This is a genomic window from Phycisphaeraceae bacterium (genome assembly GCA_019636735.1).
GTDB lineage: Bacteria > Planctomycetota > Phycisphaerae > Phycisphaerales > SM1A02 > VGXK01.
Window position 1 is genome coordinate 115,344 of sequence record JAHBWY010000005.1, and the last position, 57,671, is coordinate 173,014.

Genomic DNA, 57,671 nt, shown 5'->3' on the forward strand with positions numbered 1-57,671 from the left:
ACACACCCGGAAAGTGGGCTCGATCGCGAGTCCGGTCGAGGGCTCGCCCACGCGGCTCGGGAAGAGTTTCGATGACCGCGTCGATGGCGGCCCGCTGAGTGGCCGAGCGAGCCTTGTTCGCCTCCCTCAGATTCGCGGTGACGCGCTCCATTCTTCGCTGGAACTCCACGCCGGCACGGGCCTGATCCTCCATGTTGAGGCTGCCGACGAAGATCTCCGCCTGCGCGACCTCCATCTCCCGAGCCGCATTCAGGTTCACCTCGAAGGCGCGCCGCGCGGCGGAGTCAAGAGGCTCGAGGTGGGCCTGAAGGACCTTGGTGATGATCGCTCGCTCGTCGGAGGCGGGTTTGAAATCCTCGAACAGGATGGCCACCACATCCAGCGGCTGTTCGGCGTTTGGCGTGAACTCCATGGATCGAGCCTGGACGCGACCGAGCGTCCTCGTGGATCTTCCGGCCTGCTCCACCTTCACGCTCGGGGCATGTTCATCACCAACGATCGCCGCGAGGCTGCCGAAGAAGTCGCGATCGATTTCGTCACTCATCGAGATGATCTTCGGGATGAGCTCGAACGAGGCTCGCACCTTCTCAATCGACATGCGGGGCGATCCGTCGGAGAAGTCGTAGATCGAGCCGCGGAGTGCCATGAACTCCTGTTGAAGGGGCTGCACCTCCTCGGCGAAGCGAGCCATGTAATCGCCATGCAGAGTTTCGATCATCTGCTGCGTGGACGCATCGAGCGCGAGGTATCCCAGGAGCCGCTTGAGTTCCGCCACCGAGTAGGGCCGGATTTCATTGCTCACGGAGTCGAGGGGGATCCCAACCTCCCACGACACGAATCGGGCCGGAGTGTCGTCGTCTCCTCCTTCATCGTCACTGGGCGCGACTTCGAGAAACATCCGTTCAGAGAGGTCCACCTCGACCTCGCCCATGCCACCGACCCCTCTCAGCTTCTCCGCTTCCTCTGGAGGAAGGTGCGAAAGGATCGACTGGATCGCCGACTCCACCACCTTTGCGCGAGCTTCGTTGTCTTGTCGCTGCCGCTCCGCCTCCTCCTGCCAGAGGTCAGGCGAGCCCATCTCTTCCGGATCGAACTGCCGCGCCATCATCTGCTTCATGGATGCATCGATCGCTGCCTCCGAAGCATCGAGCATTGAAACCACGCGCCGGACGGTGTCGGCCGTGATCCGATCGATGGCGTCCTTGGACTCATCGCTCACGCCCGGTCGCTCCTTCGCGCGGCGGGCGATGTTGATCAGTTGATCGGGGAATTGGCCTCCCAACTGTGGGACGCCCGCCATGAGCCAGCGTGGATGCACCTTGACAAGGGCGTCGAACGAAATCTGATCACGGATCTCCCGATAGGAGCGACGATTGATCTCAGCAACGCGCGCACTCGACTCCGCCATGGCGGTGAAGATCTCCCTCATGAGATCCGCCGTCTGTCGGTACATCTCCATCGCCTTCTCGGGATCTTGCTGAGCCTGAACGAGCGCATCACCCCACAGTCCCATCTTCTGAAGGCGATCCGTGAAGTCCAGGAGCAGGCGCTCCGTCTCGTCCGAACTTCGGCGAGCGACTCCCAGCAATCGGGACTCATGCTCCCGCAGGAGCGGGTCGATGCGCGCGAGCTCCTGTTCGTTGAGACCGGCGGTGTAGAAGAGGTCCCCGAGGTCTACACGGCCGCCGCCCCCCATCGCATTGCCGATCTCGGCGAGAAATCCGGATCGGAGCACCTGCGTTTCGCGGACCCATCGGACGCGCTCGACCGACGCACGCTGATCTTCGGGCAGCGCTTGGGCGACCTCGGTGAGAAAGGCGGCATCGAGAGTGTTGATGCGCCCGCGGAGCGAACTGTACCGTCGCATCCACGCGCCCATGTCGCCGCCCGTCATGAATGGTGGCGGCTGCTTCTCGAAGGCATCGAGATCGGAGTCCTGGAGCTTTCGGAACTCCGCCATGTAGCGGTCATGCGCGGCGTGAATCTCCTCGCGCGCCTCGGGTGATGGCCGCACATAGCGCCCGAGCGATCGCTCCAGCGCCTCGGTGGACATGGGTGGAGCGAATCCCTGTCCCTGCGCCATGGCCTTCGGTGCCGGCATCAGAAGCGCAGCCAACACCGCGACCAGCGTCACCACGGTCATCCGCACACGAGTCATTTCCATGTCGAGCTCCTTTGGGGGCACTGCCCCTCTGCGTATCACATCGCCGAGCCGAGGCCGATCAAGCGCCGCCAAGTGCTGATCTGGCCCAGATGCATCATGTGGTGAGGTCCCACGAGGAAGATCACCGCAGCTCCGATCGTGGGCATGAGTTCCTTCATCCGACCCTCCATTGGGTTCTCCGTGAAGAATCGTTCATCGGGAACTCCGGGGAGCACATCGGCGACGACGGCCCAGCGGGTCTCGAAGCGCCGAACGATCTCCTCCTTGGGGAGATTCGACGGGCCTTCGACACAGGGGGTTCCCGCCTTGTACGCCTCAACGAAGCGCTGATCGGGCGCCGCGAGGTCGGCGCGACCGATGAGCTCCAGCGTGCGCTCCGCATAGATGGCCAGGTGTCCGAGACACCACGCCGGGTGATTGATGTTCTTGGCAGGAAGATGAGCGAACTTCTCCGCGGGAATGTCACGCACGAGCTGCTGGGCGTACCCGAGAGACATCCGTAGCGAAGGAACGATCAACGAGGCGAGGCGGGGTTGCGTGGCGGTGGTCACCGAGAGTTCTCCTTGAAGCGAAGATGGTACCGGCAGGCTCCCACAGGACGCGGTGTGCCCCACTAGATCCCCACGAAACGGCCGTAGACGCTCCTCGCGAAGGCAAGGTCCGTCGATCCGCCGATGATCGCCCGGCCATCGGCGAAGAGAGTCAGCTCGACCGGATGCCCTTCGGGTGATTCGATCGACGAGAGCGTTCCTCGAAGAAGGCCGTCGCGCTCCGTGAAGGCGCCATGGTGCGCGAGTCGCTGTGCCACGCTGGCCAGGTCGAAGGTTGCCTCGGATCGGCTGCCGTGGCGCTGCGCGGGTGCAATCTGGACGGCGCCGCGACCGCAGAGCACCGCGGCATCGATCACGGGCGCCGCAAGCCACTCGAAGCTCCGCCCCGCACAGCATGGACACGCCGCGTCGGGTCTCTGAGCGGAGCCGATGGTCGTCACTCGAACTGCGGCAAGATCGATCGCGTGCAGGCCATTCGGCACAAGGTCGCTCCGACCTGCGGCGACTCGTAGCGCGTCGGCGGCGGCCAATGCCCCCACGGCACCGATCACTGGCCCGAAGACACCAACGGTGTCGCAGGTTCCCAGCGCTCCAGGCGCCGGCGCCTGCCGAAAGAAGCAGCGAAGGCACGGGCGCCCCGGCAGGACTGCGAGGGTGCGCCCTTCCATGCCCACAGCGGCGGCATGAATGAACGGGACGCCGTGGGCGACGGCGTAGTCATTGAGCAGGTAGCGACCTTCGGCGTTGTCCAGTCCGTCGATGATGACATCCACGCCTCGAAGAAGCGCCTCGGCATTCCCCGCGTCGAGATGTTCCACACACGCATGCAGGCGAGCGCTTCGATCGATCTCCCGAAGGCGCTGTCGTGCGGCCTCCGCCTTCGGCGCGGCACGCTCGGCGTCGCGCTCGGTATAGAGCGACTGCCGCTGGAGATTGCTCCACTCGACCGTATCTCGATCGATGAGCGTCAGCGTGCCGATGCCAGCCCGCACCAGCCACTCCGCCTCCACTGAGCCAAGCGCACCGCACCCGACGACGGCGGCATGGGCGCGGCGAAGCCGGGTCTGGCCATCGTTACCAAGCCACTCGAGCAACCGCTGTCGATCATGCCGTGCGTCTGGCCCGCTCACTCCACCACTGTAGAGCGTTGCGCCCGGTGCGCCACCACTCGGTCAGCACGGACCCCAGTTTCCGAGCAGCAGGGCGATGTCCACGCCATCGGCGAGGCCGTCGCAATTGAGGTCCCCTAAGTAGAGAGGCGTGACCCCCCAGAACCCGAGGATGATCGCGATATCGGCGCCGTTCACCACCGAGTCGCCATTCAGGTCACCGAGGCAGCCTGTCACGGCAATCACCTGATCCGCCGACGCACTGTTGCCGCAGTCATCGGTTGCGGTCCACTCGATGATGATGGGCGAGTCGAGATAGCGATACGGAGCCGTGAGCGTGAGCTCGCCATCGCTGCGCTGCCAGGTGATGACCGGCGCGCCGCCACACGGCGAGGTCGCGGTCGCGAAGCCGGGATTACCGCCGATCACGCATCCGGCCAGCAGCGGCAGCGCCCATGACTGATCCGCTGGCGGCGTGATGGTCGGACCATCGGTGATCGACAGCGGATTCAGCGACTGAAGCGTCGGATTGATCGGTGTCCCATCCTCCATCGAGAGGCGAGTTTCAAAGACAGGGTCACTTCGGAACCAGACGAGATCCGCAACCGGGCATGGCGAAGGCGTGGCAAGGGTCAGAAACACCAGTCGTGAGAGGACGACATCCCCGTTCGTGTCGCCTCCACCCGGCGCAATTCCGTTGGCAAGGTCGATGTGCCCCAAGACCGGGTTCGACGCGAAGTAGATCGGGAGATCAAAAATCGGGTCGCCGCTCATCGGGCCGACAAAGAAGAGATGCGTCGTGTCATAGGCGATGAGCGCCTGCCCGCCCACCCAGGGCTTGGCGGTCGCGCCGATCGCGACATCCACGATGACCACATCAAGGACACCGGCACACGGGTCTGCCTCCAGCGCCATGACCCCCGGTGGAGTCGCCGACGCAACGGCACCGAACAAGCAGGCAATTCCTGCGGAAACCAATGCACCAAAGGTCCGTCGAACTGCACGATGACTCATCTCTCTCTCCTTCGCTCTCTCGATTCCTGGATTCATTGACCTTTCGTTCCGCGCGGCCCGGAGTGCCATCACTCCCGAGCTGGCGGCCTCTCACCACACCTACGAGCCCGGACAACTCCCCCACGCCCCAAGCACGATCGCGAGATCTGCGCCATTCACCACCCCGTCCTGATTGAGATCGGCGGGCGAGCCGGGGGCCGGACCCCAGACTCCAAGAACGATCGCGAGATCGGCGCCATTGACCACCCAGTTTCCGTCGAGGTCAGCCGGGCAGGGAAGCACCTGCGTGACCTGGGCGTGGGTGAATGTCCCGGTGACATCGAGCCCGGCCACTGTTCCGTCATAGACCACCGTCTCGGCGGGGAAGTTCACGGTGAGATCGCTCAGGATCTCGACCCATGTCTCCGCGAACGCCGAAAGCACCTTGAACTTGAATGTCGTGATCTGCACACCCTGCACGGGAACCTGGACCGGTTGACCCAGCGGGGCAAGGGCGTAATAGAGGCCATTGCCATCCTGCGGAGGGACAACCTCGTTGATGCCGGTGTAGTCGACTGATGGATTGGGGAAGTACGACGCGAGCAGCGGCACGGACCCCGCCTGCGACAGCCCGGTGAGCTGAAGATGGGCTGGGTTCCAAGCGAAGATCAGGTCCAGCGCCGCGCAGGAGAAGCCTGTCGGGAGCATGGAGTCAATCGGCTCTCGCTTGAGGCGCACCTTGATGTCGATCGTCTGTCCGACCACTACGGGACCGGGCGGTCCGACCAATTGAATGCCGATGAGCGCGTTCTGCCCTCGAGCGACACCCATCATCGCGAGCGCCAGGAGCGCCGCAAGGCATGTCCAACGGTCAATCACTCTGCCTACCTGAAGCATGGTCCCGCTCCTGGGAAGTGACTCCGGGCCGGCGAACACGCGAGGTGTGGTGTTCTCGCGCGCCGCCGACCCAGAGTCCGATGAGGTCAACCGATCACATCACTCCGCCACCGGCTTCGACTGAAGCGGTCGCCCCGCGGGGGTCTTCGGCCGCACGCCCTGCATGAAGAGGGCGATGTCGGTCGAATCAACCCAGCCGTCGCCATTGAGATCGGCGATGGCCAGCTCCGCCAGGCCCATCTTCGCAAGCTCCTTCACATGGATGGACGCGAGCGGCTGAGCGCCGCCATCGGCGTAGGCGCCGCACGACTCTCCGATGGAGAAGAAGCTGAGCGAGATGAAGGTGAAGTCGGCGTTGTTGACGACGAAGTCAGCATTGAAGTTGCTGCGACCATTCTGCGCCGCAGGGCCGAAGTCACCCACGAACAGACCGAAATCGAGGATGTCGATCAGGTTGTCGTTGTTGCTGTCGCCCTGGATCAGGAATGCTGAGACGAAGTACTCGCCGCCGAGGACGGAAGGCGTCACCGCGTTCGCGAGTGTGTGGACTTCATCCTTCACATTGAAGCAGGTGTAGACGCCCGCCGGCGCGATGAGCACTGACGCCGTGCCGTTGGCACCGACAAAGTTCACCGGGACCAGAGCGTTCAACGCACCCGGACCCCAGCGCACGCGGATGTCGCGCGTGTGGCTTCCGCCCACGGTTCCCGAGAGCGTGATGTCCAGGTTGAGGAGACTGGCGTTGAGCACGGTGATGGTGGTCGTTGCGGTAGAGGTGTTGCCGCACTCGTCGGTGGCCGTCCACTGGAGCGTGGTGGTCCCGATCGGGTACTCATGATCCACCGGCAGCGTGGTGCTGGTGCTGCTGTCCGGGTAGGTGACCAGCAGGGTCACGACGGGATTGCCGCAGGGCAGGTTGTCCGTCGCGGTCGGCGGCGTCACCGGCACGGTGGCATAGGTCTCCCCAGCATCGCACGGCGTGGTCACATCTCCGGGAACGCCCACGAGGACAGGGCTGATCAAGTCGATGGTCACATCGTTGATGTCGATGTGGGTGGAGAGGATTGGCGTGCCGACTTCATCGGTGAGCTGCGTGGAGAAGACCGACCACGAGCTGAAGGCGACGAGATCGTTGATGTCGCACCCGCTCGATCCCACCTTGGGCTGGAATTCGAGTCGTGCCACCGTCACGGTCCCGACAGGCTTGACTTCGGAATCTCCGAAGCCGACGCCATTGGCGAAGATGATGGTGTCACCCGTCACGAACGGACCGAAGACGACCAGCGGGAACGGTCCCTCGGCCGTGGCTCCAACGAAGTCGAGCCGAGTGCTGTCGAAGTCCACGATCGTCTGGATGCCGGCCATCCAGGCTCCGGCGGTGCCATTCACGCCCTGGGCGAAGTTGTCCCAGTAGATGTCGTAGGTCACGCCAGTCGTCGTGTTGTGACCCTGGAGGATCACATTGCTGATGCGAGCCGACCCAAGACCATCGACCGTTGCGGCAAGATCTCCCACGCTGTAGCTGAAGCTGTCGGACGAGAGCGTGATGGTCAGCGTGACCCACTGGTCGTAGGCGAATCCGGTGGGCAGACCCATGTCGATCCAGAATCCGTTGTCCCATCCGCGGAAGCGCGGGGTACCACCGTCGCTGGTGAATTCAAGGATGGGATAGCCGGTGAGCACATTCGCATCATTCACCGCCGTGCCCCACAGCCCTGCCATGCGGCGCCCCGTGGTCGCCCAGTCGGCCGGAACATAGAGGTCCACGGCCATGGCGTTGGTGCCGGTGGGAAGATCGAACTTGCGGCCCTGGGTGTTGTAGAACGCCCCGCTGAACGCCGGCGGCCGGTTGTCGGCACCGTCGGCTGCATCGATTCCATGGTGGAGACGGTCGTCGCCATCGAAGGACGCCTGCGCGAAGATGGCCGGGGCGTAGCGGTCCGTGTACCAGACGCCCGGCGCCTGGGTGGCCGCGATGGGCACCGGCGCATCAAAGGTGTTGACGCTGTCCCACGCTCCAGAGGAGTTGGTGACCCGCACATCGACGAAGAGGTTCTCGCTTGCGTTGACGCAGGTGTCCGTCGCGAGGAGTTCGATGGCCGGCTGATCGATGTTCACCTGGATCGCGTCGTAGTTGCCCCATGCATCGCCGATCGTGGCACGAGTGCGAATCTCCAGGCGGAAGTAGGTCTGGGCCGAACGGATGATGCGGGCGAGCGCTTCGACATCGGCCGCGTCCGTCTCGTTGTAGGGATTGGCATCGGTGCTGAAGGGCGGCGCATCGTCATCGGTGGCCCACCAGGCCCAGCCGGGATTGCCCACGACACCGGTGCTGTAGTTGGACCAGCTTCCTGCCGGCTGTACCCAGCCCGCCGAGCCGGTGGGGCCGTCATAGACGACATAGTCGTTGAGCCCGAAGTCGTACACATAGTCGACGCCATCCCAGTCCAGGCAGTAGCGCATCTGGAAACGACCGTCGAGCGACGCCGTCGTCTCATCGGGGATCCAGAACATCGTGTGCAGACGCCTTCCCAGGTCGCCCGTGGAGTAGACGATGAGGTTGTGGGGCGACATGAGCAGCGAGCCCGGATAGGCGCCGCTTCGCATGTTCTCGAAGGTCCCCGCCTCCATGTCGGCCCGTGCCGACGCCCACCATGGTGCCCAGGCGGGTGAGCCGAACAGGTTTGGCGCCGAATCGGCGTACAGGTTCACGACTGGCGCTCCGCCGCCGGCTGAAACGCCGGACACCAAGAGCGCAGCCACAGCACATCCCAAGAAACAACTCTTCACTGAGAGCCTCTCCCTCTGACAGAAATCTGAGTCGGTACCCCGACACAGCCCGCAGGACCGACGGGCTCCGGACGCAACCTCGACCGGGGTCCTTCCCCGCGTTGATGGCCGATCAAGGTGTCGCGACCCCCGCGACGAAAGGCGTTCTAGTGGATTCTGACCGCACGATCAACCCCATCCGGCCAGATTTTTGGAGATCTTCTGACGAGGGGCCCGTGGCGCTGCTAGCGAGCGGGCGGATCCGCATCCGGCGCGAGTCTTGTCATGATCTTCGCGCCCACGGCATCGCCCCAGACATTCACCACGGTCCTGCACATGTCGAGAATGCGATCGACGCCGAGCAAGATTCCGATCGCTGCGATCGGCAGCGCCTCGACGCCCCGCCCCGCGAGTGAACGGTTGACCGCGGTAATCACAATGACCATGGTCACAAGGCCGGCCGATGGAATGCCCGCCGCGCCAACCGCCGCGAGCGTGGCGGTGATGACGACGATCACCAGCTCGGTCATCGAGAGATCGATGCCGAAGAGCTGAAAGAGAAAGACCACCGCGACGGCCTCATAGAGCGCGGTGCCATCCATGTTGATGGTCGCGCCAAGCGGAAGCACGAAGTTGGCTGATCGCTTCGAACACTTCCCCTCGGTCTCCGCCGTCTGGATGGTGACGGGAAGCGTGGCCGAACTCGAGTCGGTGCCGAATGCGGTCATCAGGGCCCGGCGCATCTGCCACATGAACCGGTAGGGATTCGTGCGACCGAAGAGGCGAAGCACCAGCGGCAGGATCAGCGCGCCGTGGATGAAGAGACCGACGAGCACCACCAGCATGTACATGCTCAGCGGGCCCACGAGGGCCGAGAGGCCGATCGTCCCGACGGTCCAGCCGACGAGCAACAGGACCCCGATCGGCGTGAGCCAGATGATCCACCCGACGAGCACCATCAGGCCGGCGAAGAGCGCGTTGAAGAAGTCCACCACAGGCCGCGCGCGCTCACCAGTGGCAGCGAGCGCCAACCCGAAGAGGAGCGCGGCAACAATGACTCCCAGCGGCCGATTCGCGCTCATCTCGTGAAGCAGGTTCGTCGGCACCATCTGGTGCAGGATGTTCATCCACGCGCCGCCGACACCGAGCGCTTCCGCGCTGCTCACGCTGCTCTGAAGATCCTGCCTCGCTTCGAGTGAGCGCTCACCTTCGGCCCGAAGGGCCGCGACCTGTTCAGGCGGCAGCCCGACGCCCGGAGCAATGGTGGTCACCAGCACCGCCCCCAGCGCGACCGCGATCAGCATGGTCGCGAAGTAGTAGAGGAGCGTCGCGCCGCCGACTCTTCCGAGCTTCGAGGGATCGCCGAGGCTCGTGACCCCCACCACCACGCTCGCAAAGACGAGCGGAATGATCATCAGCATCAGCGGCCTGATGAGCACCAAGTCTCCCGCCTGACGAAGCCAGTCGAGCGCTGCAGGATCACTCTTCCCGACCGTCAGGTAGAGCACCTGGCCGAGGATGACCCCGCCTGCAAGCCCCGCCAGAATCAGCACCGTGAGCAGATTTCCTCGGCTCATGGGGAGAGACTACGCCACGCGCTCTCTCTCTGCTTCCATCAGGGCCCGCGGCACCGCGACAGCGCAGGGGTGACCGTGTGCCCCGGGGACCCGTCAAGGAACCGCGCCATCACGGCGACGCCCGTTTCAGCGGTGTTGTGGCGTCGGCACGCCCGAGTCACCGCCCGGCGCGAACCCTGATCGCGCGGCGCTCGTCGGTGAGTGATGTGGCAGTCTCACTCACTCGACGGCGGTTCATCATCACTGCTGGCGCGATGACCGCCGGCGCACTCGGGCTTGGTGGCTACGCGCGCTGGATCGAACCGCACTGGCTCGAGATCGTGCGACGCCCGCTCGACATCCGTCACCTTCCGCACGCGCTCGTCGGCGCCATGCTCGTACAGATCAGCGATGTGCATGTTGGCCGCCAGGTCAATCCCGAGTTCCTCGTTGGGTCCTTTGAGAGGATCTCTCGCCTTGAACCCGACATCGTCGTGCTGACGGGTGATTATGTCACGAGCCACGAGCAAGCCTTCGGCGCGCTCGAGCGCACACTCGAGCACCTGCCGCACGGGCGTCGCGGCACGCTTGCGGTGCTCGGCAATCACGACCACGGCCTTCGCTGGTCGCAATCGGCTCATGCCAATCGCATCACCGACATGCTGCGCGCGGCTGGCGTCACTGTGCTTCGAAATCAACGCCACGACATCGATGGCCTTCAGATCGTTGGCCTCGACGATCTCTGGGCGGGTTGCTTCCGGCCGACGGATGTGCTGCCTTCACTTGATCGCTCGGCCGCCACACTCGTGCTCAGCCACAACCCCGACTCCGTCGACGAGCCAGGCTGGGGCGACTACGACGGGTGGATCCTCTCGGGCCACACCCACGGCGGACAGTGCAAACCGCCGTTTCTCCCGCCGCCCATCCTCCCGGTTCGCAACAAGCGCTACACCGCCGGCGCCTTCGCACTCGATGGAGAACGCAAGCTCTACATCAGCCGCGGACTTGGCCACCTTCATCAGGTGCGCTTCAATGTGCGCCCTGAGATCACCGTCTTCGAACTCACACGGGCCTGAGCCGCAGGAAGCACACGACCGTGCGTGCAGGGTCGCAACGCGCGGACTGCCACCCGCGCGCCGATTGCCAGGCGACGGGCTGCAATCTCTAGGTTGGAATCACCAGGCGAAGTGAGCGAACGCCTTGTTGGCGTCGGCCATGCGGTGCGTGTTCTCACGCGTCGTCACGGCCTTGCCTTCATTGCGGCAGGCGTCCCACAGTTCCTTCGCCAGACGAAGGTGCATGGGGCGTCCACGCTCCTCGCGGGCCGCCTCAATGATCCAGCGGAAGGTCAGGCTCTGCTGCCGACGGCGATTGAGCTGCATCGGCACCTGGTAGTTCGCACCACCGACACGCTTCGACCGCACTTCGACCGACGGTCGCACATTCTCAAGGGCGCGCTGGAAGACCTCGATGGCCGTCTTGGGCAGATTCTCCGGCTTTTCCTTGTCCAGACGAGTCTGGATGGCGTCGAACGCGCCATAGACGATCTTCTGCGCGGTCGCCTTCTTGCCGTCATACATGATGCAGTTGACGAACTTGGCGACCGTCTTGTCCTGGTATCGCGGATCAGGCTTGAGCTGGGCTTCGCTATGGGTGAACTTGTTCGGCATCGTTCGATCTCGTCAGTCGTCTCGTCGGGCGTAGCGCGTCTCTTGAGGAATGAATCACTTGGACTTGGCGGCGCTGGCGGCCTTCCGCTTCACGCCGTAGAGCGAACGGCCCTGCTTGCGGCCATCCACACCCAGGCAGTCAAGGGCGCCTCGAACCACATGGTAGCGCACGCCCGGAAGGTCACGGACACGACCGCCGCGAACGAGCACGATCGAGTGCTCCTGGAGGTTGTGACCTTCGCCACCGATGTAGGCCGTCACTTCCTTGCCATTGGAAAGGCGAACACGCGCCACCTTGCGGAGCGCGGAGTTCGGCTTCTTGGGGGTCACGGTCTTGACCTGGAGGCAGACCCCGCGCTTCTGCGGGCAGGCGGCGAGGTCCTTGACCTTGCTCTTGCCATGAACCGGGCGGCGCGGCTTGCGAACGAGTTGATTGATGGTGGGCATGGCGCAGTGGTGCTCGAACGAGTCGGATCGACGAGAGTACCGGGCCCGCCCGCCGACTGCAACGGGGGCAGGGTCATGAAATCAAGGATCCCGCGGCTGGCGTGGAGCCAGCCAGCGGGATCGGGGGAGGATATGGGGAGTCGGGCCGGGGTTCAGCAGGGCTTTCCGCACCAGATGGCCATGCACTCGCAGTGGCTGGATTCGGCCTGCTGCCGGCAGGCGTCAAGGTTCTCGAGGGTGAAGATGAGGTACTCCGTCACCCCGGTCGCGAAGCCGATGGCGCACTGCCCGAGGCACCCGCCGACGGACCTCTGGGGCTGCTGAATGCAGAGGGCCGTGCACCCGCGTGACGCCGTCCCGAGGGGCGCATCGAACATGCTCTCAAGCAGGAGCTGGAAGCACATCTGGCAGGAGATGGTGGTGGCGAATTGCTGGAACGCGCAGGGGTTCTGGCAGCCGGGGTCGGAGACCTCCGGCACGAAGTCATTCGGGTCCTCGATTGCCACGCTCGGAACGCCGTGGATCGTAAGGTTCAGCGTGATCGAGGGATCAAGGCTCTTGGCCTTCTTGGCCGTGGGTCCGGCGCTCGCTTCGAGTGCGACCACATCGATGCCGTCGCCGCCAATGTCGGGCCCCGGCCCCGCCGCCTCGGCCACTTGCGCGATGTACTGCATGCCGACGGCGGCATCGACCACCTCGCCCAGGATGGTGAGCGTCGTGAGCTTCACCATCGACTCCTCCGGTTCGAGCGAGAGGATGAAGTACTCGCTCTGAAGCAGAAGGGCGAGGGTGTGGCATCGGCCGTACTCGATCTTCGCGGCGACCAACTCGGCGCTCCAGGTGAGTTCGGCATGCGCACCGGACTCAGAGTCGTGCAGCTCCGACGCGCCCTTGGCGAGTGCGGCCTTCGCGAGGGGAAGCACCTTCACAAAGGCACGGCCGGGCACGCCATCGGCGACCACGGCGAAGGTCTCAAGGAGCGACGCTTGGTCGGCAACGAGCGCGACTTCAGCGCGGGGCGCGACGGGCACGCCGATCGAGCGCAGCAGCGTTGCCGCTGGCCACGCGTTCTTGCTGGGCCGCGAGAGAACCTCACCGAGGAGCAGCGCTCCATTGGCCGACGAAGGCTCCTCCCACTTGGGCAGCCCGGCGGTGGGGGTCGGCGCCCGACTCCCGCCATGCGCGGCGAGCGTTGCAGCGGCAACCGCAAGGGCGGCCGCGCCGAGGATCGGCGCGGAGTGGTGCGACTGGCTCGTGAGGGTGATGTGCAGAGACTTCTTCATGACCTGCTCCTTTCGAGCGCGATGCGGCGAGCACCCGGCGTCGCTGCGGCGAGGCACACGGTGATGCCTCGATCCGTCGCCGTTCACGGAACCCGTCGGGGCTCCGCATCGCGTCACTCAGAAGGCCGCAAGTGCAGAGCAGGCGTGCGCGAAATCTCCCGCTATTCCAGCAAAGCCCGCCCGGAGCCGGGAAACGGCGTCAGTCCGCACGCATCGACTTCACCGAGCCGGTGCGCCCGTGGTCGGCCACGCCTGATCGGCGACGATCGACATCGAGACGCGCCAGTGATCCGGCGGTTGGCCCGCGGGTGTCTCGCGGATGTCGAGCACTTCGATCTCGACTCGGTGACGACCGGGGGTCAACTCATCGAGCGGAATGACGAACGGATCGACAAGGCGACCGGGAACCCAGCCGCTCCGATCGGCGTCGCTGGCCCACACTTCGCGCCCGTCGACGATGCGCCGCTCCGCCCACGGGCTCGATGAGCGCACGCGCGCGCCATCCTCGCGCCATGGACGCCACCGCGCCACTTCCACGCCATCGACGCGCACGATGTGCGTGCGAGGACGGAACTCATCGCCCATCTCGCTGCCATGGCCAGTCGAGAGCACGCGAAGTCGCGGCCGATCGAGACCGGGCAGAAGCGTGAAGCTCGCCTGCATGCGGCCGGTGCCCCGCTTCACCACCGGCTCGTCGATGAGCGGCACGACCATGCTTGGCCGACGAATGCCCGCAGTGCCACTCTCGTAGCGCAACTCGAAGGAGACGCGCCATCCCGGGTTCTTCCATGTGCCCATGTGAACCCTGAAGGTTCGCTCGCCCCAGAGCACCGGGAGCAACGGCGTCAGATCCGCCTCAAAGCGGCCCGCCGCACCGAAGCCGGTCACGAAGCGCATGAGTTCAACCTGCATGGGCGGGCGACCTCCACCCACTGGAAGCACCACGCCCACCGACCCAAGGCGGGTCCAAGGATCGCCCGGCCTCGGCAGCGCCTCAGGATCATCGATCGGCTCGACGGTGACGACGCCGAAGACGCTCATCGCCTGCGAGGGCGTCGGCTCCTGCGGCAGGCGCAGCGTGCGCTCCGCGGTCTGTCCGAAGTCCTTCAGGATCAGATCACCGCGAGGGGTCGTTGCATCCTTGTCCTTCGGCGCGTCGGCCCCTTCAAAGGAGAGCTCAACGCGGTCGAAGACGAGGACCGTGCTGGATGGCGCCGTGGCCGGCGCTCGATCCCAATCGCGCGTTGGAGCGCGCGATGGATCGCGCGCCTGGACTCGCGGCGCCGCGGCCGCCTCAAGAATGAAGGGCGTGCCGAGAAGGACTCCCGCCAGCACGCTCAGCGCCGCGAAGCGCGCCGTTCGATTTCTGCGACGGCCATCTGATCGCATCGGTTGTTCTCCGGGTGGTCCTTGTGGCCACGAACCCAGTGCATGGACACCTCGTGGCGCTCGCGCAACGCGTCGAGCCTCTTCCAGAGGTCGTCGTTCTTGACCGGCTCGCGGCGGCTGGTCTTCCAACCTTTCTGCTTCCAACCGTCGAGCCACTCGCGCAGCCCCTTCACGGCGTACTCGCTGTCCGAGGTCACCGAGACCTTGCCCCGGTCGGCCGGGAGTGCCTCCAGCCCCTCGATGATGGCCAGCAGTTCCATGCGGTTGTTCGTGGTCTGGGGGTCGAACCCCGATCGGGCGACCTCGCCATCGATCCCCTCCCCCCGCAGAATGAACGCCCAGCCCCCCGGCCCCGGGTTCCCGGAACAGGCTCCGTCGGTATACAACTCGAAACGCGCCAGCATGGAGGCGAGTTTACGAACCCCGCCCATGGCTGTCGGATGGATGATCGCCCCCTTGGCCGGGTTGACAGTCTTCATTGCCCCGGTACCCTGTGTAGCCCTTCGCGGGGCACCGACCGCCTTCGCCTCGACGGAGCATCGACCATGAACCCAGCATTTCGAACCTCGCCTGGCCGGACCCGTCGCCGACGGTCGCACCATGCCATCAAGGCGGCCCACACCGTGCTCTGTCCCCAGTGCCAGGCACCGAAGCGGCCCCACGCGGCATGCCGCGGATGCGGCTATGTCAGGCCCGGTCTCCAGTTGAAGGTCGCCCAGCCCGAAGCGTAACCCATGCGCCTCGGCGTTGATGTCATGGGCGGGGACAACGCCCCTGACCAAATCCTCAAGGGCTGCTTCGCCGCACTTCCACTTCTTCCGGAAGAGGACGAGCTTGTTCTCATCGGCGATGGCACGACCATTCGGGAAACGCTCGCCGAGCGCGGCATCACCGATCGCCGCGTGCAGGTCGTGCACACGAGCGAGGTCATCGGCATGGATGACTCGCCGGTCGAGGCGATCCGCACCAAGAAGGACGCCTCGATCGTCGTCATGGCGCGCATGGCCAGCCCGAAGGAGAACGATCGGCTGGACGCGGTCGTCTCCGCCGGCAACACCGGCGCCATGGTCAGCGCGGCGCAGATGCACATGCGTCGCCTGCCCAATGTGATTCGACCGGGGATTGCTGTCACGGTGCCGACTTTCGCCGGGGCCGTGGTGCTGATCGATGTCGGCGCGAACATCGAGCCGAAGCCCTCGCACCTGGCACAGTACGGCGTCATGGGCGATGTCTATGCCCGCCAGGTCCTCGGCGTCGCCCAGCCTCGAGTGGCCATCATGAATGTCGGCGGCGAAGAGCAGAAGGGCACCGACGACATGCGCGAAGCGCGCGATCTGCTGCGGGCGCAGCCCGATCTCAACTTTGTCGGATTCGTCGAAGGCCGTGGCGTCTTCGACGGTGAGGCCGATGTGGTCATCACCGACGGTGTGGTCGGCAATGTCATGATCAAGCTTGCGGAAGGACTCTCCTCCGGCATCTTCAAGGCGCTCGCGCGGGAGGTCCTTGAGATCGACCCCGAGCTCGCCTCGCGTCTTGAGCCGGTGGTCAAGAGCCTCTACGCCAAGCATGACTATCACGAGTACGGCGGTGCCCCGCTGCTCGGCGTGAATGGAGTCTGCCTGATCTCGCACGGTTCGAGCGTGGCCCGGACCATCACCAACGCCATCGTCCGCGCCAGGACCTTCGTTGAAACGGGCGTCAACGAAGCCATGAGCCGACGGCTCGCACGACTGGTCGAGGCATGAGCGCTCCCGCGACCTCCCGCCCCATCGGCGTTCGCCTGGTCGCCACCGGCTCGGCCGTCCCTTCAACTGAACTGACCAACAGGGATCTCGAGAAGATCCTCGACACAAGCGACGAGTGGATCTTCCAGCGCACGGGGATCTCCTCGCGTCGCATCAGCGATCCCACGAAGGAAGGCACCTTCACACTGGCGCGGGACGCCGTGCGCAAGGCGCTCGATGCGGCGCAGTGGGACCCGGCGTCGCTTGATCTCCTCATCTGCGCCAGTTGCACACAGGAGATGACCTGCCCGAGTATCTCCTGTCGCATCGCCGGAGAGGTCGGCGCAACGGGAACCGGCGCCTTCGACCTCGTCGCCGCGTGCAGCGGCTTCGTCTACGCCATCAATGTCGCCGATTCGCTGATCCGGTCAGGCCGCTATCGACGCGTGGGCGTGGTCGGCTGCGATGCGATGAGCACGGTGGTCGACTACACCGATCGCTCGGTGAGCATTCTCTTCGGTGACGCGGCGGGAGCCGCCATGCTCGAGGCCGACCCCGACCCGGGTCGAGGGTGCATTCACCAGACGCTCGGCGCGGACGGTTCTGACTGGAGACAGCTTTACATGCCGCGCCGCATGCAGGAAGTTCCGCCGGGCGAAGAGGACAATCCCATTCGCCTCGGCTACCTGCGCATGCATGGCCGGGAGGTCTTCAAGTTCGCGGTCAACAAGTTCCGCGAGATCATCGAGGACGCGCTTCGTTCGACCAGCCTGACGCCCTCCGAGGTCAGTCAGTTCATCTGTCATCAGTCCAATCGCCGCATCATCGACGCATCGATCGAGAAGCTCTCGCTGCCTCCCGAGAAGGTGCATGTCAACATCGATCGCTACGGGAACTCGAGCGCCGGCAGCGTGGGACTCTGCCTCGATGAGCTCTGGCGCGCGGGCAAGATCCCGCAGGGCCAGCCCATGGTGCTCGTCGCGTTCGGCGGCGGGCTCACCTGGGCGAGCAGTGTCTGGAAGGTGTAGTGTGATCGTCGGCGCCGGGCCTTTGCGGGCGCCCGACACCGAGGAGATCAGATCATGAGTTCGAAGCGCATCGTCGTGCTCTGTCCGGGACAGGGGGCTCAGACCGTCGGCATGGGACACTCCTGGCGTCAGGGGTCTCCGGCGGCCGCTCGCGTCTTCAACGAGGCCGATGCCATCGTCAGCGCGTTGCCGTCGTGGTCGGGCATGCGGAGCCTGAGCGCCTTCTGCGTAGAGGGGCCCGCTTCGGAACTCGACCGGACCGATGTCAGCCAGCCTGCGCTCTACACCTGCGGCATCGCCTGCTGGCATGCGATGCGCGAAGATGGCTTGAGCGAGCCTCTCGCAGCGGCCGCAGGGCTGAGCCTTGGTGAGTACACCGCCCTCGCGATCGCCGGCGCCATCACCTTCGAAGATGGCCTTCGACTGGTCGCTGAGCGCGGGCGCCTGATGCAGGCCGCCGCGGAGCGCAGTAACGGCGGCATGGTGGCGCTCATCGGCGCCGATGAGGCGCAGGCGAGCGAGGTCTGCGCGAAGGCCGCCGAAGGCGAAGTGCTCGTCAGCGCGAATTTCAATGCCCCCGGACAGGTGGTGCTCTCGGGTCATGCCACCGCGTGCGATCGCGCCGAGAAGGCGGCCTCGGACATGGGACTTCGTGCCAGCCGTCTCAAGGTGGCGGGAGCCTTCCACAGCCCGCTCATGGCCCCAGCGGCGGAGGGACTGGCCCGAGCCCTCAAAGATATCGAGGTCCGACGGCCCTCCTGCGATGTCTGGAGCAATGTCACCGGCCATCGACACGATCGGGACTCCCCCTCGTCCATCAAGGAACTCCTCGTCTCCCAGCTCGTCTCGCCGGTACGATGGAGTCAAGGGTGCACGGACCTGGTGGCCGCCATGGCGGCCGATGGCGGTGCGGCCTTCCATGAACTCGCCCCCGGCTCCGTGCTGAAGGGGCTCATGCGACGCATTGATCGGAGCACTGAGGTGATCACCCATGACCAGCATGACCAGCATGACCAGCACAGCCAAGCGAAGCGGACAGAGAGAGCCACGGCCTGACCTGGCTCTTCTGGTTGGCGCAGGCCTTGCCATCGGCGGCATCCTCTTCACGAGTGGGTGCAAGAAGAAGGAGGAGCCGCCACCTGTCGTTGTGCAGGACGAGGCGCCCCCGCCACCGCCTCCACAGCCAACGCCGACCGATCTCTTCGCGAAATACAACATCGATCCGCGCATCACCATTGCCCCGGATGAAATCCCGGTCGATGAGCAGGACCCTGAGCGCGGAACTCAGAAGCTCGTCGCCGTCCTGCAATTCTTCGACGCGATGGTCCGTGGATCGGATGACCGCCTCCGGCCGATGCTCGCCAGCGCCGACCAGCAGGTTCTGGCTCAGCTCGTCCAGTCAGGTCAGTTTCAGAGTGCCGCCGGCGCCGTCACGCGTGTGCTGCTCGGCTGCGGAACCTTCCAGCTCGGCTTCGAGACCTCTGATGCGGTCTTCGCCCTCATTCAGAGCGGCAGCCGCATCGAGCCCCAGCTCTGGACATTCACACTTGACGAGAACGGCAAGGCGACCTTCGACGCCGTGCCCGCTCCGCCGGACATTCTCATGCGTCTGACCGGCACCAAGGCAGCGCCGCGCATTCGGCAGTGGGCGCAGGTGCTGAAGGAGAAGATGGACGAGGCCCTGAAGCCCGACGAGGAGATCAAGTGGCCCACCATCAACTACTCGACCGGCGATGAAGAGGGAAGCGAGGGAGGCGACGCCCCTGCTGGCGGCGCTCCGCCCACGCGAGATCCCGACGCGCCCGGCAAGCGCCCGCCGCGCCCCGGCGTGCCCGCCCCGCGTCCGCCCTCTCCGGGCGGCTGATCGCCCGACCACTCGCCCATCGCACTGCGCACGCGCGCCCGACTGAGAAGAGGACGCTATCGACCATCGTGTAGCTATCGTGACCGGCGCAAGCCGGGGAATCGGACGAGCCATCGCTCTTCGCGCCGTGAAGGAGGGGCGCCGTGTGGTGGGCGTCGCCCGCACACTCGACGCGCTTGCCCCCGTGGCCGAAGAGGCGGCGAAGGGCTCCTCCGGCGGTGGCTCCTTTCACCCGAAGGCATGCGATGTCGGCGACGGGGATGCGCTGACTTCGCTCATCGAAGGCGTCGTCAGCGAGTTCGGACGGCTCGACATTCTGGTGAACAACGCGGGCATCACGCGCGATGGCTTGATCCTCCGCATGAGCGACGAAGACTGGGCCGATGTCCTTCGCGTCAATCTCACGAGCGCATTCGTGGCCTGCCGCGCAGCGACTCGGTCGATGATGCGCGGCAAGTTCGGGCGGATCGTGAACATCGGCAGCGTATCGGGCATCATGGGGAACGCCGGGCAGGCGAACTACGCCGCGTCGAAGGCGGGTCTCATCGGACTCACCAAGAGCATCGCCCGGGAGTTCGCCAGCAAGAATGTCACGGCGAATGTCATCGCCCCCGGGTTCATCGAGACGGACATGACCGGGGCGCTCGGCACGGCCATCCGAGATGCCGTCCTGCCGCAGATCCCAATGCGGCGCTTCGGGACCTCGCAGGAGATCGCCGCCACGGTCTCCTTCCTTTGCTCGGACGAGGCCGGATACATGACCGGCCAGGTTCTTGTCGTCGACGGCGGAATGGCCATGTGATCGCGTGCGGATGGTGGCGGCCCCGCCGGGCTCCCGCTATATTGCCGCCCTGTTTTCAATGAACCCATTGAGGAGGTCCCTCGTGACCGAAAAGGAAATCGAAGAGAAGGTCATTAACATCGTCGTGGAGCAGATGGGTGTGGACCGCAGCCAGGTCACGCGCGACACGAGCTTCACGAACGACCTCAACGCTGACAGTCTCGACACCGTCGAACTCGTCATGGAGTTCGAGGATCAGTTCGACACGCAGATCCCCGACACCGAGGCTGAGAAGATCCTCACGGTCGGACAAGCGATTGACTACATCGCCAAGCATTACAACGACAAGGACAGCAAGGCCTGAACCCGGGGGCCTAGGGGCGGAGCGCCACGGCCGTTCGCGGGCGGTTCCTGCCCCTGATTGCGCCTCCGATTCCCTGCCCTTTCAACCCCCGCTGCGCCGGCCGGCCTGACCTTCCCAATGAGGACCATTCAGCTTCGACGCGTTGTCGTCACCGGGCTCGGCGTGGTGACTGATATCGGCCACGATGTCCCATCGATGTGGGCGTCGATGATCGAGGGGCGCTCCGGGATCGGCCCCATCTCGTACTTCGAGCAAGGCGAGGAGTGGGGTGTCCGTTTCGCCGGCGAAGTTCGCGACTGGGATCCGACCAAGGTCATCGATGTGCGCGAGTCGAAGCGCATGGATCGCTTCTGCCTGCTGGGACTGGCGGCAGCCATCGAGGCGGCAGCCGATTGCGGCTACGACTTCAACGCCGGCGATCCCTATCGACGCGGCGTCGCCATCGGCTCGGGTGTCGGCGGCATCGAGACGATCGAGACACACCACCTGAAGCTGCTCCAGACGGGTCCGCGCAAGGTGAGTCCCTTCGTGGTTCCCCGGCTCATGGTCAACGCCTGTGCGGGCAATGTGAGCATCCGCTTCAATCTGCGCGGGGCGAACATCGCCACGGCGACGGCGTGCGCCACCGGATCTCACTCGATCGGGGCGGCGTATCACCTCATTCAGCGGGGCGATGCGGACCTCATGTTCGCCGGCGGTGCCGAGGGCGCGGTGACCCCTATCTGCGTCTCAGCTTTCAACGCCATGCGCGCCCTCTCGACGCGCAACGACGATCCGCAGCGAGCCTCGCGTCCGTTCGATCGCGATCGAGATGGCTTCGTGCTGGCGGAAGGCGCCGCGGTGCTGATCCTCGAGGACCTCGAGCACGCCAAGGCGCGCGGCGCGAAGATCTACGCGGAGCTCGTCGGCTTCGGAAGTTCTGGAGATGCCATCCACATCGCTGCCCCCGATGAACAGGGCATGGGTGCCGCGAAGGCGATGGAGTTCGCCATGCGCGACGCGCAAATCAACCCGGAGGAGGTCGGGTACATCAACGCCCACGGCACCAGTACGCCTCTTGGCGATGCTGCCGAGGTCGCGGCGATCAAGGGCGTCTTCGGCGCGCACGCGTCAAAGCTCTCCGTCTCGAGCACGAAGAGCGTGACGGGTCACACCCTGGGGGCCGCCGGCGGCATCGAAAGCGTCGCCACCATCCTCGCCATCCAGCGGGAAGTGCTGCCCCCGACCATCAATCTCGACAACCCCGATGAGGGTTTCAACCTCGACTTCGTTCCGAACCAGGCCAAGCCGAAGCGGGTCGACTACGGGATCAACAACTCATTCGGTTTCGGCGGCCACAACACCTCGATGGTCTTCGCCCGCTTCACGGGTTGAGTTCCGCCGCGGGTGGGCCGAGCGCCTCGACGCGCTCCTCGATCTGCGCCGTGCGGCGCACGCGAATGCCGAAGTTCTCGCCAACCTTCACCACTTCGCCGTGGCCGATGACGCGATTGCTGACGAGGATCTCCAGATCCTCGTCGGACCGCTTGGGCAACTCCACGATGGATCCGTGGGAGAGGCGCATCACTTCGGCCACCGACATGGGCCGACGACCGATCTGGACAATCACGGGCACTTCCAGCTTCAGGATGGCGTCGAGGTCCGCGGGCATGTCTCCTTCTATCGGCTTGAGGCAGGCTGGCCCGACAACCTGAGACTTGTGTTCGGCCACTCGCGTTCTACCCACACAGCTTCCAAACCGCCCCGGAGCCTTCATCCGAAGCGAGTGGGTGAGAGTGCCGCGGGCCAAACGCGCCACATGCCATTCGTGCCTCCCTGGAGCCTTCATCCGAGGCCGCACCGCGGGGTTCCATGCCGCAGAGTGCACGCGCTCCCGCGCATGCGTCTCGCGTCAGTTCGGACCTGCGATGGCCGATCGGAGCCGCTCTATTCGACCGACAGCGCCTTCTGAATCTCCTCGATGATGGCCTGCTCGGCGGCGCTCGTGTTGCCGAAGATCCCGAAGAAACCACCCGCCGCCTCGGCCACCCGGTTGGCGAACTTGAGGAGGTCTTCGCGGAAGGTATGGAGTTCCTCCGCCGACAGCGTCTTTCGAAGCTGCGAGGCGTAGAGCTTCCACACCGATCGAGCATTCTGCGTCGGACCGTTGCGGATCCAATCCCGCAGCCGGTCGAACGCCGGGCTGTCGCGGGGAACGCCTGCCTCGACGGCGATGCGCTCGACGGCCTCGGCCTCCTTGGGCTCGACCTTGCCGTCAGCCCACGCGATCTCCACCAGCGGGTAGAGCTTGAAGGCGGTCAGCAGCTCCTTCCTGTCGATGACTGTGACCAGGCGATCAAGCGCGGCTTCGTCGGTGACCCCGGTGGCCTTTCGGAGTTCCTCTTTCGTGTGCTTGGCGTCGAAGACCGTCTTGAGTTTGGCGACGAGCCGGGCGTCCTTGTCCCGGAAGTAGCCCTCCTCGAACCCGGTGCGTCGTTCCTCGAGGGCGTCATGATTGCTGAAGGGGCTTGACATGGTCGTCTCCGTAACGAGGTTCGTGGGCGGATAAGTCTATCCGCCGCGTCAGGCCTCGTGTTCGAGTTCGATCTCCACCGATCCACCCTGCGCCACGGAGAGGCGTCGGTGCTTCTCGAGGTACTTCATCACGGTGGTCATGTAGGTCGCGTGGCTCCAGGTGAGCGGACTCACGGAGATGGGCGTGCCGTGATAGGGATGATTCTGCTCCGGCAGGATTCCGCCCGCCGTCGCGCGATCGTTCGTCCACTCAAGATACGGCAGGGCTTCGCGCAGTTCATCGAGTGATCGCGCCTTCTGGATGAGCCAGAGCGCATACCAGAGGGTGCAGACGATCCATGGATTTCCGGGGACTTCTTCGGTGTTGTGATGCTCGACCCGGTGATAGGGGTCGGCCTCGTAGCGAGCGATGCCGCCGATCTCGGTGCGCACCCAGAGTCGGTCGCGCAACTGCCGCATGTGGCTCTCGACGCGCGGGTCATCGGGCGGGAGTGCTCCGAAGAGGAAGAGCGCCACCGCACTCGAATCGAGCGTGAAATCGAGGTGGTAGCCCCCGTCGTCGGTGGGCATCGCGGTGCGCGCAAAGCGTCCGCGCGAACCATCCCACATGTGGCGGATCATCGCGGTCCGCATGTGCTCAGCCCCTTCGCCGAAGGCCGCCGCACGATCGAGGGCTCCCATGTCGTGGGCGAAACGGCTGGCGGCCCGGAGCGCCCCGATGGTCGCCGCGACCGTGAAGAGGTGCACGCCGCGCCGCTCCTCCCACAGGTCCCAGCTCGGCTTCGGCAGGCCGTTGTGATCGCGATAGCTCATGATCCAGACGGCGGGGTCGACGACCAGCGGGTTGTAGAGCTCCTTGATGAACTCCACATCGCGGAAGACATCGAAGTGGCGCCGCAGCGCCCAGACCACGAGGCTCGTCTCATCCTGCTGGATGGGCAGGGTCTTGCGGCCATCGATCACCCACGGGTGCCAGCTCGAGGCGAAGGTGCCAGTGGGGTTGTACTTGTGCAGAAAGTAACCGTCGGGCTCGACGACCTTCCGGCAGAACTGAAAGAAGTTCCGACTCAGTTCGCTCTGGCCCGCCAGCACCAGCGCGTGTGCGACCAGCGCCCCGTCGCGCGGCCACATGTAGCTGTAGGTGTCTCCGGCGAAGTGCGTGATGTCGTAGTCATTGGCCGCGATGATGGCTCCACCGTTGTCGATCTGCGTTCGAACCACCAGCGACGATCGCACGAAGAGATCGCGCAGATGTGTCGGCAAGGGCGAGAAGTCGACGGGCTCCTTGCAGGCCCACAGCTTCCAGTACGCCTCGGTGCGGTCCATCATGCGCTGCGCCGTCTTGAAGCGCACCTTCGCGTTGAGCTGCTTCAGCACTTCGTAGTCGCGCGCCGCGGCGATCCAGTAGACGACCGTGCCCGTTCCACCCGGTGCCAGCGTCAGCGAGAAGCCGAGTGTGCTGTCCACCGACCCCTGGGCGATCGCGTTGCGCGACAGAAGACCGTCTTCGGCGTCGCGCCATGTTCCCTCCGCTTCGCCGATGCGCTTCTGGCCGGTGGCCCAGGTGTCGACGCCCCAGGTGCGCGTGCTGCATCCGTTGAAGAGAAAGTAGGTGTCGTCCTTGTAGTGGACCAGTCCGCCGGTATTGGGGTCGTAGTTGACCGTGTCGCCCACGGGGCTCTCGCCGACCGAGATGTCCTGATGGAAGAAGACTCGAACATCTCTCGGACGGCCGAAGAGATCGGTCACCGAGACCTTGCGGAAGTAGACGGGACTCCAGTAGTCGACTGCGTCGTGGCAGATCAGTTCCACGCCGAGTCGCTCGTTGCGAAGCCGCACCTCGGTGATGAGCGTGTCTCGCTTGTATCGGAGGTCCCGCTCCCAGCCGGGCGAATCGACCCAAGCGAAGTGACCGTCCACCCAGACTCCGAACCGTTGCAGGTGTCCGCAGGTGTGATTGGGCACACCGACATGGGGCCAGTAGAGGTCTCGAATGCGATAGAGGTCGTCGAAGGCGACGAGCATCTCTCCATTGCCGACGGGGATGTTGCGGGGCATGGTGGGGTGGCCGATCCTGGCCTGGGCGATGCGCGCTGGACAATTCGGAGGGTCCGGCTGGGGCGCGACCGTCGGGCCGAACGGTAACTCATCGGCAGGATCGGCGCGTCTCCCGAGCGTCGAGCGCAAGGACCGCATCGGTTACCGCAGCCCAGGACCGGGGTTTTCCAGCGCCTTGGGAGCCTCCTTACCCAACTTCGCCGAATCCATGGCATGATCGTGCGGCGAAATCATGCCTGTGTTGCCAGCCCATCGCGACGCCGCCGATGCCCTGCTGGCCGTCGCACGGACGGTCACCGACTGGGCGGTCGATGCCATGTTCGCCGAGGATCCCTCGCTTGAGGTTCGCTATGGCGCGCAGGCACGGAAGCTGTGGCTCTGCGATACCGACATGCGCGTGGCCCAACTCGCCCAGGCGGTTGCCATCGACTGCCCGGAGATCGTGGTGCACGCCGCGCGCTGGTCTCGGAAGGGCTTTGAAGCGCGCGGCGTTCCCGAGACCGACTTGATTCACAGCCTCGCGGCCTTGCGCGGCGCGATCGAAGGGGTGCTGCCAGCCGCGGCGGGCTCTCGCGCGGCAGCCGCACTGGCCAGCGCCGAAGAGGATCTGCGGCAGCACATGCAGGCACGCAAGCCATCTCGTTCAGGCGCATCCAACCCGGGCGACGAGGATGAGGACGCGGCCATGGCCGATGTCGATGAAGCGCGCGCTGATGATTCGCGCCGCTACCTGCTCGCCCTGCTCGAGCGCGAGCCCGAGGCGGCCACCGCCGGCGTTCTTGAACTGCGCCGAGAGGGTGTTCGACTGGATGACATCTACACCGAAGTCATCGGGCCCGCCCTGCGCGAAGTCGGTCGCATGTGGCATCGTTCGGAAGTCACCGTCGCCGATGAGCACTTCTCGACCTCGGCCTCCCGGCGCGTGATTGCGCGTCTTCGCGCTGACGCCCGCCCGCGACCGTGGAACGGCAAGCGCATCCTCGCGGCAAACCCGGCGGGCGATCTCCATGATTTCGGGCTCCAGATGGCGGCCGATCTCTTCGAACTCGATGGGTGGCGCGTGGAGTTTCTCGGCGCATCCACCCCGAACGACGCAATCATCTCAACGCTCGAGGGACCCGACCGCGCCGCATTTGACCTGCTCGTCCTCTGCTCACAGACCTTTTTGAGTCTTCGGGCATTGGCGGAGCTGATCGACGAAGTCCGCCGCAATCCCGTGACGGCGGAGGTGCCGATCATGGTCGGTGGCGCACCCTTCCGCGAGGTCTCGAATCTCTGGAAGTGCGTCGGCGCCGATGCCTGCGCCGACCTGGGCGATGATGCGCTCCAGAAGGCGCGGCAACTGGTCGGCATGACCGGCGGACGCTGACAGCGGAATCCCGCGCCACGCGAAAGCCCCCGCCCTCGCGGGCCATCACCATCCTGCGGAACGGCCCTCAGGTCACTTCAGCGGCGGTTTCCGAAGATCAGCGCGAGCCTGAAGGCGAGCTTCAGTGCCTCGAAGAAGATCCACACCATCGAGACGGTCAGGCCGAACGCGAGGTACCACTCGACGCTCGACGGCGCCCGCGAATCGACCGCCGCCTCGATCTGGCCGAAGTCCATGATGAGCGTCAGCGCCGCGATGATCAGGATCGCCGCGTTGAGGCCAAGCCCGATGTACGCCGCCGATCCACCCTGAAGCGCGGAGTTGATCGAGATGAACGGCATCGCGACGCCGAAGAGCGACAGCACGATGGTGATCAGGTAGACGACCGCAATGCCGGCAACGAGCGAGGTGATGATCGACTGGAACATCGCCGTGGGCCGGATGATGCGGGCGCGATAGAGCACCAGCATCGTGACCACCATGCCCGCCGTGACGACGAATGCCTGAAGCGCCAGGCTTCCACCAGCCATCTGAATGCCCTGCGACGCGAGAATGCCCTCGAGGCCACGGCTCAGGGCACCCAGAAACGCACCCTGTGTGATCGCGTAGATGAATGCCACCGGCGGCTTGATCGTGACCGCCCGCCGCATGGTGAAGAAGAGCACCAGCGCGGTGATCCCCGACACGGCCCACAGAATGGTGACCATGGCCGGATTGACGGCCAGGGAGTAGCCACCAGCACCAGCAACCACGGCGGCCAGCACGAGCGCGGTCGTCTTGTTGATGACTCCGCTGACGGTCGCCGTCTGCGGCGCCGGCTGCGCCTCCTGGAGCGCGCCGAAGAGGCTCTCGTTGGCGAGGATGGGGTTCGAGGACTGAAGGGCCGTCATGTCATGACCTCCGGTGAATGTTCGGAATCGGTGAACCGGCATTTTATCGTCTCAGTGAGCCTTGGTTCCTTCCTCTTCCGGTCGGGCCTTGCAACGGGCGCGTTGAACGCAAGACTCGAGTGATTCACACCCCGTGAACGGGGAATCGACGCCAGGGCAACCCACCTTGCCGATAGAGTGATCGAGAGGACTGGCGGAGCCGGTCCCGCACGCGGACAGAGGGGCTTCAACTTGAAGAGCACGCATCAGGACCCGTCCCGAACCCAGCCGCAACCCATCTCCAGCCAGTTTCAGGCGACCCGGAAGCACTTCGTGCTCGACACCAATGTGCTTCTCCACAACCCGAGTTCTATCTTCAAGTTCGAGGAGCATGAGGTCGTCATTCCGCTCCAGGTGATCGAGGAACTCGACTCCTTCAAGAAGAACAACGACGAAACGGGGCGGAACGCGCGATCGGTGATCCGCTCGCTCGACAAGCTTCGCTCGATCGGACGCCTCTTCGAAGGCGTGGTGTGGAACGAACAGGGTGGCTCCGTGCGGATCGATCGCTGCGACCGCAACACGCCCTTCGCGCTTGACCTCGATGTCGCAGACAACCGCATCCTCGGGGTCGCGCATCAGCTTCACGCCGAAGGCAAGCGGACCATCTTCATCTCGAAGGACATCAACGCCCGGGTGAAGTGCGACGCGCTCGGCATCGCCAGCGAGGACTTCGAGGCCGATCGCGTCGATGCCGACTGGCTCTACTCCGGGTACGCGACGATCACGGCGCCGGGCGATCTCATCGATGAGCTCTATGACGAGCGGCAGCTTCCGGTCGATCGGTTCGGCGATCTCGCGATCAAGACGCCCGATGGTCACGATCAGGCGGCGAGTGATCTCGTGCCGAACCAGTACCTGGTGCTGCGCGACGCCAACGACGAGGGCCATTCCGGGCTCGCGCGCGTGCTGGCCGACACCGGTCATGTCATTCCCGTGACGGGTCCGCGTAAGCCGGTCTACGGCGTGATGGCGCGGAATGTCCAGCAGACGATGGTGCTCGACCTCCTGCTCGATGACGAGGTCAAGCTCGTTTCATTGATCGGTCCCGCCGGCACGGGCAAGACGCTGCTCGCGATCGCCGCAGGCATGCAGAAGGTGTTCAGAGAAGAACGGTTCGACAAGCTGCTGGTGGCGCGGCCCATCATGCCGCTCGGGCGCGACATCGGCTACCTGCCCGGCGACAAGGATGAGAAGCTCTCCCTCTGGATGCAGCCGGTCTTCGACAATGTGGCCTACCTCCTCTCGACGCGCGGTGGCGGCGGTACGGATGCCGACAGTCGCACGGCGGAGCAGCGCATGGATCAGCTTGTCGCCGGCGGCAAGCTGGTCATGGAGCCACTGACCTACATCCGAGGTCGCAGCATTCCCCACCAGTTCATGATCGTGGATGAGGCGCAGAACCTCTCGCCGCATGAAGTGAAGACGATCGTGAGCCGCGTTGGCGAGGGCACCAAGATTGTGCTCGCCGGTGACATCGGGCAGATCGACAACCCCTACCTCGATGCCGCAAGCAACGGACTCTCCCATCTCATCGAGCGCATGAAGGGCCAGCGCATTGCGGGCCATGTGACGATGAGTCGGACGGAGCGCAGCGAGCTGGCGAGCCTCGCCGCCGAAGTGCTCTGACGGAAGTCGCGCGAGACTGTTCCCTGGCGGTGCGCCGTGAACGCGCGCCCGATGAAAACGAGCGTGGCGCCGGGACACGCTCCCTGGCGCCACGCTCGATCGGGTGTTCATTGAACCCGCGGGGCCCCCGTTGGATCAATCCACTGGCGGAGGCGCCGGTCGGCCGCCCCGCTCACCGCGCGGACCGCGCTCGGGCCGCGGATCACCATCGCGATCGCCACGAGGCCCGCGCTCGGGTCGGGAATCGTCGCCCTCGCCACGCGCGGGCCGAGGGCCACCCGGGGGCGTGAACCGTCGCATCTCATCGCGCAGCTGAACGCGCTGCTCCGGCGTGAGGATCGTTCGGAATCGCTCGAAGAGGTCGATCTGCGCCATGCGGCGCTCACGCTCGACACTGAGTTCCTTCTCAGCGAGCTCACGCAGCTTGGCTCCGCTCGCCTCCCCCGAGGTGAGCGCTTCGAACATGGCTCGACGGGCCTCGCGCGATCGCTCGTCGATCGACTGCATCTGGGCGATACGGTCGTCGTGAATCTGCTTGAGCTGCTGGCGCTGCGTCTCGTTCAGGTCGAGGCGTTCGGCGACGCGCTCAATGCCCATCAGGGGACCGCCGCCGCCGGGGCCCGCCATGAATCCTGCGCCGGAGCCGCCCGGACCGCCGGGACCGCGCACTCCGCCGGGCCCACCTGGACCCGCTGGACCGCCGGGACCATCGGGCCCGCGCCGACCGCGGCGCTCGCCATCATCACCATCCGCGCCGCGAGCCTGCGCCGCTCGACGCTCCATCCACGCGCGGACCGGGCGCTCGCCCTCGCCACGCCACGGCCCACCCTCACGCGGAGGGCGACCGTCGCCGCGAGCTCGCTCGCCGGGTGCCCGTGCGCCAGGATCAGCCGGCCCGCCGACGCCATCCTGGCTCGCATAAGCGACGCCAAACAGGACCGCAAGATTGAAGACCACCGAGACGGCGAGAAGTCGATCCCGCCGCTCACGACCACCATGCACTGCACTCATGATTCGCTCCTTGACTCACCCGACCCGAAGAACTCGAAGGCGTCGAGTTCCTCGAAGAGACCGAAGGTCACCAGCACCGCGGCGATGTCCATCGAATCGTCGGTGCTCACCGCGCGATTCGATTCCTGACCGACGGTGCCAGCCACCTGCATTGATTCATCTGCGTCGATGTTCCCCGTGACCGACCTGGCGACGAAGTCACCAGGCGCAACCGTCGCGCGGCCCGCGAGGAGCGGCGCGACTTGCCAGCCGACCACCGCCGCTGCGAGGGATGCTGCCGCCGCAATCGCGTTCCATGCGCTCCGCGACCGTCGGCCCGCAGCCGGGGACGATCGCGCGGCTGCGCTCACCGTGAACGGCAGCGACTCCGGCGCCATCAGCGCCTGCGCACGCCGCGCCACGCGCTCCACCAGCGCCCGCTCCTCGACGGACGCCGGGTGGAGCGCGTTGCTTCGATCATCTTCCAACTCCCATGCCGCGCCACCGGTGAGAATGGCGCCGCACATGGAGCACTCCGCCACATGAAGCGCCACCGCGCCGGCCCGCTCCTGTTCGAGCGTGCCATCACAGAAGGCCGCCAGTTCGATCGGATGGGGGCATCCGATTGGTGGCTGCGGGCTGTGCATTGACTTGGGGCGACTCCTCATGGGGACTCCGTTCTCAGGTATGCGTGCATGGGACTAAACATCCCCGGGTCCGGGATCACTCGCGGGATTCCGGGACTCCCCATCGACCCCCAGAAGCCTGCGCAGCCGGGAAACGGCCTTGTGATGGGCACTGCGAACCGTCTGTTCGGCAACCCCGAGGCGTCGGGCGACTTCCGGCACCGAGCACCCCTCCCGGTGCATCAGCTCGAGAACCCGGCGCTGCTGCTCGGAGAGCGCGTCAAGGGGCAGGCGCGACACTTCCTCGGTCGCATCGCGCTCAACCGTGTCCCGCGCTGCGGCGATCGAGTCCGCGCAGCCCTCCACTTCGCCGCCAGCCATCGGCAGACGCTTGCGGCGGAGCTTCTCGATGGCCACGCTTCGAGCAATGACGACGAGGTAGGAGGAGAGCCTCGCTCGCGCCGGATCGAAGGCTCTCAGGAGCCGCGCGTCGTCCCGCAGCAGGCGCACGAAGACTTCCTGGGCGAGGTCCTCGACCTCGTCCGCTCGACCTCTGCATGCGCGACGAATGACAGCCACCACCAGCGGAGCGGCGGCATGGACGAAGAGATCCCACGCGGCGCCATCTCCGGCCACGCAGGCGGCAAGATCGACCTCGTCGAGTGGTTCCAAGACGACTGCTTCGTTCCGTGGCCTGCGGACCCGAGACCGCAGACATGACGCTACCACGACCACGCGGGCGGCGCTCCGATCGGTACCATCGCGCCCATGCCGATCCGAAGGAAGCGAACCGTGGCACGGGGCGCTGGAACTGTCGCTTCGCTGCTTGAAGCCGTCCAACGCATCAGTCCCCTCCGTCTTGCGGCGGAGTGGGACAATGTGGGACTCCTCATTGGCGATCCTCGCTCCCCCGTGCGGAAGGTGGTCCTCACCATCGACCTGACCGAGGCCGTCATCGGCGATGCCGCGGCCACCAGAGGAAGTGAGACGGCCGTGATCGCCTATCACCCGCCCATCTTCGAGCCGCTTCGCCGAGTGGCCGGGCCTGATCCGCGCGGCGCCTTGATCCTGCGCGCCGCGCGATCGCTCGCCGCGGTGATCTCTCCACACACCGCCCTTGATGCCGTCGCCGATGGCGTCACCGACTGGCTCTCGCTGGGTGTCGGCGAAGGTGCGCTCCTGCCGATTGAAGCGGCGGAGTCCTTGCCATCGGGTGAGAGCCGCATGGTTGTGACCAAGGCGCCATCGGCCGCTGTCGATCGAATCCGCGATGCGATGAGCCTCGCGGGCGCCGGGCGAATCGGCGAGTACTCCCGCTGCGCGTTCGAAGTTCGCGGCACGGGCTCCTTTGAAGGCGATGCCACGAGCAACCCGCGCGTCGGGTCGCGCGGGCGCCTCGAGCGCGTCGAGGAGTCGAGGCTGGAGATGGTCTCATCGGCCGCGGCCTTGCCCGGTGTCATCGCCGCGCTGCGCGCAGCCCATCCCTACGAAGAGCCGCCCATCGAGATCTTCTCGCTGGCCGCACGACCTTCGTTGCGGGAGGGCCATGGTCGAGTGCTCGAGATGACCACCGCTCGCACGACCGACGAGATCGGCATGCGACTCGCTCGGCACCTGCGCGTGGCGCCCGCCGCCATCGAGGTGATTCGAGCCGATCGCCCGGGCGACCATCGACGCCTGAGACTTGGAACCCGATCGAAGTCCGCACGAGCGAACCGGCTCGAGCATCGGCGCGTGGGCCTCTGCCCGGGCTCCGGGGGATCGCTCGTTCCTCGCGCGATTGACTTGGGCTGCACGCTCTTCGTGACTGGCGAGATGAAGCACCATGAGCGCCTCGAAGCCGTCGCGCGGGGCTGCGATGTCATACTTGCCGGACACACGGAGACGGAGCGAGGCTTCCTGCCGCACTACCGAACGAGGTTGCAGCGCCTGGTTCCCGGGCTCGCGGTCTCCGTCGCCCCGCGCGATGCCCCGCCTGCGTCGCGCCTTCGTTGAGCGCTTGAAGAGCGCTGCATCGTGCGCCCTACGCCTTCGTCATCGCCGGATCGCGCGCGAGCATTGCGGCGCCGAGAATGCCCGCGTCATCCTCGAGCGTGCTTGCCACCATGTTCACCTGCCGGAGCGACTGGGGGAAGACATGCTCTTCGAAGGAGTCGCGCACGCGCGCGATCCAAGTCTTGCCAAGCGCTTCCGTCACGCCGCCCCCGAGGATCACCGTGGGAATCGAGAGCAAGGTGACGGCATTGGCAATCGCCACGCCAAGGAGATCGGCGGCGCCATCGACCACGCGGCGGACGAGCGCATCGCCCTTCGCATAGCACTCGGCGATCACGCTCGAACCGATCGCGCGATCAAGCGGTTCGCGCCCATTCTTCGACTGAATGAACTCGTGCAGCATGGAGTTCGGATAGAAGCCGAGCAAGGTCTCCATGGCGCGGACCATGGCCGTGCGCGAGCAATGCTCCTCGACACTGCGCCGCCCGGGCGAGTTGATCGGCAGCAGGATGGAGTTGCCGATCTCTCCCGCCGTCGAGAGCGGTCCGCGCCACAGCTTGCCGTTCAGCACAAGCCCGCCGCCGATGCCGGTGCCCACCCACACCGCGAGCATGTCGCCGCGCCCGCGGCCTGCGCCATGCACATGCTCGCCCCACGCCGCCACATTCACATCGTTGTCCACCACCACCGGCCGGGCGAGGCGCTTCGAGAGGATGTCCCGCAGAGGCACATTCTTCCACCCGAGATTGCCCGCATTCAGCATCACGCCCCGCGCCATGTCGATCGCACTCGGCGCCCCGACGCCGACGGCCGCGAGTTGACTGCGCGAAAGCCCCGCCTCGGAGGTTGCACGATCGATCGCTTCGACCAGCCGCGCAATCACCGACTCCTTGCCATCCACCGCCTTCGTCTTGCGCTTGCAGCGCCCGATGACCTTGCCCCGGTCATCGACGATGCCGACATTCATGTTCGTGCCGCCGAGATCGATCCCGGCCACGGGTCCCTTGCGAGCTCGCTCCGTCATGGTGGAGAAGATACGCCGAGCAGCCGCGCCGGAAGTTTCCTGATGTCATCGAAGATCATGAGAATCGCGGGAAGAAGCAGCAGCGTCAGGAAGGCGGAACTGATCAATCCGCCGCAGAGACTGATGGCCATCGGGATGAGGAACCGCGCCTGGAAGCTCGTCTCGAGGATGAGCGGCGAAAGACCGAGGACCGTTGTGGTCGTCGTCAGCAGAATCGGTCGCAGGCGCTTGCGTCCCGCCTGGATGAGCGCGTCCTGAAGGGAGAGCCCGTCGCGCCTCCCGGCGTTCGCGAAGTCGACGAGGATCAGCGAGTTGTTCACCACGACTCCCGCCAGCGCCACGAAACCGATGATGCTCAGGAAGGTGAGATCGAAGCCGAGGAAGAGGTGCCCCCACACCACCCCGATGATGCCGAAGGGAATGGCCATCATGACGGCGAACGGCTGCACATAGCTTGAGAAGAGCCACGCGAGGATGACATAGATCATCGCGAACGCCGCCATCGCCGCTGATGGCAGCGTCGAGAATGCTTCGTTCAGGTCCTTCTGGCGGCCACCATCCCGCACCCGCACCTCGGGGTGAGCGGCGAGGATCTCGGCGATCTGCGGCCGCAGTTCACGCATGATCTCCTCGGGGCTGACGCCGGTGATGCAATCCGCAGTCACGGTCACCGTGCGCTCGCGATCGATGCGACGAATGGCCGCAAATCCCGTGGCGCGACGCACCTCGGCAATTTCCTTCAGAGGCACGCGCTGACCCGTGGGGCTGATGAGCCAAAGGTCCTGCACCATCGCGGCGCGACGCCGACTGTTCTCATCAAGTCGGACGCGGACATCAATGTCCTCGCGCTCCGCCGAATAGACATGGGCGTCCAATCCGAAGAGTGAGCCGCGGAGTTGACGCGCGACCTCGGCGGGAGTGAACCCCAGCGCCGCCGCCGCGGGCCGAATGGAGACGCGCAGCTCGGGCTGCGAGGCGAAGCTGTCATCGGCGATGTCCTGAACGCCGGTGAACGCGGTGAGCCGCAGCTTGATGGCATCGGCGACAGCGCGCACCTCGCCGGAATCCTCGCTGCGCACCTCCAGCGTGATGTCGGCGCCGCCCGGCCCGCCGGAGATCTCCGTGAATCTGAATGACTCCGTCTCATCGACGCTGCCGAGGGCCGTGCGAATCGCGTCGATCACCTCGCTCGAGCGGCGCTCGCGCGACTCAACCGGTGTCAGCTCCAGAAAGATCTGTCCCACATGACTCGCCGCATCTTCGGCGAGAGAAGTCTCGAAGTTCGTGCGCACGCCGACCTGCGCGATGACCGCCTTCACTTCGGGCTGGCCCTGCGCTGCAATCTCCACGCGGCGAGCGAACGCGCGCGTCTGCTCGATGCTCGAGCCCATGGGGAGGCGGAAGTCGACCACCATGTTCTCCGAGTCGTCGGCGGGCAGGAAGGTGAAGGTCACTCGACCTCCCGCGACCATGGCGAGGCTGATCATCGAGAGCGCGATCGCCGCCGCGGTGGTGACATAGCGGTGGCGGACGCACTGTTCGACCAGCGTCCCGTAGAAGCCGATCAACCGCGGCCAACCGATCGACTCACGCCAGCGCGTCCAGCGACCGAGCAGACGATCGATTCGCGCCCCACGACCTTCCGCCATGTGTTGAAGGCCCGACGCCATGTGCCGCGGAAGCATGGTGGTTGCCTCAAGCACGCTCATGGCGAGCGCAATCGCCACGACCCACGGCAGGGCTCCCAGCATCTCCCCGATGCGGCCCTTCACCATCGCCAGCGGAAGGAAGGCGACGATGGTGGTCGAGACGCTGCCGACGATCGGCCAGAAGACTCGCCGCGTTCCATGTTCGGCGGCATCCTCGGGCGAGGCTCCTTCCCGATAGGTGCGCTCGATGTTCTCGCTCACCACGATGGCGTCATCGGCCAGCATGCCGAGCACCACCAACAGGCCGAACATGGTGAGCAGGTTGAGGGTCACATTCGCGAGCTGCATGCCCAGAAGCGTGCCGCCGACGGCCACGCCGATTCCGACCATGACCCAGAAGGCCGCGCGCCACTGGATGCCCAGCATGAGGCAGATGAAGACGAGCGCCGCACCCTGGAGCGCATTACGAGTGAGCAGCTCGAGGCGCCCCTCGATGATGCGAGCGAGTTCATTGTGCGTGGTCAGCTCTCCGGGCAGTGGCTCCTGCACGGCGCGGCCGGCCTCGTAGCCGATTCTTCGAGGGCTCCCGCGCGCCCAGTCGCCAAACCCGGCCGTGAGCGGCTCGCCTCGGCGACCAGCCACATAGCCGCGGACAAGTTCGGCGATGCGGATCGCGTCCTCGTTCCCGACCTTGAAGACGATGAGCCCCGCCGCAGGCCGCCCGTTGAAGCGATAGTCGTAGTCGATGTCGACAAAGTCCTCGCGCACGCGCGCGACATCGCCCACGCGGACCATGCTGCCGTCAGGGTCGGCCTTGAGGACGATCTGTTGAATCGTCGCCGCCCGCTCCTCGGCACCGATCGTGCGCACATTGAGATCGCCATCGGGCGTGCGAATGCGGCCGCCGGGAATCTTTCGCATCCACGCGTTCACCGCATCGGCTACGCGCGTGATGGGAATGCCATGCTGGATGAGCTTGCCTTGGTCGCAATCAATGCGGATTTCGTAGTCGCGCACGCCCGAGACGCGCACCTGCCCCATGCCCGGCAGCGCCCGAAGGTCATCAGCGATCCGACGCATGCCCCTCTTCAGGGCCTCTTCGCCCACTTCGCCCGAGAGCGCGAGCTGGATCACCGGTAGGTTCGGTTCGAACTCCGAGACGGTGATCCGGTCGGCCTCTTCAGGAAGATCCTGAAGCGCCGCGATGGCACTTCGGATGTCATCGACGCGCTTGCGCAGGTCGGCACCGTCGATGAACTTGATGACGACGCTGCCGCCGTTCTCGAAGACCGTCGTCTCGATGCGATCGACTTCCTCGATGTCCGCGAGGGCATCCTCGACCTTGCGCGCAATCGACTCCTCGACCTCTTCGGGCGTGGCCCCGGGATAGGGCATGGCGACGCGCGCCATGTCCGGTTCAAGCTCGGGGAAGAACTCGCGGCGAATGGTCAGCGCCGACCAGAGGCCGCCGATCACCAGCGTCGCGGTCATCAACCCGACGGGCACGGGGCGCCGCGCGAAGAAGCCAATGACATTCACGGCGCGGGCTCCGGGCGCCGACCCGCCGAGGGGGCGACCGCCTCGATGCGCCCTCCGTCGGGAAGCACCCGGGCGGCGTCGAGTACCACCACGCTTCCGGGAGGCGGTCCACTGCGAAGGGCGACCCACTCCCGATCGGAGACCTCGGCGCCGGGAAACGGTCCGCTGACGGGGAACGCTTCCTGGATGTCGACATGCTGCACGCGTCCATCGTTGACGATGAAGACTCGATCCGCACGAATCGCGCGACGGGGCACCACCGTGAGACGCTCGCGCTGCGAACTGGTCACGATGCCCTCGATGAACATGCCCGGCGCAATCGCATCAAAGGCGAAGGGATCCTGCACCCGCTCCGCCCACACGGTAAAGGTGCGGTTGCGCTGATCGTCCTCGGGGGCGATGCGCGAGACCTCGGCGCGCCACTTCATCTCCCGTCGATCGGTGCTCCGGAACTCAACCTCGTCGCCCACGCGCACCAAAGGCCTGACGCCTGCGGGAAGTTGCAGCGGCACCTCGATCCGCGTCGAGTCGATCACACGAGCGACAAGATCGCCCGCTCGAACCATCTCACCAGGCTTGAGGTCGAAACGCTGGATGATGCCGCCGACGGGACTTTCGATGCGACAGCGGTCGACATCAGTCACGGCTTGAAGTCGCAGCGCCTCTTGCGCTCCGCGCTGCGCCTCGAGAAGCCCGCGGCGAGCCGGGATTGCCGCGAGGCGCTCCCGAAGGATGACCGTCGATCGCTCCGCCGCGAGCACCGCCTGCCGGGCCCGATCGACTTCACGCTCCCGTGCGGCGCCTGCGTCGCTCGCCGACCGCACGCGATCGAGGTCCGCCTTCGCGAGTGCGGCGTCCTCTTCCGCGAGCGCGACCTGCTTGACCAGCGACGCCTCCTCGGTGGCCAATTGCAGGAGTTGGGCATCGAGCATGGCAATCTGCTGCGTCGCCGATTCGAGTTGCCTGAGCGCATCCTGCGGATCAAGTTCGACCAGCACCTGACCTGCGGAGACCGGCGCTCCCGCGAGGATCGAGTCGGGCACATGAAGCACCGTCGACGAGATTCGACTGGGCACATCGGCGCGGGTGAAGGCGGCAGCGACGCCAAAGCCCTGAAAGCTCGGCTGCACCTCGATCGCGTCGAGGTGAATCACCACCGCGCGCGGCACGATCGCGTCGAGCCCCTTCTGCTCAGGTCGGGAACGGGTCGCCACGAGCATCGCCGAGATGGCGCCGCCCACCAGCAGAACGCCCGCCGCCAGACCAAGGGCGGTGAGCTTCGACCGAGTGAGGAGCGGAGGCGCCATGGAAGGAATCATTCGCACGAACGGGGCGGATGGCTTCGATCATTCCGCGCCCACGCTCGGGAGGGTGTCGCAAGCCGGGCGACGCCCTTGTGAAGGCTACACTCGACGCCATGCAGCGTGAACCGCTCTCTGTCGAGGCCGTGGCCCATGTCGCCCGACTGGCCCGTTTGGAACTCTCCAAGGAACGCATCGACGCCTATCGCACGCAACTTGCCGGCGTCCTCGAACATGTGGCCAAGGTGAACGCCATCGCCGTCGATGGCGTCGAGCCGATGGCCTATCCCTTCGAAACCTCCAATCGCCTGGCCGAGGATGAGATCGCTCCGCCGATGCCGCTCGATGACCTTCTCATGAATGCACCCGCCACCGAGGGGCGCTTCCTTGCTGTTCCCAGGGTGCTCGCGGAGGGCGACTGACCCATGATCGACTTTGCGCCGCCCTCGGCCGATGCGCCGGATGCGACCAGCATCCGCGACGCGATTCGAAGTCGCTCAACCAGCGCCGAGGCGATCGTCGCAGCGCACCTGCGTCGCATCGAGAGCGCGAACCCCGTCCTGAATGCCTACCACGAGGTCTTCCGCGAGGAAGCGCTTGAGCGCGCACGACAGATCGACGAGCGCCTCGAGCATGGCGGCGACCCGGGCCTGCTGGCCGGCGTGCCGGTGGCGATCAAGGACAACATCGCCACGCGACTCGGCCGAACCACATGCAGTTCGAAGATGCTGGAGCACTATCGCTCGCCCTTCGATGCGACGGTCGTCGAGCGACTCCATGCCGCGGGCGCCATCGTGATCGGCAAGACGAATCTCGATGAGTTCGCGATGGGGTCATCCACCGAGCACTGCGCGTGGGGCCCGGTGCGGAATCCATGGGACCCCGAGCGAGTTCCGGGCGGTTCGAGTGGTGGCAGCGCCGCCGCCGTCACGGCGGACCTCGCGGCGATCGCCCTGGGTTCGGACACCGGTGGAAGCATCCGCCAGCCCGCGGCGCTCTGCGGGTGTGTGGGTGTGAAGCCCACATACGGACGAGTGAGCCGCTTCGGATTGGTCGCGTTCGGTTCGAGCCTCGACCAGATCGGGCCCTTCACACGCTCGGTGCGCGACGCCGCGCTCGTGCTGACGGCGATCACGGGCATCGATCCGCGCGACTCGACGAGCGCCGATCACCCCGCCGAGGACTTCACGCGCGGACTCGACGAACCACCGGCGAAGCTCCGCATCGGTCTTCCCAGCGCCTACATGAGTGACGCGAACGACCCCGAGGTGAATCGCGTCATCACCGACGCGATCGAGCGCTTCCGCAGCGCTGGCGCCGAGATCGTGCCGGTCGATCTGCCGCTCACCGACATCGGAGTCAGCACCTACTATGTGATCGCACCCGCCGAGGCGTGTTCGAATCTCGCTCGCTTTGACGGCATCCGCTACGGCCACCGGGCGGCGATGCGGCCGGGTGATGAGCTCATCGATCTCTACGCACGCTCACGCGCCGAGGGTTTCGGTGACGAGGTGCAGCGACGCATCATGCTGGGCACCTATGTGCTGAGTTCGGGCTACTACGACGCGTACTACAACCGGGCACTGCGCGTGCGGCGCCTCATCAAGCGGGAGTTCGACGAGGCGTTCGCCCGCTGCGATGTGATCATCGGTCCCACGAGTCCCACACCGGCCTTCCGGGTCGGCGAGCGCAGCGATCCACTGTCGATGTACCTTTGCGATGTCTACACCGTGAATGCGAACATCGCGGGGATCTGCGGCATGTCCATGCCCGCCGGGTTCGCCGAGCGCAACGGTCGCCCCCTGCCCGTCGGTCTCCAGCTCCAGGCACCCGCCTTCGAAGAGCATCGGATGCTGCGCGTGGCGCGACTCTTCGAGGTGCTGCGCGAAGCGGTGTCGGCCTAGGCGCGCCGTGAATGGCCGTGCCGCGCCAGCGCGACCGCGCGGGTGCAGGCACTCTAGACCTTCGACACTGTTGAAGAGTGCGCGCTGGCTCCGGCTTCGCAGACCGCGTCGAGATTCGCTAGGCGGCTTCGCTCAAGCCCGTCTCGCTTGCTCGTCATTCGCCGCGCGTCCTCACACACCGATCCCTGGCTCGGTCGCGGCGACTCGGGCATTCGTGAAGCGGCCGCCCACCGCGACCCTGTCCACTCTCCGAGGATGAGCGCCAGGTCACGCCCGCCGATGATGCCACCACTCGAGTTGATGCTCATGGCGTAGCTGAAAGGGTGCCCCGGCAGAGACGGCAGGGCGATCACCTCGTCCTTCGTCCAAACTGCCGCGACTGACCCAACCCACACGCCATTGTTGTACTTCTGTGATGCACCCACCGCCACGCCCGAATCATTCACGCCGCGGGCACGACACACCGTGTACGACACCGCTGGCTCAAGCACCTCGAACTCTCCATCCCGCCAGCGGAATCCGCGCAATGAGCTGTTGGAGTGATGACCATACTCGCCCACCACAAATCCGCTGTCGCTGATGTCCGTGGCGTAGCCGCCCGACAGCACGCCATCAGGAATCGGAATGACGATCGCCTCGCCGTTGGCCCACACGCAGGGCCAGGACATCGACATTCCTGCAATGATGCCCGAGTTGTTCACGGCATAGGGCTTGCTCATCCAACCACCATCAAGCGGCGGAATCGTCGCGACGGTCCCGTCGGGCTTCCAGATGCAGCCCATCTGAATCGTTCCATTCGGTCCTTGGAATGAGGTGCCGACGACCATGCCGAAGTCATTGACCGCCACCGAGTGCGCACCGTTCGGGCCCGCCCCAGGTGGCAACGGAAGCTCCTGAGGCACGCCACCCGGAGGGCAGTAAACAGGAAGCTGGGCCTCGGATGGGAAGCAGGCGTGCCGGTGTCCGCACCAACCTTCGACATTGTCCAGGCCCAAGGCTTGATACGACTCGGTGCCCCAGATTCCTCCGCAGTTCCATGGACTCCAAGTCTTCAACTCATAGGTGCATTGGGCACAGGCGGGACCGACGATGGATAGGGCCATCGTCAGAACTGGCACGACGGCCGTGGGCTGGCGAGCGGAAAGCCAGCGACTTGAACTGATCAAGTTCCTCACACCATTACTCCCTTCAACTCGCCGTGCATCAGTCAGATTCCCGAACTCAACTCACTCGGCCGTCGGCAGTCGAACGGCAGAGCTCCCGCCCGACCGCCGTCTGTGATGCTCATGAGCCTTCGAGCAGCCTCATGCCGCAGTCAATGCACTCTGCCCGGACCGGAAGCCAACTTCATGCCGCGACATGGCCCGGATCGCGGCTGGCACAACGCAGAGGAAAACCACATTCCGGCATCGGTCAACAAGAAAACCTCGACGCGTGAATGCAATGCGCGACGCCAACACGGTTCAGCTCAGAGCCATTGCTACGCGCATGTGATGACCTTGCGCTTCACTCCGACACGGAGTCTGCAGCTTCGTCACTCTCGTGAGCCCTCCATGGCCCCCTTGGCTCCTGAGCCAGATGGAAGCACCGCCGGTCAACGCTCCAACTGTCTCAAAGGAGTCCGACAGTCTCATCCTCAATCATCGAACCCGGCCGGCAGGCGCTTCGCGCCGTAGAGACGCATCGCCGCGTCGAACTCACGGATCACCACCGCCTCGAGATCGCTTCGATCGCCGAACAGGCCGGCCACCACCTTCGCGCTGTAGATTCGAGGCGGAGGCTCGCGCGTGACTGTGAGCGTCACGGGATCATCCGCCGCGGTGATGATGGCAATGATCCACTGCTCAGGCTTCTCCGAACCATCGGGCAGCGTCGTGGCAGGCTGAAGCTCACTCGTCATGACCGCCATCGACTGGGTGCTCACGCCCCACTTCGCCGCCGGAAGCACATCGAACCACCGCACGCCATAGCGCGCGGGCCGGAGTTCCGACGGCCCGGTCGGCGGGATCGCTTCGCGCATCAGGGCCAGAACCTGCTCATCCTGCTGCGGCGTCAGCACGAGATTCGCCGGGTACAGATCGTGATGCGACGGATCGTTATAGGTCGCCTGGGGCGGTCTGGCCGGCGTGCAACCGGCGACTGCAAAGAGCCACGCCGCAATGAGGAGAAGGAGTGGAATCCGGGTCGCCATGATGGTCGATGCTACACTTTACGCAACTTGAGCCGCCGCCTTCAGATGCGGCCACCACCACCCCATGGCAAGCGAGGAACGGGCAAACCGACCCGAGGGGCCCATCAGTCGAAGGAGTGAAATCCGACGCAAGCTGGGTGTCGACCGCGCCTGGGTCCGCAGCCCGGCCGTGGTGCAGACGACGGCCGTCGCCGCGATCTTCGCCATCGTGGCCTGGGTGCTCTGCGATTGGTCTCGCCAGCAGTCCCGCTGGGTCGAAGGGCGAATCCTCACCGAGCCGCTCCTCAACCGGGTCGACTACCAGCTTGAGAACGAGGCGCTCACACGCCAGGAGCGCGAGCTCGCCCGGCGCATCGCGCCGCGCCTCTATGTCGTCAATCGTTCGTACCTCGAGTCGCTCCGCGCGACAATCGAGGGACTGCCGCAGGCGGTCGCCGGGAAGACCTCGGTGTCGGAGGTGGACGCGTCGCTCATCGAGACCTTCGGACTGGATGATCGCTCGCTGCTCCTGCTCCAGGCACACCAGGACGAGCGCGGCCCGACGACGGCGTGGCGGGTCGCCGCGGAGTCGTTCATCACCTCAATCTCGGGCCGAATGCCGCTCCTTGCGCGCGACGAGTTCCAGCGCTTTGCGACCGCCGCCGGCCGCGAAGTGGTCATCTCGCACGGATCGCAGGATCAGCACACGCAGAGCGTCCCCATCGGCAATGCCGCGATTCAGTTGCCCGACGGAGATCCTTCTCGCTTCCGCGAGAGTCTGCTGAAGATCGCAGCCGAGGCAGGGTTTGCCACCGAAGTCGCCCCGATCGTCGTGCGCGCGCTCCTCTCGGATCCGCAGCCGACCCTGCGCTTCGACGAGGTCGCGACCCTCGCGCGGGCCGAGGCCGCCGCCGCCGCAGTCGAACCGGTCATGCAGGCGCACCCCCGCGGCGAAGTGATCGGCATGCCCGGCGATCCAATCACGCGCGAGCGGATTCAGCGGCTCGATGAGGAGCGCGCTCAGACCTTTGCGCGAACTCCGGTTGTCAATCGCTGGACCAATTCCGTGGGACTCCTCGGGCTCTGCGCACTCCTCGCCGGAGCGCTCTGCGTTGGATTGGCCATCTTCCGGCCCACGCTGCTCGGAGACATCGCAAAGCTGTCGCTGCTCCTGTTGGGCATGCTGGTGATGTTGCTCGTCGCGGTGGTCGTCTCCGCCAGCTTCCCTCGCTTCGAAGGACTCATCGCGATCAGCGTCACGCTCCTTGCTGCGTCAAGCGTGGCGCTCCTCTATGACCGCCGAACGGCGATCGTGACTGCGGCGGCCCAGACCTCGCTCCTTGCTCTCGCCCTCGAGGAGCCGCTTGGCTTCGTGCTCGCATCGCTCCTGACCGCGGTGACCTATGTGGCGCTTCTGCGCGATGTCCGACACCGCTCGGCACTGGTGCGAGCGACGGCCCTGACCGCCGGTGTCGGCGCGCTTGCCTTCGCGTTCGTGGAGCTGGTGCACACACCGCTCGGGGGCGGTGGCGTCATGCAGGTCATCGGTGCCGCGGTCTTTGCCGCCGGGGGCACCTTCCTGACGGGATTCCTGCTGATCGGTGCGCTGCCCAGCATGGAACGCACCTTCGGCGTCGTCACCGGTCTCACGCTCGCCGAGCTTCGCGATCCACGGCAGCCGCTGCTGCGACAGCTCCAGGAGAAGGCGCCGGGCACCTGGACCCACTCGCTCCAGGTGGCCAACATCGCTGAGGCCGCCGCCGAAGCGATCGGTGCCGATGGATTGCTCACCTATGTCGGCGCGCTCTACCACGACATCGGCAAGATGAACAAGCCCGAGTACTTCGTGGAGAATCAGGTCGGCGGACAGAACCGACACGATCGACTCACGCCGGCCATGAGCCTGCTTGTCATCATCGGGCATGTGAAGGATGGCGTGGAGCTCGCCGCCGAGTATCGCCTGCCAAAGGCGATTCGCCACATGATCGAAGCCCACCACGGCACGACGCTGGTTGAGTACTTCTTTCATGAGGCGCAGCGCCGCGCCTCGCGCGACGCGGACGAGCCCGTCGAACTCGACGAGAGCGCCTGGCGTTATCCCGGCCCCCGCCCCCAGACGAGCGAGGCGGCGATCCTTCTCATCTGCGACGCCGTGGAGAGCGCCACCCGCACGCTCGCCGAGCCGACGCCCGCGCGCATCGAGCAGCTCGTCCACACGATCATTCGACGCCGCCTCGAGGACGGCCAGTTCGACGACTGCCCGCTCACCTTCCGCCAGCTCCGCACTCTTGAAGAGTCGATCGCCAAGAGCCTCGGCTCGATCTATCACGGGCGCGTGGCGTATCCATCGACCTCCGGTGCTGATGACGACGGTGAGGGCGAACCGCCCGAGGACACCACTGGCGGTCCCCTTCACCCGCGCACGCAGCCCTCACCGGGCACGCGCCGCGCGGTCGCCTGAGGGCGGAAGCGCCAGCTCCAGCACGCGTTTCGTGGCGTTCGACATGGGAATGCGATGAAGCTGCGCCCGGGCGATCCAGCGGCCTTTGAGCGCGACTTCCGGCGCTCCGGCCCTGGAGACGGTCGAAACTGCAAGCGCGTGCACCTGAATGCGAAAGTCGCGATGCGTGGTGAGGTGTCGCAGGTGTCCGACGCGCTGCGCTTCGCCGAACACGCCTTCGGGAGTCTCCCACATGGCAGCCCACATGCCATCGGGCTTGCGCTGCTGGAGCAGCACGCGTGTTCGCCGTGAATCGGTGACCACCGTGGTGTCGACTCGCTCGAGGCGCACTGTGCGCCGCTTCGGTGGCCGCGGAATCTCATCGACCTTGCCCTGCTCGAGCGCCGTGCAACCGTCCCGCACCGGGCACGCTCCGCAGCGCGGCTGTCGCGGAGTACAGATCGTCGCGCCGAGCTCCATGAGACCTTCATTGAGCACCCCCGGGTTTGTCGCGCAGCGCACGAGTTCCTCCGCTTCGCGCCATGCGAGGGCCTGGGCGCGCGGCTCCCGCAGCGCCAGCGGCGCTCCGCGCAATCGCAGAATGACGCGTGTCACATTGCCGTCGCAGATCGCTTCACGCGCTCCGAACGCCGTGCTCGCAATCGCTCCCGCGGTGTAACGCCCGACGCCGGGAAGCTCGCGCAGGAGCTCCGCCGAGCGGGGCACGCGGCCGCCATGTTCCTTCACAATCTGGATGGCCGCACGGCGAAGGAGCCGCGCCCGACGGTAGTAGCCGAGCCCCTGCCACGCCGCGAGGACTTCCTGCTCCGTCGCCATCGCCATCGCGGTGGGGCTGGAAAAGCGGCGCATGAAGTCCGCAAACCGCTCGGCGACGCGGGACGCCTGCGTCTGCTGGAGCATGACTTCGGAGACGAAGGCCCGCCAGCCGCTGCGCCTCGATCGCCACGGAAGCGGGCGGGCGGCCTTGGCGAACCAGCGCTCAATCCGCTCTGCCAGCCATGGTTCGCTTCCCTTGCGGCTCACGCGTGATACTCCTACTCTAACTGTTGTCCAAAGGAGTCGCCCCGACCCGACGGGTCGGAGCGCATGTGGTCACTCCCACTCTTCACGGAGCCCGACATGAAGTTGTTCTACACGCTCGAGGAAGCCGCCCAGAAGCTCGGCAAGAGCACCGACGAGGTCATGGCCATGGCCCGCTCGGGTCAGCTCCAGGAGTTCCGTGACAAGGAGAAGATCATGTTCAAGGTCGAGTCGATCGACCTTCTCTCCGGCGGCGACGATGATCTGCACCTCGACGACATCAAGCTCAGCGACAGCGCCGCCGGCGGGTCGAGCATGAACCTCGGTGACGATCTCCCCAAGGGTGGCTCCGTCGCGGGCGGGACCGGTGGTGGTCGCAGCGACGCGAGCGGCATCGGCCTGATGGATTCCGGCGCGGGCATGGCTCCCAAGGCACCGAAGCCCGCGAGCGCCTTTGACAGCATGGGCAGCGTGGCTGGCAGCAGTGTGCGCCCCGGTCAGGGCGAGAACATGAACATCGAGACCGTCGGCTCCGGAAGCGGAATCCTCGATCTCGATAGCGAGTCCGACGACACGACTCTCGGCGCCGAGCACCTCGATCAGGCTTTCCAGAGCGATGACGCGCCCGAGCCTCTTCCCAATGCGAGCGGGCTCTTCGAGCGCGGCGATGTCGAGAGCGGCGGCAACCTTGTGTCCGCGGGCGCCACGGCTGGCATCACGCCGATGCCCCTTGGCGTCTACGCCGAGAGCTACGACGGCGCTTGGAGCGGAGTGGGCGTGGCTGGCATGGTGGCCGCGCTCGTCGGCCTCGTCGCCATGGGCCTGGTGGTCCTGCTCTCGCTTGGCGGCGGAACGGCGCAACTTGCCCGCACCGTGAGCGAAGGCTGGATGTTCTGGACCGGCGGATTCGCGCTGGTCACGGCCGTGCTCATGGCCATCGGCTTCTTCGTCGGCAGGGCGACCGAGTGATCACCCGCTCGGAACCCCGAGCGACTCTCGTGCAATGATCTTGCTCTCCCGCTACGGCCTTCGCGAGTGGTTGGCCATCACTCTGCTCGCGACGCCGCTGGGCGTCTTCTTCGCGTGGTTCGCCATGGCGCGGCACTCCGCGTGGTGGATCGGCCTCGCCATTGTGGCGGTCGTCTGGTTCGCAGGGGTGATGTTCTTTCGCGACCCGCTGGGGCGAAGACCCGCCTCCGAAGAGCCGCGCGACATGGTGAGCCCCGCTGACGGCCGAGTCTCCGCGGTGCTCGAGCTGGAGCATCACGCGGCGGTCGGTGGTCCGGCGCTGCTCATTCGCATCTTCCTGAGCGTGCTCGATGTGCATCTCAATCGTGCGCCGTGCGATGGCGGAGTGACCGAGATCACCCACACGCCCGGCCGCTATCTCGATGCCCGCAGCGAGGAGAGTGCCAAGGTGAATGAGTCACTGCTCATGGTGATGCGAGCGCCCTGGGGCGATCCGATCGGCATTCGACAGGTTTCTGGTGCGATCGCCCGGAGAATCGTCAATCCGCTGCGCCCCGGCGCGACGCTTCGGCGTGGAGAGCGTTACGGAATGATCAAGTTCGGATCGACCACGGAATTGATCGTGCCCGCTCGAAGCAGCGACGGCCGAAAGGCCGAGGCGCTCGTGGCCAAGGGCGATCGTGTCGTCGGCGGCGTGACGATCATCGCGCGCGTGTGAGCGCTCGCTCACTCCGGATCCGCGGGCCACGAAAGCCGGTGCCGCGAGTGAATCCGCTGGATGCGCTGCAATTGCCGGGCGAAGCACGAGGCGAAGGCTTCGAGTTCGCGTGAGGCGCTGCGCCGAATCGGCGTGCTGCTCTGAGCCAGTACGACAAAGACCGCATCGCAGATTCCCTCGTGGCGGCATGGCACGATTACCGCGCCGCGATGCGCCCCAAGGCCGGGTTCAAGCAGGAGCGTCGCATCGTTCATGAACTGCACGCGCCCGTCGGCGGCGGCCATCGGGCAGACCTCGTCGCCCCAGCGTCGAAGAGCCTCCTCAACCTCCACACGAGGAAGGTCCGCCCGCGCATAGGCCGCGAGCCCGAAGCGGCAGGAACCCGTCCCAAGGAAGATCGCCGCATTCACAGGGCCGAGTTCGCCCACGAGGTACTCGATCGACGCGGTGATGAGCTGCTCGGGGTCGAGGTGCTGGCTTGCCATCTCATCGAAGGCGATGCTTCGAATGGTGGCGTCATCAGGGCCTCCGACATCGTCGAAGTCGATCGGCGCAAGAGAGTCGGCAGAGTCGGTCTCCGATGGCTCGGAGAGTGACTCTTCACCGGAGGCGGTGGTGGGTGCATCCTGATCCTGCATGAGCGCGGCGAGCGCTTCGAGATCGGCGTCGCCGTCACCGCGCCGCGCCACGAGGGAGCGACAGAGATTGGTGAGCCGAGTCACGCGCTCCATGCGACTGCTTGCTTCGCGCGATCGGCGCAGCGCCGCTTGGATGCGCTGGCGGAGTTGCGGCACCGAAAGCGTGCCAACGAGGCAGTCGCCGATCCCTGCTCGCATGGCGCTGACGATGGTGGCCACCGTCGCTTGCTGAAGTCGGAGCATGCAGAGTGTGGATGGGGAGATCCTCTCGGCGAGTTGAACCACTTCATAGACGCGGCCGCCGCAGGCATCGAGATCGAGGAGCGCCACATCAAAGTGGCACTCGAGAAGGTGACGACGGGCCAGATCGATGTCGTCGAGGCAGGTGCAGATGAGGCCTTCGGATTCGAGGCTCTCGGCGATCAGTCGCATGGTCGCGAGCTCACCGACGAGGAGCACAACACCCGCATCTTGGCGCTTCCGGCTGCTCGTCGGGGGCTGTCGTTCCATGGAGTCCTCGCGGTCATCGGGCACCGGGGTCCATGAGTCAAGGGGGGAGAGAGCCCCGCCCCGAGGATTCGCCGACTGCTCCGCCTGTGCGGTCTATCCGCCGGTTCTGCGGGGTTCCGGGGGTTCCGGGGGTTCCGGGGGTTCCGGGGCGGCCCGCGAGGTACGCGCGAGCTTCTCACGCCACAGCCGAACCGCCTCGGGCTCTCGCGGATAGAGAGGGGCCAGGGCGTCCGCGTCGACATGACAGTCCTCGGCGTGGAACTTCTGGCCCACTTCGAGACAGGCCTTGGCGCTCAGGCGCAGCGGCAGGCGCGGCAGCCCGAGGCGCTCCGCCGAAGCGGCGATGGTCGGGGGAAGGTGTTCATCGGCCATGAGGGCGGGCCGTTCTCGTGTGCGCTCGATGAGTCGTTCGAACTCCGCCACATCGGCAATGCCTTCATGGGCGATGCGCTCCGTCGGGCCGTCGCGTCGCACCAGCGAGAGCCACGCGTCACCACCCTTCGAAGCGAGGGCCACGATGACGCCGGTGTCGAGGTCGAGGGCGGCACGGCTCAGCACTGCGGTTCGCACGGCGACGAGGGCGCTCCGCAGCGCGATCACCTTGCACCCTGTTCCGAGCGCGAGCGCCTTCGCGGTCGCGACGGCCATGCGCAGGCCCGTGAAACCGCCCGGTCCATGCGAGACGGCCACTGCGGCGAGTTCCGATGGCGCGGCGTCGATTGACCGAAAGGCGCTCTCAATCGCAGGCATGAGCTGATCGCGCGAGTGATCCGGCGGCCCCACACCGACTTCAACGGCCTCTGAGATCGGCGCACCGATGCGCCCGAGCGCAACGCCACCCTCTCGCTGCGAAACTTCGATGGCCAGAAGGAGGGAGTGGATCATGGAAGTCGCTGCATCGCTTCTCTTGGGTTGTCGGCATCACTGCGGCGTGCAAGAGGTCTGTGAGCCGCGCACCCTGCCCTGCCGTCGTGAACTTGATCGTTCACCGACCCACGGCGCTCAGACCCCTCCAAGACTCGCGACCGGCATCGCCTGTTCGAAGCACTGCTCAACGCTCGGCGGCTCCTTGGCCAAGTCAACCGTGAGCACCATCGCGTGCTCATGGTCGCTGTTGAGAATGAGCAGTTTCGGGTGTGGACTCTCGAGTCCCGTCGCTGCATGGGCATGGCCGCAGAAGAAGAGCTTCACCCCCCAGCGCTCGGCAAGTCGCTCGATGTCCTCAGGCTTCTGCCCGCGACCCCACACCATCAACCAGGCGCTCCCGCGATTGGCAAGATAGTCATCGGGGCCGAGCGATCGCTCGAGCACACCCGGATCAAAGCGCTGCATGCCATGCGGGCCCGGCAGAGAGTGCGAGACAAGCGTCCCGTGTTCGCAGCGCAGCGCCAGTGGCATGCTCCGCACGAAGCGATCAACGGACTCGGCGACGAGCGCCGCGTCGTCGCCGAAGGCCCACTCGAGCCCGGCGTCGAAGAGCTCGACATTGTCGCCAGCGCCCTTGGAGACGCTCTGCCGCATCGCCTGCGCCAACTCGTGGTTGGCCAGCACCGGATGTACCTGCCCCGGATACTGCAACACCAGCGCCGCCACCCGGGCCAGGATTCGGTAGCTCAGGTCCACGCCATTCACCAGGCGATCACCGTGAATGAGCTCATGAAGCACGAGGTGGTGATCGGGCCGGTCGAGATGCGCGTAGTTCCGAATGCGCTCGAAGTGCAGCGGGTTGTCATGGAGGTCGCCCGTGACCACCAGGCGACCGCGTCGCGGAAGGTGCATGCACGATCCGCGGCGACACTCCGACTCGAGCAGCGCCTCGGCTGCGGTATCGAGGAGCGAAGCTACCTCGACGGGATCAGCGAGATCGGCCGTCACTTGCGTTCGCCGCCCGCTGCTGAGCTGTTGTCAGAGGCGCCCGGAGTGCCGCGCACGCTGGCCGTGACGAAGCAGCGTCCGGTCCCCGTGGGCGTGGTGACTTCGATCGGCACATAGATGCTTCTGCCGTCGGCCTCAGGCGCGAAGGTGATGTTCATGGTGATGACCACCTTGTCACCGCGCGTGTCCGTGTTCAAGAGCTCCGCCGTGAGGAGAGGTGATCGGCTGGCCACTCGAATGACCTCGCCCCAGTTCATTGGTGCCGGCCCCGACTGTCCGCGAGGCGGGTCGTAGCGCGAGATCTCGAAGACGGCCGGCATTGTGGTGCCCGCCGCCACAAGACCCGCATTGAAGAGCGACTCCGACCAGAGCCAGCGGCGCCGAGGGGCCGTCGGATCGAACTGCAATCCAGTGGCTTCATGGCGCACCTGAACCGGCACGATGGCGCAGTCGGCGCGATCGGTTTCGATCACCCAGTACTGCATGAGTTGATCGGTCGGCACGCTGGTGAAATCCGCCACCAGTTGATACTCAGCCTGCGGCGACGATGGCGGGGTCGTCGCGCGCCCCTGCGCGTCGGCGAAGACCGGTGCATTGCCACCCGCGCTCAGAATTCGGAAGGGCTTGCCATCGCGAGCCACCACGCGCGTGGTGGCGCGGAGCCTTCCCTCGCGAATGTCCACAAAGGGCGGATCCGATTCGATCGGCATCACCACCACCGACTTGATGGTGGCCACGATGCGGCGATCGAAGCCCTCCACGAGGATGAAGATCTGCGCGTCTTTGTCGCCCGGCATGCTCGGCGCATCCATCGTGGCATCGAGCGCGATCGCTTCGCCCGGTTGAAGCGTGCGTCCCGCGAGTGCATTGAGCGCGGTGCACTTGCAGCTTGGGCGGGCGTCGAGAATGGTCTGCGGCGCGTTGGTGATGTTCCGCAGCGTGAACTGCACCGGGTGCTTCGACGAGGCGTCGATGCGACCGAGGTCGATCACCGCGGGCTCAACGCGGAGCGGCGCCGGCTGCTGCTGCGGAGCGGCCGCAGGTTGACTCGGACGGGGCGCCGGCGGCCTTGGCGCCTGCGGGCGATCCTGAGCGGAAACGAGGGCAACGACCAGAGTTCCGAGTGAAAGTGCAAGTGAGTTCAACATCGTCGATCCGAGTGTAGGAGTGTCATGGATTCCGTCGGGGGGGCAGCTTCCGACCGTTGTCGTAGATCTCGATGACGGGCTGCTTCATGCCCGGCTGCCAGAACTTCCATTCGCCATCTTGCTCGCCGTAGACATAGTGGCCCTCCTTGTTGAGCGAGCCATCCTGATTCCAGCTTCGCCAGAGGCCGTGCTTCACCAACTTGCCCGTCGTGGGGTGGCGCACCATCATGCAGAGCGCCTTCACCTGACCGTTGGGCCATGTTTCGCGCCACTCGCGCGACTCGGTCGAAGGCGACTTGGGAGGATCAGTCGCGCCGGGCTCGCCGGGCGCCGCAGGTGTGGCTGGTGAAGTCGGACGACTTGCGGGCGCGTTGGTGTCGGTGGGTGTTGCGGGGGCTTGACCACTGGAAGCGGCTGAGCCTGCCGGTGTCGATGGTGATGGTGGAGTGGAGAGCGATGATGGAGTCGATGGCGTGGCGTCGCTCGCGTTCGAGTCGCGCGCAGGTGCCGCGGGAGGTCGCGCGGGGCTCGAAGGCGCCGATGGTGGCGATGAGGCGCTCGACTGGTCAGGTGACGGTGCAGGCTGCTTCTCGCAGGCCATCACGCCAGCGAGAAGAGCGAGCGCGACAAGCCAAGACGCGCCTCGGTTGAACGCGGATCGCGGGCGCGAGGCGAGGGATGCGATCGACGCGGAGCGATCACCTTCTCCAGAGAACGCCTGCGATGCAAATGGCGAGATCGACCCGGAGTCCGCGCCCGCTTCGTGGCGAGCCTTCGCATAAGGCCAGCACGGGCGGCGCTGGACGGACTCCGGGAGATCGGCATGCCGCGCGGAACCTCGGACTGCTGCTTCAATCGTCTTCACAGAGGACTCCTCGGTCATCGGCCGTTCGTCGGCCAACACGATGCTACCGGCACGAACCGCGACGGCTGCCCCGATCCGAGGACCTTTGGGCGTCGGCCTAGACTCACGACCGGAGAGGCACTGCTGGAAACGCTCACCCACAGGGAATTGAAGGCTCTTGCCGCGGCCTTTCTCTCGCGCCTCGGGTGCGTGGTCATCGCGTCCGAGGTGAGCTGTCCCATCCATCGTTTCCGGCTGGATGTCGCCGGATGGACCGAGATGGGTGATGGTCCGTTTGAGCATCGAGTCTCGCGCGTGAGCCGCGCCACGCTCTGGTCAGGCGCCATGCGAAGCGAGGCGAGTGGCGCGCGCCCGACCGGCGCAGGATCGCCACGCGTGTTCAGAGCTGCACGCACCATCATCGTCGAGTGCAAGCAGAGCCGAGCCGACTTCCTTCGCGATGGTTCCCAACTTGACCCCCTGCTGCGCGAGCGCGATCGACTGCGACACCGCAAGATTGAGCTTGAGGAGACGCTGGTCAAGCGGCATGAGCCACAACTGCGCGTGGGCGGCTCGAGTCTCTTTCCGGAGTGCGAGGAGTGGCGCTTCGAGGAGAGTCGCATGGCGGCGTATCGAAAGGTGCTCGTGGCGCTGCGGCGCGTGGATGGGCTCATTCACGGCGAAACGAAGTTCTGCCTGTTGTCGCGCTATCGGCTTGCCGATCGGCTGTTCGTGGCCGTGCCTGCGGGGCTCATCTCGGCGCGCGAGCTTCCGAGCGGCTGGGGATTGCTCGAGTGCGGCCGACGCCTGCTCCGCCGCGGCGCAGCGGGCGTGAGCGAGCTCGATGATCTGCCCATCAATGAGACGGTGCGGGCGCCTGCGCTCCAGAGTCCCGAGCATCGACGCCTTCGTCTGCTTCGCAACATGGCCGTTGCTGCCACGCGTCCGGCGAGTGCGACCACGCGATAACGCACGCTCGAGAGCGGCTGCACGGACTCCGCGCCTTCGATCTGGTCGCTCGACCCGCATCAATGCTCCGAATCAGGCGCCCGCGATCTACACTGCTCTTCGTCGCCACTGAACCTTCGACCCCTGAACCAGCGCAGCTCGCGCTGCCCACCGCGATCTACACTCACTTTCGTCGCGACTGGACCCGATCACGGGCGGGTTCAACCCGTTGACGCTGCGGCCCGAATAGCTCAGTTGGAATAGAGCAGCCGCCTTCTAAGCGGCAGGTCGCCGGTTCGAGTCCGGCTTCGGGCGTTTGGGTGCGTGTGGGTGCTCGTTCAATCTGGGCGGATTCTGCGTGCAGGCCTTTGCGATTCGACTGCGCCGATGCGCGGCCGTGCCGGTGGACGAAGTCGTGTCAAGCATGCCTCCAGCCGTCGGCGTGACGGACCTCCCGCCAGAGATTGAGTGCCGGCGGGCGCAGTGGTGTCAAGCTTGCCTGCCGTCTTCGATCAGTTGCTTCGATCACTCACCACGATTCAGCGCGCGAATGGTTGCCGGATCAAACTCGCGTTCCGCGCGGCCGGTGACCGCGGCAGGCCCGTCCGCAAGAAGCGAAAATCCTCCCGCGTAGTCCCACATCGACCAGCCGATGCCGTGACGCTCAAGTGTGGTGACCACATCACGGAGCCATCGTTCGCGCGACTCTGCCGGGGCGAATCGACGGTAGACACCGAACTCTCCGCAGTAGAGCGGCACATCGTGCTCCTTCGACCACGCGGCTGCCGTGGCGATGCGTCGATCGATTGCCTCGGCGTTCCATGGACTTGACGCGCCTTCATGCGCCGCAGACCAGCGGAGAACTTCTCGTCCGCGTGGGGACTCGAGCCCGTCGGCAACCCGTTCCAGTTCCTCTCGCGTCGCCGGGTAAGGCACATCTCGGAGATGGCGCCAGCCATCGAATCCCCATGTCGCGCCTTGATGGGTGAAGTTGTGCGGATCGTAGAAGTGGAACGAGTAGACGATGTTGCGATCCTGCGTGATCGGCTCGCAGCGTAGAAGGCCATCGATGCCACCATGCATGTCCCCTGTGCAGATGATGGTGTGCCTCGGCGCCGCGCGACGCACGGTGGCCGCGAGTCGACGCTGACATCGATTCCAAGCGGCGGGATCACGAAGCCCGTGCGGCTCGTTGAGGATCTCGAGAACGACGAGGTCCGGATCGGAGTCGGCCAGCGCTTTCGCAAGTGATGCCCACAATCGATCCAGTCGCTCGATGGAGGCGTCGTCAATCTGGTTGAACCACTCCGTTCGCGCGGGATGAACATCAATCACCGCCGCAACCTCGCGCGCGGTGAAGACATCGACGCCTCGACGGAGGGCGGCGAGGCGATCGTCATCGAGGGCCGCGGTGCCGTCCTCATGCAGCGTCGCACCATCCCAGAGCCAGCCCGGTTCGACAGGCAGTCGAATGTGGCGGAACCCGGCGGCCTTGAGGGCTTCGACATCCTCCGCTCGGATGAACTGCTCCCGCCCGCGGTCGCTGTCATCGTGCGGAATCCAGAACCAGTGCGACATGTTCACGCCGATGGCCAGCCGCGCGAGTCGCGTGGCGGGCACGGAGAGAAGATCGGTGGGCAGTTCGGCAGGATGCTCGGTGGACGGAGCGGCGGGCGGTTCGGTGGATCGTGCAGCCACGACGCCCGCCGGTCCAATTGCCGCACCGAACAGCGCCGCGATGGCAGCAAGGCGTGCGACCAACGCCTTGAAGCGGGCATGCGTTGGCCACGCCGTGGACAGCACAGCCCGCCCCGGGGCGCAGCGTGCGATCAACGCCGGGATGCCGCGGAGTCTTGCGACTTGTGTGTGTGCCACGAGGCGTGAGCGTGTCGCCACGCATCGAGTCCTGAATGCCGCGGCTTCAGGTGTCGGCGGCGCTGACGGATTGGTCATGATCATCAATGGTACGGCCGTGCGCACGCGGACTTTCCGATGGGATGTCCCTGACGAGGTCGAAGTCACGGTCGGGGTTGAGGTTGCGGTTGAGGTCGAGCGTCATGCTCCAGGGAGCCGCGGCCGCTCACGGGGTGCGAGATCAAATGGCCCTGAGCGGAAGAGGGCTTGAGATCTGCTCCCCTGTGCCCACCGCGTTCGATGGCCCGCGAAAGTAGCCCTGACGAAAAAGCGGATGCTTGGGCCGACCTCACGAGTCGCGGCGGTAGATTCGCCCGCTGGCTCGAATGAGCCGTCGCGTGGCGGCTGCGAGCCAACTCAACTTCCGGGGGTGTTCCATGAACGGACACAAGAGCGTGGGCGGATCTCAATTGGACATGCGTCGAGTCGGCGCGGCGTGCGCACTCGGAGGGCTCGCCCTCATCCTGATTGGTGTGCCGGCTGCAAGCGCCGATGACACCCCGCGCCAACCGCCCGCCGGCGCGCCTTCAGGATCGGGAGGCGGCGTCTCCGGCTCCACAACGCCATCCTGTCCGCTGTTCTTCGAGGTCTTGTGTTATGGGCCGCCGCCTGGCCCGGACGATCCGCCCGTGCCTTCGATTCCCTGCCCATGCGGGCCCGGTCAGTGGGTTCGACTGGATCCCGAGATCACCTGTGACCCCGCGAGCCCGACCGCCAGTCATGACGGCGGCGGCAACATTCTGGCTTTCAAGACCGCGAAGGCACTCCCTGATCGAGCCGAGGTCAGCCTTCAGGCCTTTGGCCGAAGCGGATTCTTCAATCCAACCGGCGCTTACGCGGGAGGCGTCAGCGCCATGTTCAGCTTCGTCCAGTCGGAGATCTGGGACGGGCCGGTTCCGGCTTGTCCCCGAATGGTGTCAATCACAGCAACTGGCGGAACATCGCAGCTTGTGCAAACCACGACGACCGCTCGACCCGGCTGCAATGCGAGTGCGTCATCAAGTGTCTCCGGCTCTTGCAGCAGCCTCGGGGATGCCAGCGCTGACTTCGACAACACGATTGAAGCCAGTGCCACGCTCTTCGCCATGATCGGCATCGTCAACCTTGCCGGCAATATCGGCGCGCAGATCGACTTCGACAGCGCAACCGTGTCCGGAATGTTCTCCTCGCTCGACAGCTGGCAAGTCATTGGAACCGGTTCCGCGACCGGAACGGCCGCGCTCTCGGTGAAGTCGAATCGAAAGTACTGCGCGTTCACCAACAAGCCGGTCACTCGCCGAGCAAGTGGTACAGCCACTGTTGCGGGAGGAGCGGCTGTCGGCAACGGTGGCTCATCGTCCTTCTCTGCGATGGCCGTCGTGCAGTTGGCCGTCGGAGGCTGATCAGCGGCCACTTCTATCGGAGTCCATGATGCATCAGAGCCCGTCTTCAATTCACGGACCGCGACCCGGTGTGCGCCTCGGTGCATGCCGGGTTGCCTTGGTAGCCATCGCTTGCACAATCCCCGCGGCGACCGCATTTGCTTGGCCCCAGAGCCAGGAGGCGGCACCTGAACATGACCACATCGAGTTCATGGAGAGTGTCAGGCGACAAGGTCGGCAGCAGTTCATCGAAGCTGTCTCTGAGACAAGGCGCTTGATGCACCGCAATCTTGAGGAGATGGCTGCACTCGAGCGCTCACAGGACCGTCGACCGCTTCTGGCTCGGAAGCTGGCGACCGATTCGGCGATGCTCCCAGGATTGCTCATACTTGAGCTCACTCGCGGCATCCGATGTGATCCGGCTGCACTGCTCCGCTACGACTTTGAAGGCGATGGGATCGAGTTGGCAGTGCCTGCGAAGTTCGATCTCGACCCGATCGAAGAGCTCGCACAGGGCGTCTCCAGCGCGCTCGGTCAAGGCATCGCCTTCGAGTATCGCTCCGAACGAACTGGTGCCGAGGGGGAGGACTTCCCGGTTCTCATCCACTGGCTCGGCCATGCCGCCAAGCCCCCGGGCGGGCGAGACGCTGACGCGAAGGCCGTGCTGCTCGCTCATTGGTTTGAGCCATTCCTCGGGACCCGGCAGCTCGACTTCCCGCTGAACCCCGAGCTACTCAAGATCGAATTCTCCTCGCGCAGCGCGATGATCCAAGCAGGTCCGCCGAGTAACGCCGTCCGCTCGGAGAGCTTTGGTGCCTCCGTTCCCCCGATGATCAATCCAGGTGAGCTTTACGACCTTTTTGACTCGCTCCGGGTGGCAGCGCACCTCCAAAGGGAGCCTCGGACGACCGCAGATGGGCGATCGTCGACCATCCACGTCCGACGACCACCCGGCGCCGACGGCCCTCAAAGCAGTTAC

53 protein-coding genes and 1 tRNA gene (2 of these 54 cut by a window edge) are annotated in these 57,671 nt (G+C 65.7%); 22 read left to right on the forward strand and 32 right to left on the reverse strand.

Annotated elements, in window-relative coordinates:
- The 7 genes from KF724_08490 to KF724_08520 form a co-directional block, all read right to left on the reverse strand.
- Positions 1–2,164: the 5' portion of a hypothetical protein gene (locus tag KF724_08490; GenBank protein MBX3355722.1), read on the reverse strand. 371 nt of this gene lie to the left of the window's left edge; 2,164 of the gene's 2,535 nt are visible here — the first part of the coding sequence; the start codon lies at positions 2,162–2,164; its stop codon lies off the left edge, out of view.
- Positions 2,165–2,199: 35 nt separating this feature from the next.
- A complete protein-coding gene (locus KF724_08495; GenBank protein ID MBX3355723.1) occupies positions 2,200–2,715 on the reverse strand; it encodes a DinB family protein in 516 nt (171 codons plus the stop codon).
- Positions 2,716–2,777: 62 nt separating this feature from the next.
- The gene (locus KF724_08500) at positions 2,778–3,845 is read right to left on the reverse strand and encodes a ThiF family adenylyltransferase (GenBank protein MBX3355724.1); all 1,068 of its coding nucleotides are present in this window, start codon (positions 3,843–3,845) and stop codon (positions 2,778–2,780) included.
- Positions 3,846–3,887: 42 nt separating this feature from the next.
- Positions 3,888–4,778: a hypothetical protein gene (locus KF724_08505; GenBank protein ID MBX3355725.1), complete on the reverse strand. Its 891-nt coding sequence runs from the start codon at positions 4,776–4,778 to the stop codon at positions 3,888–3,890.
- A 159-nt stretch (positions 4,779–4,937) separates the two neighbouring features.
- Positions 4,938–5,714 (reverse strand): hypothetical protein, encoded by a 777-nt coding sequence (locus tag KF724_08510; protein ID MBX3355726.1) that lies wholly within the window; start codon positions 5,712–5,714, stop codon positions 4,938–4,940.
- A gap of 99 nt (positions 5,715–5,813) precedes the next feature.
- Positions 5,814–8,426, reverse strand: coding sequence for a hypothetical protein (locus KF724_08515; GenBank protein ID MBX3355727.1), 2,613 nt, complete (start codon positions 8,424–8,426; stop codon positions 5,814–5,816).
- Between the two features lie 302 nt (positions 8,427–8,728).
- A complete protein-coding gene (locus tag KF724_08520; GenBank protein MBX3355728.1) occupies positions 8,729–10,060 on the reverse strand; it encodes a dicarboxylate/amino acid:cation symporter in 1,332 nt (443 codons plus the stop codon).
- 254 nt (positions 10,061–10,314) lie between these two features.
- Between KF724_08520 and KF724_08525 the strand changes: the two genes are divergently transcribed.
- On the forward strand, positions 10,315–11,115 hold the full coding sequence (locus KF724_08525) for a metallophosphoesterase (protein ID MBX3355729.1): 801 nt from the start codon (positions 10,315–10,317) through the stop codon (positions 11,113–11,115).
- 99 nt (positions 11,116–11,214) lie between these two features.
- Here KF724_08525 and rpsG read toward each other — a convergent pair whose 3' ends face one another.
- The 5 genes from rpsG to rnhA form a co-directional block, all read right to left on the reverse strand.
- Positions 11,215–11,709, reverse strand: a complete 495-nt coding sequence (rpsG, locus tag KF724_08530) for a 30S ribosomal protein S7 (protein MBX3355730.1) — start codon at positions 11,707–11,709, stop codon at positions 11,215–11,217.
- Between the two features lie 54 nt (positions 11,710–11,763).
- On the reverse strand, positions 11,764–12,156 hold the full coding sequence (gene rpsL, locus KF724_08535) for a 30S ribosomal protein S12 (protein MBX3355731.1): 393 nt from the start codon (positions 12,154–12,156) through the stop codon (positions 11,764–11,766).
- A 152-nt stretch (positions 12,157–12,308) separates the two neighbouring features.
- On the reverse strand, positions 12,309–13,439 hold the full coding sequence (locus tag KF724_08540; GenBank protein MBX3355732.1) for a hypothetical protein: 1,131 nt from the start codon (positions 13,437–13,439) through the stop codon (positions 12,309–12,311).
- A 219-nt stretch (positions 13,440–13,658) separates the two neighbouring features.
- A complete protein-coding gene (locus KF724_08545) occupies positions 13,659–14,828 on the reverse strand; it encodes a hypothetical protein (GenBank protein MBX3355733.1) in 1,170 nt (389 codons plus the stop codon).
- Positions 14,777–15,307: a ribonuclease HI gene (gene rnhA / locus KF724_08550; GenBank protein ID MBX3355734.1), complete on the reverse strand. Its 531-nt coding sequence runs from the start codon at positions 15,305–15,307 to the stop codon at positions 14,777–14,779. The genes KF724_08545 and rnhA overlap by 52 nt, the downstream gene beginning before the upstream one ends.
- A 66-nt stretch (positions 15,308–15,373) precedes the next feature.
- Between rnhA and rpmF the strand changes: the two genes are divergently transcribed.
- The 8 genes from rpmF (at position 15,374) to fabF (ending at position 21,963) form a co-directional block, all read left to right on the forward strand.
- Positions 15,374–15,559: a 50S ribosomal protein L32 gene (gene rpmF / locus KF724_08555; protein ID MBX3355735.1), complete on the forward strand. Its 186-nt coding sequence runs from the start codon at positions 15,374–15,376 to the stop codon at positions 15,557–15,559.
- A 3-nt stretch (positions 15,560–15,562) separates the two neighbouring features.
- A complete protein-coding gene (plsX, locus tag KF724_08560) occupies positions 15,563–16,573 on the forward strand; it encodes a phosphate acyltransferase PlsX (GenBank protein MBX3355736.1) in 1,011 nt (336 codons plus the stop codon).
- Positions 16,570–17,580 carry a ketoacyl-ACP synthase III gene (locus tag KF724_08565; GenBank protein MBX3355737.1) on the forward strand — a complete coding sequence of 337 codons (1,011 nt, stop codon included), beginning with the start codon at positions 16,570–16,572 and terminating at the stop codon, positions 17,578–17,580. Before plsX ends, KF724_08565 begins: the two co-directional genes overlap by 4 nt.
- A gap of 54 nt (positions 17,581–17,634) precedes the next feature.
- Positions 17,635–18,636, forward strand: coding sequence for an ACP S-malonyltransferase (locus KF724_08570; GenBank protein ID MBX3355738.1), 1,002 nt, complete (start codon positions 17,635–17,637; stop codon positions 18,634–18,636).
- Entirely contained in the window at positions 18,590–19,444 is an 855-nt protein-coding gene (locus KF724_08575; protein MBX3355739.1) for a hypothetical protein, read from the forward strand. The genes KF724_08570 and KF724_08575 overlap by 47 nt, the downstream gene beginning before the upstream one ends.
- Positions 19,445–19,502: 58 nt before the next feature.
- Positions 19,503–20,246, forward strand: a complete 744-nt coding sequence (gene fabG, locus KF724_08580) for a 3-oxoacyl-[acyl-carrier-protein] reductase (GenBank protein MBX3355740.1) — start codon at positions 19,503–19,505, stop codon at positions 20,244–20,246.
- 58 nt (positions 20,247–20,304) lie between these two features.
- On the forward strand, positions 20,305–20,589 hold the full coding sequence (gene acpP, locus KF724_08585) for an acyl carrier protein (protein MBX3355741.1): 285 nt from the start codon (positions 20,305–20,307) through the stop codon (positions 20,587–20,589).
- A gap of 126 nt (positions 20,590–20,715) precedes the next feature.
- Positions 20,716–21,963 (forward strand): beta-ketoacyl-ACP synthase II, encoded by a 1,248-nt coding sequence (gene fabF, locus KF724_08590; GenBank protein ID MBX3355742.1) that lies wholly within the window; start codon positions 20,716–20,718, stop codon positions 21,961–21,963.
- Here the strand turns inward: fabF and KF724_08595 are convergent.
- The 3 genes from KF724_08595 to KF724_08605 form a co-directional block, all read right to left on the reverse strand.
- Entirely contained in the window at positions 21,953–22,240 is a 288-nt protein-coding gene (locus KF724_08595; protein ID MBX3355743.1) for a FliM/FliN family flagellar motor switch protein, read from the reverse strand. The two genes, fabF and KF724_08595, sit on opposite strands and share 11 nt — an antisense overlap.
- 275 nt (positions 22,241–22,515) lie before the next feature.
- Positions 22,516–23,103: a TerB family tellurite resistance protein gene (locus tag KF724_08600; protein ID MBX3355744.1), complete on the reverse strand. Its 588-nt coding sequence runs from the start codon at positions 23,101–23,103 to the stop codon at positions 22,516–22,518.
- 48 nt (positions 23,104–23,151) lie between these two features.
- On the reverse strand, positions 23,152–25,161 hold the full coding sequence (locus tag KF724_08605) for a glycoside hydrolase family 15 protein (GenBank protein MBX3355745.1): 2,010 nt from the start codon (positions 25,159–25,161) through the stop codon (positions 23,152–23,154).
- Between the two features lie 232 nt (positions 25,162–25,393).
- Between KF724_08605 and KF724_08610 the strand changes: the two genes are divergently transcribed.
- Positions 25,394–26,530, forward strand: a complete 1,137-nt coding sequence (locus KF724_08610; GenBank protein ID MBX3355746.1) for a B12-binding domain-containing protein — start codon at positions 25,394–25,396, stop codon at positions 26,528–26,530.
- A gap of 77 nt (positions 26,531–26,607) precedes the next feature.
- Here KF724_08610 and KF724_08615 read toward each other — a convergent pair whose 3' ends face one another.
- Positions 26,608–27,420: a Bax inhibitor-1/YccA family protein gene (locus KF724_08615; protein ID MBX3355747.1), complete on the reverse strand. Its 813-nt coding sequence runs from the start codon at positions 27,418–27,420 to the stop codon at positions 26,608–26,610.
- A gap of 276 nt (positions 27,421–27,696) precedes the next feature.
- Here KF724_08615 and KF724_08620 point away from each other — a divergent pair, with 276 nt between their 5' ends.
- On the forward strand, positions 27,697–29,088 hold the full coding sequence (locus KF724_08620) for a PhoH family protein (protein MBX3355748.1): 1,392 nt from the start codon (positions 27,697–27,699) through the stop codon (positions 29,086–29,088).
- Positions 29,089–29,223: 135 nt separating this feature from the next.
- On the opposite strand, the gene KF724_08625 is transcribed toward KF724_08620, so the two are convergent.
- Genes KF724_08625 through KF724_08635 form a run of 3 tightly spaced genes read right to left on the reverse strand, consistent with a single transcriptional unit; the run spans position 29,224 to position 31,376 of the window.
- Positions 29,224–30,099, reverse strand: a complete 876-nt coding sequence (locus KF724_08625) for a Spy/CpxP family protein refolding chaperone (protein ID MBX3355749.1) — start codon at positions 30,097–30,099, stop codon at positions 29,224–29,226.
- On the reverse strand, positions 30,096–30,746 hold the full coding sequence (locus KF724_08630) for a hypothetical protein (GenBank protein MBX3355750.1): 651 nt from the start codon (positions 30,744–30,746) through the stop codon (positions 30,096–30,098). Before KF724_08630 ends, KF724_08625 begins: the two co-directional genes overlap by 4 nt.
- A 33-nt stretch (positions 30,747–30,779) precedes the next feature.
- Positions 30,780–31,376: a sigma-70 family RNA polymerase sigma factor gene (locus tag KF724_08635; protein MBX3355751.1), complete on the reverse strand. Its 597-nt coding sequence runs from the start codon at positions 31,374–31,376 to the stop codon at positions 30,780–30,782.
- Between the two features lie 96 nt (positions 31,377–31,472).
- Here KF724_08635 and KF724_08640 point away from each other — a divergent pair, with 96 nt between their 5' ends.
- Positions 31,473–32,699, forward strand: coding sequence for a Nif3-like dinuclear metal center hexameric protein (locus tag KF724_08640; GenBank protein MBX3355752.1), 1,227 nt, complete (start codon positions 31,473–31,475; stop codon positions 32,697–32,699).
- A gap of 28 nt (positions 32,700–32,727) precedes the next feature.
- Here the strand turns inward: KF724_08640 and KF724_08645 are convergent, their stop codons facing one another.
- The 3 genes from KF724_08645 to KF724_08655 are packed head-to-tail and all read right to left on the reverse strand — an operon-like array spanning position 32,728 to position 38,218.
- Positions 32,728–33,723 (reverse strand): ROK family protein, encoded by a 996-nt coding sequence (locus tag KF724_08645; protein MBX3355753.1) that lies wholly within the window; start codon positions 33,721–33,723, stop codon positions 32,728–32,730.
- Positions 33,720–36,911, reverse strand: coding sequence for an efflux RND transporter permease subunit (locus tag KF724_08650; protein MBX3355754.1), 3,192 nt, complete (start codon positions 36,909–36,911; stop codon positions 33,720–33,722). Before KF724_08650 ends, KF724_08645 begins: the two co-directional genes overlap by 4 nt.
- Complete coding sequence (locus tag KF724_08655; GenBank protein MBX3355755.1) at positions 36,908–38,218, reverse strand: HlyD family efflux transporter periplasmic adaptor subunit; 1,311 nt, start codon at positions 38,216–38,218, stop codon at positions 36,908–36,910. Before KF724_08655 ends, KF724_08650 begins: the two co-directional genes overlap by 4 nt.
- 110 nt (positions 38,219–38,328) lie before the next feature.
- Between KF724_08655 and gatC the strand changes: the two genes are divergently transcribed.
- Together gatC and gatA are read left to right on the forward strand one after the other, a co-directional pair.
- Positions 38,329–38,634: an Asp-tRNA(Asn)/Glu-tRNA(Gln) amidotransferase subunit GatC gene (gene gatC, locus KF724_08660; protein MBX3355756.1), complete on the forward strand. Its 306-nt coding sequence runs from the start codon at positions 38,329–38,331 to the stop codon at positions 38,632–38,634.
- A gap of 3 nt (positions 38,635–38,637) precedes the next feature.
- Positions 38,638–40,116 (forward strand): Asp-tRNA(Asn)/Glu-tRNA(Gln) amidotransferase subunit GatA, encoded by a 1,479-nt coding sequence (gatA, locus tag KF724_08665; GenBank protein MBX3355757.1) that lies wholly within the window; start codon positions 38,638–38,640, stop codon positions 40,114–40,116.
- A 53-nt stretch (positions 40,117–40,169) separates the two neighbouring features.
- Here the strand turns inward: gatA and KF724_08670 are convergent, their stop codons facing one another.
- Both KF724_08670 and KF724_08675 read right to left on the reverse strand, forming a co-directional pair.
- Complete coding sequence (locus KF724_08670; protein ID MBX3355758.1) at positions 40,170–41,219, reverse strand: hypothetical protein; 1,050 nt, start codon at positions 41,217–41,219, stop codon at positions 40,170–40,172.
- 533 nt (positions 41,220–41,752) lie between these two features.
- Complete coding sequence (locus KF724_08675; GenBank protein MBX3355759.1) at positions 41,753–42,307, reverse strand: hypothetical protein; 555 nt, start codon at positions 42,305–42,307, stop codon at positions 41,753–41,755.
- A 64-nt stretch (positions 42,308–42,371) separates the two neighbouring features.
- On the opposite strand from KF724_08675, the gene KF724_08680 reads away from it, so the two are divergent.
- Positions 42,372–44,747 carry an HDIG domain-containing protein gene (locus KF724_08680; GenBank protein ID MBX3355760.1) on the forward strand — a complete coding sequence of 792 codons (2,376 nt, stop codon included), beginning with the start codon at positions 42,372–42,374 and terminating at the stop codon, positions 44,745–44,747.
- Here the strand turns inward: KF724_08680 and KF724_08685 are convergent.
- Positions 44,718–45,770: an A/G-specific adenine glycosylase gene (locus KF724_08685; protein MBX3355761.1), complete on the reverse strand. Its 1,053-nt coding sequence runs from the start codon at positions 45,768–45,770 to the stop codon at positions 44,718–44,720. The genes KF724_08680 and KF724_08685 overlap by 30 nt on opposite strands.
- 96 nt (positions 45,771–45,866) lie before the next feature.
- On the opposite strand from KF724_08685, the gene KF724_08690 reads away from it, so the two are divergent.
- Positions 45,867–46,736 (forward strand): helix-turn-helix domain-containing protein, encoded by an 870-nt coding sequence (locus KF724_08690; GenBank protein MBX3355762.1) that lies wholly within the window; start codon positions 45,867–45,869, stop codon positions 46,734–46,736.
- 34 nt (positions 46,737–46,770) lie between these two features.
- On the forward strand, positions 46,771–47,454 hold the full coding sequence (locus KF724_08695) for a phosphatidylserine decarboxylase (protein ID MBX3355763.1): 684 nt from the start codon (positions 46,771–46,773) through the stop codon (positions 47,452–47,454).
- Between the two features lie 8 nt (positions 47,455–47,462).
- Here the strand turns inward: KF724_08695 and KF724_08700 are convergent, their stop codons facing one another.
- From KF724_08700 to KF724_08720, 5 genes are all read right to left on the reverse strand, one after another.
- The gene (locus KF724_08700) at positions 47,463–48,602 is read right to left on the reverse strand and encodes a hypothetical protein (GenBank protein ID MBX3355764.1); all 1,140 of its coding nucleotides are present in this window, start codon (positions 48,600–48,602) and stop codon (positions 47,463–47,465) included.
- A gap of 93 nt (positions 48,603–48,695) precedes the next feature.
- Positions 48,696–49,487 (reverse strand): tRNA (adenosine(37)-N6)-threonylcarbamoyltransferase complex dimerization subunit type 1 TsaB, encoded by a 792-nt coding sequence (tsaB, locus tag KF724_08705; protein ID MBX3355765.1) that lies wholly within the window; start codon positions 49,485–49,487, stop codon positions 48,696–48,698.
- Between the two features lie 117 nt (positions 49,488–49,604).
- On the reverse strand, positions 49,605–50,477 hold the full coding sequence (locus KF724_08710; GenBank protein MBX3355766.1) for a metallophosphoesterase: 873 nt from the start codon (positions 50,475–50,477) through the stop codon (positions 49,605–49,607).
- The gene (locus KF724_08715) at positions 50,474–51,625 is read right to left on the reverse strand and encodes a DUF1573 domain-containing protein (GenBank protein ID MBX3355767.1); all 1,152 of its coding nucleotides are present in this window, start codon (positions 51,623–51,625) and stop codon (positions 50,474–50,476) included. Before KF724_08715 ends, KF724_08710 begins: the two co-directional genes overlap by 4 nt.
- A 22-nt stretch (positions 51,626–51,647) precedes the next feature.
- A complete protein-coding gene (locus tag KF724_08720; protein ID MBX3355768.1) occupies positions 51,648–51,854 on the reverse strand; it encodes a hypothetical protein in 207 nt (68 codons plus the stop codon).
- Between the two features lie 217 nt (positions 51,855–52,071).
- Here KF724_08720 and KF724_08725 point away from each other — a divergent pair, with 217 nt between their 5' ends.
- The 3 genes from KF724_08725 to KF724_08735 all read left to right on the forward strand — a co-directional run bounded on the left by KF724_08725 (position 52,072) and on the right by KF724_08735 (position 53,732).
- Positions 52,072–52,407, forward strand: coding sequence for a hypothetical protein (locus KF724_08725; GenBank protein ID MBX3355769.1), 336 nt, complete (start codon positions 52,072–52,074; stop codon positions 52,405–52,407).
- Between the two features lie 230 nt (positions 52,408–52,637).
- Positions 52,638–53,438: a hypothetical protein gene (locus tag KF724_08730; GenBank protein ID MBX3355770.1), complete on the forward strand. Its 801-nt coding sequence runs from the start codon at positions 52,638–52,640 to the stop codon at positions 53,436–53,438.
- Between the two features lie 219 nt (positions 53,439–53,657).
- A tRNA-Arg gene (locus KF724_08735) sits at positions 53,658–53,732 on the forward strand.
- Between the two features lie 210 nt (positions 53,733–53,942).
- On the opposite strand, the gene KF724_08740 is transcribed toward KF724_08735, so the two are convergent.
- Together KF724_08740 and KF724_08745 are read right to left on the reverse strand one after the other, a co-directional pair.
- On the reverse strand, positions 53,943–55,292 hold the full coding sequence (locus tag KF724_08740) for a cellulase family glycosylhydrolase (GenBank protein MBX3355771.1): 1,350 nt from the start codon (positions 55,290–55,292) through the stop codon (positions 53,943–53,945).
- Positions 55,293–55,338: 46 nt separating this feature from the next.
- The gene (locus KF724_08745) at positions 55,339–55,476 is read right to left on the reverse strand and encodes a hypothetical protein (protein ID MBX3355772.1); all 138 of its coding nucleotides are present in this window, start codon (positions 55,474–55,476) and stop codon (positions 55,339–55,341) included.
- A 484-nt stretch (positions 55,477–55,960) separates the two neighbouring features.
- Between KF724_08745 and KF724_08750 the strand changes: the two genes are divergently transcribed.
- Together KF724_08750 and KF724_08755 are read left to right on the forward strand one after the other, a co-directional pair.
- Positions 55,961–56,713 (forward strand): hypothetical protein, encoded by a 753-nt coding sequence (locus tag KF724_08750; protein MBX3355773.1) that lies wholly within the window; start codon positions 55,961–55,963, stop codon positions 56,711–56,713.
- A 256-nt stretch (positions 56,714–56,969) separates the two neighbouring features.
- Positions 56,970–57,671 carry the 5' end (the start) of a hypothetical protein gene (locus KF724_08755; protein ID MBX3355774.1) on the forward strand. Its footprint extends 1,005 nt past the window's final position, so the window shows 702 of its 1,707 coding nt (coding positions 1–702); it begins with the start codon at positions 56,970–56,972; its stop codon lies off the right edge, out of view.

Excerpts from the sequence above, each read along its gene's own strand:
- KF724_08510 (MBX3355726.1), bottom strand. The coding sequence starts at position 5,714 with ATGCTTCAGGTAGGCAGAGTGATTGACCGTTGGACATGCCTTGCGGCG.
- KF724_08520 (MBX3355728.1), bottom strand. The coding sequence starts at position 10,060 with ATGAGCCGAGGAAATCTGCTCACGGTGCTGATTCTGGCGGGGCTTGCA.
- KF724_08525 (MBX3355729.1), top strand. The coding sequence starts at position 10,315 with ATGACCGCCGGCGCACTCGGGCTTGGTGGCTACGCGCGCTGGATCGAA.
- rpsG (MBX3355730.1), bottom strand. The coding sequence starts at position 11,709 with ATGCCGAACAAGTTCACCCATAGCGAAGCCCAGCTCAAGCCTGATCCG.
- rpsL (MBX3355731.1), bottom strand. The coding sequence starts at position 12,156 with ATGCCCACCATCAATCAACTCGTTCGCAAGCCGCGCCGCCCGGTTCAT.
- KF724_08540 (MBX3355732.1), bottom strand. The coding sequence starts at position 13,439 with ATGAAGAAGTCTCTGCACATCACCCTCACGAGCCAGTCGCACCACTCC.
- KF724_08545 (MBX3355733.1), bottom strand. The coding sequence starts at position 14,828 with ATGCGATCAGATGGCCGTCGCAGAAATCGAACGGCGCGCTTCGCGGCG.
- rnhA (MBX3355734.1), bottom strand. The coding sequence starts at position 15,307 with ATGAAGACTGTCAACCCGGCCAAGGGGGCGATCATCCATCCGACAGCC.
- rpmF (MBX3355735.1), top strand. The coding sequence starts at position 15,374 with ATGAACCCAGCATTTCGAACCTCGCCTGGCCGGACCCGTCGCCGACGG.
- plsX (MBX3355736.1), top strand. The coding sequence starts at position 15,563 with ATGCGCCTCGGCGTTGATGTCATGGGCGGGGACAACGCCCCTGACCAA.
- KF724_08565 (MBX3355737.1), top strand. The coding sequence starts at position 16,570 with ATGAGCGCTCCCGCGACCTCCCGCCCCATCGGCGTTCGCCTGGTCGCC.
- KF724_08570 (MBX3355738.1), top strand. The coding sequence starts at position 17,635 with ATGAGTTCGAAGCGCATCGTCGTGCTCTGTCCGGGACAGGGGGCTCAG.
- KF724_08575 (MBX3355739.1), top strand. The coding sequence starts at position 18,590 with ATGACCAGCACAGCCAAGCGAAGCGGACAGAGAGAGCCACGGCCTGAC.
- acpP (MBX3355741.1), top strand. The coding sequence starts at position 20,305 with ATGAACCCATTGAGGAGGTCCCTCGTGACCGAAAAGGAAATCGAAGAG.
- KF724_08595 (MBX3355743.1), bottom strand. The coding sequence starts at position 22,240 with ATGCCCGCGGACCTCGACGCCATCCTGAAGCTGGAAGTGCCCGTGATT.
- KF724_08600 (MBX3355744.1), bottom strand. The coding sequence starts at position 23,103 with ATGTCAAGCCCCTTCAGCAATCATGACGCCCTCGAGGAACGACGCACC.
- KF724_08605 (MBX3355745.1), bottom strand. The coding sequence starts at position 25,161 with ATGCCCCGCAACATCCCCGTCGGCAATGGAGAGATGCTCGTCGCCTTC.
- KF724_08610 (MBX3355746.1), top strand. The coding sequence starts at position 25,394 with ATGCCTGTGTTGCCAGCCCATCGCGACGCCGCCGATGCCCTGCTGGCC.
- KF724_08615 (MBX3355747.1), bottom strand. The coding sequence starts at position 27,420 with ATGACGGCCCTTCAGTCCTCGAACCCCATCCTCGCCAACGAGAGCCTC.
- KF724_08625 (MBX3355749.1), bottom strand. The coding sequence starts at position 30,099 with ATGAGTGCAGTGCATGGTGGTCGTGAGCGGCGGGATCGACTTCTCGCC.
- KF724_08630 (MBX3355750.1), bottom strand. The coding sequence starts at position 30,746 with ATGAGGAGTCGCCCCAAGTCAATGCACAGCCCGCAGCCACCAATCGGA.
- KF724_08640 (MBX3355752.1), top strand. The coding sequence starts at position 31,473 with ATGCCGATCCGAAGGAAGCGAACCGTGGCACGGGGCGCTGGAACTGTC.
- KF724_08645 (MBX3355753.1), bottom strand. The coding sequence starts at position 33,723 with ATGACGGAGCGAGCTCGCAAGGGACCCGTGGCCGGGATCGATCTCGGC.
- KF724_08655 (MBX3355755.1), bottom strand. The coding sequence starts at position 38,218 with ATGGCGCCTCCGCTCCTCACTCGGTCGAAGCTCACCGCCCTTGGTCTG.
- gatC (MBX3355756.1), top strand. The coding sequence starts at position 38,329 with ATGCAGCGTGAACCGCTCTCTGTCGAGGCCGTGGCCCATGTCGCCCGA.
- gatA (MBX3355757.1), top strand. The coding sequence starts at position 38,638 with ATGATCGACTTTGCGCCGCCCTCGGCCGATGCGCCGGATGCGACCAGC.
- KF724_08670 (MBX3355758.1), bottom strand. The coding sequence starts at position 41,219 with ATGGCCCTATCCATCGTCGGTCCCGCCTGTGCCCAATGCACCTATGAG.
- KF724_08675 (MBX3355759.1), bottom strand. The coding sequence starts at position 42,307 with ATGGCGACCCGGATTCCACTCCTTCTCCTCATTGCGGCGTGGCTCTTT.
- KF724_08680 (MBX3355760.1), top strand. The coding sequence starts at position 42,372 with ATGGCAAGCGAGGAACGGGCAAACCGACCCGAGGGGCCCATCAGTCGA.
- KF724_08690 (MBX3355762.1), top strand. The coding sequence starts at position 45,867 with ATGAAGTTGTTCTACACGCTCGAGGAAGCCGCCCAGAAGCTCGGCAAG.
- KF724_08695 (MBX3355763.1), top strand. The coding sequence starts at position 46,771 with ATGATCTTGCTCTCCCGCTACGGCCTTCGCGAGTGGTTGGCCATCACT.
- KF724_08700 (MBX3355764.1), bottom strand. The coding sequence starts at position 48,602 with ATGGAACGACAGCCCCCGACGAGCAGCCGGAAGCGCCAAGATGCGGGT.
- tsaB (MBX3355765.1), bottom strand. The coding sequence starts at position 49,487 with ATGATCCACTCCCTCCTTCTGGCCATCGAAGTTTCGCAGCGAGAGGGT.
- KF724_08715 (MBX3355767.1), bottom strand. The coding sequence starts at position 51,625 with ATGTTGAACTCACTTGCACTTTCACTCGGAACTCTGGTCGTTGCCCTC.
- KF724_08720 (MBX3355768.1), bottom strand. The coding sequence starts at position 51,854 with ATGATGGTGCGCCACCCCACGACGGGCAAGTTGGTGAAGCACGGCCTC.
- KF724_08745 (MBX3355772.1), bottom strand. The coding sequence starts at position 55,476 with ATGACGCTCGACCTCAACCGCAACCTCAACCCCGACCGTGACTTCGAC.